The sequence below is a fragment of the Nostoc sp. genome, assembly GCF_036918245.1.
GTDB lineage: Bacteria > Cyanobacteriota > Cyanobacteriia > Cyanobacteriales > Nostocaceae > Nostoc.
Window position 1 is genome coordinate 1 of record NZ_JBALEF010000046.1, and the last position, 57,671, is coordinate 57,671.

Here is a 57,671-nt window from a genome sequence, read left to right on the forward strand (position 1 = left end):
TGATTGACTTTTTTGCACAAGCACTGCTGGCTAATTCTAATAATTATCTGTCTCGGCCATCACTGCTTCCTAAATATTAGACCTGAATCCTTACGTTTTTTTTGCAACTGTAACGTTATGTTGCTAGTGGGGCGGCTGTCCTCTTTTTCCATGAGGTTGTACTGGTTTACCGCCACTTTAGATGACCATTGACTATTGACTAATAGCTAAACAATCAGTTTCTGCCCACCAGGCGTAAATAGGCGTGTCGCGGTCTGGTAAAATGCCCAAAATATTAGGTTGCAACACATTAATGCTAACGCCATTTGTTAATTCCACAACATAATTAACATGTGTGCCCAAATACATAACGTTGACAAGTCGTCCTTCAAAGCAGTTAGCTGGCAAATTAGGTGGATAAAGCGAAAGCTGTATTTTTTCTGGACGCACACTCACTACTACAGCTTGTGATAATTCAGTTGGTGTATCTTCAGCGCGGCTAATAACAATTGATAGTCCCATTTTTGTTGAAATTTTAATATTAGAGGAGTCTACCGCGACGATTTCACCACTGAATAAATTAGTATCACCAATAAAATCAGCAACAAAGGATGTACAGGGACGTTCGTAAATTTGGCTGGGAGTGCCAACTTGTTCAATTTTGCCTTGATTCATTACGGCAATGCGATCGCTCAAAGACAATGCTTCTTCTTGGTCGTGTGTCACCATCACAAAGGTTAACCCCAAGTCTTTGTGTAAATTTGATAACTCAACCTGCATTTCTTTACGTAGTTTTAAATCTAACGCCCCTAAAGGTTCATCTAGTAGGACGACGGTGGGATGGTTGACTAAAGCCCTTGCTAAAGCTACTCGCTGCTGTTGACCACCAGAAAGTTGATTGGGAAAGCGCGATCGCAAACTTTCCATTTTCACGAGTTTTAAAGCTTCTTGGACTCTAGCTTCAATTTTCGATTTGGGTATTTTTTTTAACCGCAGTCCAAAGGCGATGTTATTCCAGACATTCAGGTGGTTAAATAGAGCGTAACTTTGAAATACAGTATTGACGGGTCGGCGGTAAGGGGGCACATTAGTCATGGACTGACCCTGAATAAACACCTTACCAGCGTCAGCAATTTCAAACCCAGCAATTAAGCGCAGTGTTGTTGTTTTACCACAACCGGAGGGGCCTAAAATACTAAAAAATTCTCCTTGTCTGACATCCAAATCAATGCCATTTACTGCTGGTTCTTGGTTAAAAAACTTGAAGACGTTACGCAGTTCAACATCAAGTGGCTGAAAACTTGTTATCCCCCTCTGATTTTGCATGACAATTTGAGCCATAATCCTCAGTAGAATGCCGTGATTTTACGTTATTTTGTCAATTGCTCTAGTCTTTTGGGCAGACTATATTTGACACTTTGGTTTATTGTATCCGCCAAAAACAATTGTTCAAGAATATACTCGCTCGATTCTTTCATACTCAATACTGATCAGGAGGTTAAAGTAAATTTATATACCAATTTTAGTAATTAGATATTCTTTGATTGATTTAACATGCATTAAAATTGCATATTACCAATTGCTAAAAGGCTGGCCGGAATTGCGTTTAGTCATTTTGAATTTTAAATTTTGAATTAATACTTATGTCTTTATTACCATCACTTGGCAGTAAAAAAGATACACGTACAGTTGGACGTGGTTTCCAATCAATATTTTTAATCGTATTTACCCTATTAATGACCACTGGGATTGAGGCTCGTTTGGCTTACTTGCAAATAGTTGAAGGGCCAAAACTCCGGGAACGAGCCGAAGCAAACCGAATTCGGATGATTCCCAAACAACCAGAACGGGGTAATATTTTTGACCGGAATGGCAAACTTTTAGCCAGTACTCGCTATCCTAGCTCTGTATACTTGTGGCCGATGGCACATACTAAGCCTTCCTGGTCTGTAGTCGGGCCGCGTCTAGCGCAAATTCTCAACATTCCCCAAGATGAGATGGAAAAGAAATTAGAACAAGCAGGTGCTAATTCTTCTTCACTCATCCGGGTTGCTCGCGATTTAAATGAAGCAGAAATCACGGCATTAAAGGAGTATAAAAATGAACTCCCAGAAGTGGAAATTAATACAGACTCTGTACGTTATTATCCCCACGGCAAGGAACTTGCACACGTATTAGGTTATACAAGGGAGTTGACCGCCGACCAGTTAAAGGGCAAGAAGGAGTTAGGCTACCGACTGGGAGATGTAATCGGTCAGATGGGTGTGGAAAAGGCTTATGAGAAAGCTCTACGGGGCGAATGGGGCGGTCAGCAAGTAGAAGTGGATGGTGCGGGTAGACCAATCCGGGTTATAGGGGAGAAACAGGCAAAAGCTGGTAATGATTTGCACCTAACCATAGATTTGGATGTGCAAAAGGCAGCCGAAAAAGCTTTGGGAAATCATCGAGGCGCGATCGCAGCACTCGATCCAAATAATGGTGCTGTTTTAGCGTTGGTATCTTACCCCACCTTTGACCCAAATATCTTTTCCAAACAAAAACTCTCCCAGAAAGATTGGGAAAGCGTGCAAGGTAAAGATCATCCCTTGGTTAATCGTGCCCTGAGTGCTTTTCCACCCGCCAGTACTTTCAAAATTGTCACTACAACAGCTGGACTGGAATCAGGTGAATTTTCTCCTGACTCAATACTACAAACCTTTGGTTCTCTTACCGTGGGTGGGGTGACATTTGGTGAGTGGAACCACGCTGGATTTGGGCCATTAGGATTTCCCAGAGCGATCGCTATGAGTAGTGATACTTTCTTCTATCAAGTTGGCAGAAAAGTTGGCGGCCCAACTTTAATCAAATGGAGTCGCAAATACGGGTTTGGTCAAAGAACTGGTATTGAATTTCGTGATGAAGAATCAGTAGGCTTGGTTCCAGATGAAACATGGAAGCAGAAAGCTTGGAAGATACCTTGGACTGTAGGCGACACCATTAATATGTCAATTGGTCAAGGCGCTTTGCAAGTGACACCTCTGCAATCGGCGATTATGTTTTCTGTCCCTGCTAATGGTGGGTATCGAGTTCAGCCACATTTGCTTAAAGATAACGAAGAAGCAAAAAGTTGGCGAGAATCCTTAAATATGAAGCCGACAACTATCAAAGTTCTCCGCGACGGACTGCGGAAGGTGGTGAGTGAAGGCACTGGTAAGCGCTTGGACGTGCCGACAATTGCCCCAGCGTCCGGCAAGAGTGGCACAGCTGAAGCTGGTGTTGGTCGCCCAAATCATACATGGTTTGGTGCTTATGCGCCCAGTAATAAGCCAGAAATTGTAGTTGTGGCCTTTGGGGAAAATACTGGCGAACATGGCGGTACTATTTGCGGGCCGATGGTTTTACAAGTACTAGAAGCTTATTTTCAGCACAAATATCCAGGTAAGTATCAAAAACCTCAGCCTGACCCATCTGATGCTAAAACTCAAAGTTCAGGACATGGCACTGCAGATTAGTACCGCAGGGCGGAAGTCAAAAGTCACGCATTCAAAAGTCAAACAGATATACAGTGTAAAAGTTTCTAGTTTATCCCATTAATTTTGATAGATGAATCAGTTTTAAATTTCTCTTCTTTACCAAGCCCCGTTGGGGCGGGTGTGGGGGTGTAGGGGTTGCATGGTGGTAGGGGGGGAAGAACTAGCCCCAACCACCCGCATGAGTGCTTTAGCCCTGCCCCTTGGGGCAACCGTGTTGTCCGGGGTTTCAATCCAAAGGACTTCACCTTACACCCTTAAACCCTTAAACCCTTACACCCCTAATGAACTCTTATACTTTGCGCTCTTCTCTGACGAGACGCTACGCGAATGCGTCCTTTGCGGTTCGTTCTTTTAATTCTCAGAAGGCATTAGGCATTGGGTATTGGGCATTGGGCAGAGACTTAGTACAGCATTTCATTAATTCATAGCGAATTAAAGAAAGGCAATATCCTACAATGCCAATGCGTCGGCTTGCATTGTTAATGCGGCGGCTTGCCTTGTTAATGTGTCGGCTTACATTGTTAATGCAGCGGCTTGCATTGTTAATACGTCGGCTTGCCTTGTTAATGCAGCGGCTTGCATTAAAAACGCTACGCTTTTACGCAAAACTGTACTTAGTGCAACTTCCCCTCTGCTCCTCTGCTCCCTCATCTCCACATCGCTAAACAAAAATCAGGTCAATTATGATTGACGACTATATTCGAGCTGTAATGACTCAAAATCAGATTCCGGGGCTTTCTGTTGCACTAGTACAGGAAGGTGAACCTGTTTTAGTTAAGGGCTATGGACTGGCAAATGTTGAACACTCTGTTCCAGCCACTGAACACACAGTTTATGAGATTGCGTCTATCGGTAAAACTTTCACTGCTACAGCCATAATGATACTCGTGGAACAAGGGATAATTTCGCTAGAAGATGCGATCGCAGACTATCTCGATCATCTACCCATAACATGGCAAAATTTTACAATCGGGCATATTTTGTCTCATCAGTCTGGAATTCCCAGCTATACCGATGCCTCAAACTACTGGGAAATTACCTATCTTAATTTATCGAAATCTGAAATTTTGGCTCTAGTTACTCACCTACCCCTCAAGTTCCAACCGGGTGAGTTTAGCGCCTATGACAACACAGGCTACTATCTATTGGGTTTGATCCTAGAAAAGGTAACTGGACAATCTTATGGAGATTTGTTGCAAGAGCGCATTTTTGCTCCTTTGAGAATGAATGCAACTGTGATGAATAATCCCAGTGACATAGTGCCACACCGATCTGCTGGCTATCGGTTGACAAACAGCAAACTCGTTAACAAACCTTACTACAGTCCTTCTGTTACCTATTCTGCTGGAGGTCAACTTTCCAGTGTGGAAGATATGGTGAAATGGGAACAGGCGCTTTGTGGTGCAACTCTGTTAAAACAATCAACCCTTGATTTGATCTGGACTCCTCATTTTCCAAATCAGGGCGATGATTGGGAAAAGTTAAGGTATGTTGCAGGATTAGGTTGGTAGGTATTGAATTATGACGATCGCCGAGTAGTTGGTCATAATGGTTCGATACTAGGATTCGCAAGTAACATTACCCGCTTTATTGATGACAAAATTACCGTGATTTTACTTTGCAATCTAGATAAAATTTCCCGACCAGATGCGATCGCTAAGAAAATTGCTGAATACTATTGTCCAGTTCTTACAGAACTAGTTCTTCAGCCTCCATTAGCAAAAAGAGAGTAAAACTAATTACTCCTGACCGAATTATTTTGACTGCTGTCTCCTATGGCGATATCTTAGCGGGTTTCAAGTTTCTGGCTTTGTAGAACATTTCTAAACTATTGCGATCGCCTACAAAACGCCAGTGCCAAGGCTCATAACTCACACCTTGAACATTATCTTTGGGAAAAGACATTTCAAAGCTGAAACGCGCTGCATTTGCTTGCAGCCACCGATAAGCCTTGGTATTGTCAAAGTTAGTTTGAAGATTAGTTGCTGGTACTGCTCCGTCTCCAACATCCACAGCATAACCTGTGTGATGTTCGCTATGACCAGGAGGAGCGCTGAGGGCAGCTCGTTCTGCTGGCGTTTGATTTCGCTGGGCGCCGACAGCAAAAAACAACTCTTCCTGGTCTTTGAATGAGCGAAAGCCAGAAATTGGTACTAAAATTACACCTGCACTCCGGGCTGCTGCTACCATCTCCTCAAACTTTTGGGCAGCAGCTTTTCGCATTCTAATGCCCCTATTTGCGGAGATGGTTACTAGTTCTGATTCAGGGGCTTCTGGATATGGAAAATGCCCTAACACAGTATCGCTGGAATTATTAGATGCTGTCGGATTTGGAGTTGTAGGAGTAGAAGTAGCTGGTAAAAGTTGAGAATCAGCGGTTTTTTTGGGTGCAGTAACGAAAAACAAAAAACCGCTAATTAAAGCCAGCAGAACAAATCCCATTACTCCCCCAATCAGCACAATTCGGGGTTGCAACCAAATTTTAGGTGCTGCAACAGGGGTATCGCGTACAGCCACTGGAATATCATCACCAAGATCATTCGATGAGTTTTGCGGTTTTCCAGAAAACCCTGCCTTATTCAAGGGTAAACTCCTGTTTTTGTGGAATAGCCATAACAGATTTTGCACTGGACAAAAGTATACGTAACAGGTAGCATTTTACATCTGTGGTTCTTAGGCGCAATCTTGACAAACCTTTTAGAACTATACGTCAAGCTGGGAGGATTAGTCCTGGTAGGTTTTATTTTGGGACGCAAACTACCTGTTACAGTTCCTACACGTTTAGGACTGTTTCTTTTTTGGGTGGGAGTACCCATAAGCATAGTATCTTTTTTGCGTCAATCTAGTTTATCAGGGCAAATTTGGATTGCACCTGCGATCGCTTACCTCGCCATTTTTCTAGGAGCATTTTTAGCTTACTTAGGGATTAAAGCACAAGCCTATTTTAGAAATACCGTCCCCCAATCACCAACTCAGGCTAGCTTGATATTAGCAGCAATGTTGGGTAATACAGGTTATCTTGGCTTTCCGATTACCTTAGCAATGGTAGGCAAGGAATACTTTGCTTGGGCGTTATTTTACGATTTGCTAGGTTCATTCCCAGGAGCTTATGGCTTGGGTGTGTTACTAGCAGCGCGTTTTGGCGGTGGTATCCATAATCATTGGCAAATTGCTAGGTCTATCTTAATTAATCCTGCCCTGTGGGGTTTCGGATTTGGCTTGCTGTTTCGGCAGGTGACAATTCCCACAGTCGTGGAATTTTGCCTGGAGAAATTTGCTTGGAGTAGTGTAACTTTATCCCTGGTATTAATTGGAATGCGACTGGCGCTGCTCAAATCTTGGGGTAGCCTACCACAAGCAGGGATGAGCTTGGGAATCAAAATGCTGCTAGTTCCCTTGATATTGGGCAGCATCTTACCACTGTTTGGATTAACTGGGCCCATAGCAAAGATAATCGTGCTCCAAATGGCTATGCCTCCAGCTTTCGCCACACTGGTAATTGCTGAGACATTCAATCTTGATCGCGATCTGGCAGTTACTGCCTTAGCTACTGGGGCTATAGTATTGTTGGTTACTCTCCCAGTTTGGCTGTGGCTGTTTTAGAACAATGCCATCATTGGTAGAATGCTTAATGCGCCTAAGTTTAGTTCTTTTGGAGCCTCGGCTAATCTAATTAGTTTGCTTAACAAGAGGCTAGCAATAAGTAATGGTATACACCAGCCATTGCTCATATAGATTAAAGCAACCCCTGTTAACATCAAGACTCCTTTGCTTGCGATCGCTGGGATTTTATTGTAAATGGTTATATAAATATTCATAATATTGTTGAATATTAAATAGCCAATTAAGGACAAACTAAAACTAATTCCAATTATCCCAATATTTTCAATATCATTGAATTGGATTTGGCTATTGAAATTACTAATATTACTAGCTAGGGGGCTTTTGCTACCTTGAATAGTAAAAAATATTGTTAGTCCTAATACGCCGCTTACGCCATCAGCAAAGCTTTTTCTGCTAACAATAGTATGAGGCTTATCATATTTTTCTTCAATAGATTTACACACAACAGATGTGGGTAAACCCCATAATATAGATGATAAACATCCAGCAAATAATCCCCCAGCTATTTCTACTCCATCATGAAATGAACTAATTTTGGGATTCTTGATAGTACTAGTTTTTTCTGTAAATGTTTTTAACAAGTTACTACTAAACATACAGCTAGTTAACACAAACATTGGTTGGTCTATTGGTAAATTGATAGTTAATATTGCTAGTAAGCCTGAGCACAATAGACTAAGTATTCCTAATTTTTGGTTTTTACACTTGAACATTATTAGTAAAGTCCATACAATTAGTACCATGAATAAGGAAAAACTTTTTCCCACTCCATCTAATTTTAATAGACTTCCTTGTAAGAATATTAACAAGCCAATACTAACGAAGCTACCAAAGAACTTACCACTCATTTCTCCAACTAGTGAGGTTAATATTAAACTTGGGTCAGTTTTACACAACTTGTTTTCATCTTCTTCGATTATTGAATTAAGCATATTTAAATGCCGCATTATAGATGCAGTGGAATCTATACCCAAGATTAAACCTACTGCAAAGTAGGAGTCTTCAATTGTAGTGGCAAAAATAAAAGCAAAACCAATATTAAATCCAGGTACTAAACTAAGTATTATACCTGAGAAAGCGCCAAGTAGAATTCCAGTAAAGAGCATAAGAGGGTTACAGGGTACGGGGAACAGGGGACAGAATTAATACAATAAATTAGAATGGAATGGGGATAGTATTAAAGAATAGAGTATAGTTTTCACACTTTCTCTACGGGAAGTGTTCTTAAACTGTCCCCTGTTCCCTAGTTAGTAATCTACACTGCTTACTACTTTTGTAGAGGCATAGTAAGTAAGACTTCCTGGTTGGTTTAATCTGATTTGACTTAATTTCTCTTTATCAATTTTTAGTTTGAGTCTCCCCTCATTAGTATTAACTGTAATTACGGCATATTTATCACTGCCATATAATTCAGGTTTACTACTAAAAGTAAGTTCTAATTTAATAGTTTCTTCTGTATTACCCAATGTATCAACTACTGTTGGGTCTATTTCTGCTTGATTTATTAAGTTATACATGCCGTCTCCGACAACTTTAACTTTGACTTTAATTCTATTTCCGACTTTTAAATTGACAGAATTACTTGATGCTGCTAATAATAAGCCATTACAACCAGCAGTGCCTTCTGTTAACTGAATGCTAAGTTTCCCTGCTTCTTTGGATATATCGGTAATCAATCCTTGCATATATCCAGTATCACCAACTTTTGCATTACAGATAGTCATCCCTTCTGTAGTTTTTTTAGGTAAAGTTGTGCCAATGCCTAAAATTCCTAAAGATATTATTAGCAGTCCTATAGCTAAAGTTAGTTCACCTTTATCATTGTTGCTATTCAATTTATATCTCCTAATAACAAAAAAAAGGTCTACATTCTAGTAAACCTTTTCTATTTAATTAGAATGTAGCAACTAATTCTTTTTTTGCATTCAGTAACTTTACTACAGTGTGATTAAGTAATGTAATGCTTCTAAACTAGTTATCTAATAACTAGTTTAGAAGCATTACGCACCCTGTACTGGATGTTGCCCATAATATGGTAAAGCCTCTGACCAATTAGGAAATTTGCCCTCTTGCCAATCGAGATTAGCTAATTCCAAAATACTTGTCACCGTTGCTGCTAATCCAGATTGGGCTTGAATCAACTGATAATCAGTGTTCCAATTTGCTAAAGTTTCCTGCCATACTTCTGGTGTCAACACTCTATCTGACAAATACACTTTTAGTTTAGAATTATCTGGCTCAAACTGATAAATAGCAGCGAAAATTTGACCTCGTTGTGCTGGCATTTCCACAGCAATAGTTTTTGGATTTTGACTTTTGCCTGCTTCTGACCAAGCTACCGCAGCCAAAGTTGAAATTGCAAATACAGGAATATCTAACTGTTGCCCTAAAGTACGAGCAGTCACTACACCAATCCGAGTTCCCGTAAAGCCCCCAGGTCCTTTTGCAACTGCGATAAAGGACAAATCTGCCCAAGTTTGCGGTTTGATAAATTCAATTAAATATGGATGTAGTAAGCTAGATAAATCACGCCCTAAGTTCCAAATTTGAGAGCGAGTTTCGCCCGCAAAATTACTAATTGCTAGTCCTAATTCGGGAGTGGTGGTGTGTAGTACTAAGGCGTATTTATTTATTGCAAAGTCTTCTAGTTTCGTTGTCAAAGTTACTTAAAATATCTATTTTTATAGAGTTAATATGATTTATTCAAGCATATAACATAACGGTTATTAATTGAATAAACTACTGAGTAACAATCAGTCAAATGCTGTTCACTCTCTAATAGCGATCGCGGCTAGGATGGGAGATTTGGATTACCGCCTTGCTGTCTCAATAGATAGTCCAAAACTCGGTCAATTCGCTCCAAGGCAGCACCCGTGGTAAGTTGAAACTCCTGAAACTGAGATTTTTGTTCCTCAAAGTTTCGGTCAAGCTTTAGCATGAGTGCTTCTAATCGCTCAGTTCGTGCCTTTGTTTCCTCTATCTCACTGCCTGCCTTTGTAAATAGGCGTTGCGTGTGAGTGATAAAACTATCAACCTTATCAGAAAGTTGGTCAACCTTTCCCCCTACCCGGTCAATACGTACCTCTAGTTGATCGAGGTGAGATTGAGTACGGTCTTGTTTTATAGTCAACTCATCAAGGTGAGATTGAGTACGGTCTTGTTTTATGGTCAACTCATCAAGATGAGATTGAGTACGGTCTTGTTTTATGGTTAACTCATGAAGATGAGATTGGGTACGGTCTTGTTTTATGGTCAACTCATCAAGCCGCCTGTTTGCTGATTCTGCGTAGCTAGCAGTAGACACTAGCAATCGCTTAACAGTTTCGAGTTCATCTTCTACATGGTCTAGTCGCTGTGCGTTGGTCATGCTGTTTTCTCTTGGCTGGCTTTTTTATCTTCTGCGATCGCTTTGCTGACATCTCTTTTCTGTATCATGAATTCGCGATCTGTTGATGGACAAAATCTCATTACAGCAGAAATCATGTATTTGAAGCACATCTGTAGTAAGGGTACAGCAATGCTGTGCCCCTACCGCGTGGTCTATTTACCTGAAAATAGCTGTAAGATACACCAATCATTTTCTATCAAGTCGGCACTAATTCACCAGGACGCAATTTCGACCACTTACCTGTTTCCCGCTTAAAGCTCAGACAACCAACAACATCCCATTCCATTTCAATTACATCATCTTGAGTCCGAATGTTGACATTGATAGAAGGTTCATTTGGATCAAAATCTGGTGTTTCAGTCAAGTGAGGCTGTTGGTGCTGCCCTTCTACGGCATGATAGGTAACACAGCTGTCTACATAGTGGCAATTCACGCAAATACACATAATAGAACCAACTCCAGGGGCCTTTATTGTTAATCTAACTTAAGCCCAACTGTTATTCATGAGTTGCTGGGTTGATTTTTATTACAATGCGTGAATCAATTCCTTCTACCCTAGCTCCCGAAAATTGGCCTTTTAGTTTGGAATTCCTGCCACAACCCGCTTACATGGTAGGTGGCGCTGTCCGAGATGCGATCCTTGGCAGAACTCGCGAATATCTGGATCTAGATTTTGTTATACCATTTAAGGCGGTAAAGGTAGCGAGAGCGATCGCTCATCATTACAAAGCTGGTTTTGTGTTACTCGATGCAAAACGACAAATTGCTCGTGTGGTTTTTCCCCACGCCACAGCTGACTTTGCCCAACAGGAAGGAGATAGTTTAGAAGTTGATTTGCACAGACGGGACTTTACGGTAAATGCGATCGCTTATAATCCCCATACACAAGAAATTATCGATCCTCTACAAGGTTATTTAGACTTACAACAGGGTATTTTGCGAATGGTATCACCCGCGAACTTAGAAGATGACCCTTTGCGGTTAATCCGAGGTTATCGCCAAGCCGCCCAACTAGGTTTTACTATTGAGCCAGCTACCCAAGCCGCAATTCGTTCTTTGGCATCACATATCAGCAAAGTTGCAGCCGAACGAGTTCGGGTAGAAATTGGCTATCTACTGGCAAATTCCCAGGGTACTCCTTGGATTACAACGGTTTGGGAAGATGGTTTACTTGCCCCTTTCTTCAAAAATGCCACCCGTGAAAGCTTGCTCAAACTAGCAGCAGTTGACACAGCAGCTGCCTTACTCACAGAAAAGTGGCAACAACTAGGGGCACAACTGCAAGAATATGTCCGCGATAGTATTAAAACTACTTGGCTAGGTATTGCCAAACTTGCTTGTCTTGTCAACCCGAATCCAGAATTAGCAGAAATAGAGCTACAGGAACTAACTTATAGTCGTGCAGAAATCCGAGGTGTAACTACTGCTCTGAAACTGTTACCGCAATTTCAAGTAGTTGATATGTCCTTGCGGGAACAATACTTTTTGTTTCATGAGGCAGATATTGTGTTCCCGGCTACGGCAGTGCTAGCTGTAGCAATTAATAATTTGGTAGAGGCAATATCTGGTGACAAGCCACTACACACAGCAGTGGAAACTAAAGCAATGAGCTACCAAGTCTTAGCACCTTTGATCAACCGCTACCTCAACCCTGATGATGCGATCGCTCATCCCACTCCACTAGTAAGCGGGAAGGAGTTGATCGTAGCGTTAGATATTCCAGCTTCGCCAATCATCGGTCAACTGCTAACTGAAATTGGCGTAGCACAAGCAGAGGGGAAACTTTCAACACCAACAGAGGCGATCGCTTATGCACGTCAGTTACTTGATGGTTAAATATACTTAATTAATTTATGGTAATGTCACAAAGGCGATGCCTACGCAATTTTGGCACTCCTGGCTAATGGTAAATCTGTAACTTCAAGTACTTTAAGTATCCCCTACTTATCATAAAATACCGATCTTTATAGTCAATCCTGGCAATTACATACATCACTTATGCTACTATTTGCTTGATCTTATGACTGCTTTGCTATGTTATTTCCTAAAATTTAGCGCCGATGGATAACCGAATGAAGTATACACTAACCTATTCATTTTTATGCCTTAGTTGGTCGTCTGAAGATACTCTCGTAGGTTTAATTAAACATTTACTAGAAACAAAGACTTTCAGGTTTTCCTGATGGTTGGAATTTTTATGCCTAGCTTTTCTTGGACAGGACTAACTGCTTATGAATAGACAGCCTTTAATTTTGGTTGTAGAACAGAGTTTACATGATTTAGAGCTACTTAATTCTCATCTAGAAATATTAAATTTTTCATGTATTTGTACCAAACAAGGGGTGAGGGCTGTGATGTTGGCACAAACTCATCAACCAGATTTAATCCTGCTAGATATGAAGCTATCTAATTTGAGTGCGAACCAAGTCATTGACGATCTCAAACATGACTCAAAAACTGCTACCATTCCAATCATTGCAGTCACACCTTTAACAACGGTACAAGATGATCGCTCCACGATGCTCACCGTATTTGATGATTGCATTACTAAACCCTATGATTTTAATCAATTAGAAGTGGTAATCAGTCGCCACATCAGTCAGCTAAATTCCTAACATTTATCTTGGGAATAGATTCGGGATTACGAAATTCAGGTAATTCCTTGAGAATTACAACAATCCCAGTACGACCTGTTATTAAATTTGTGTTTGTCATCAGGTAGAGGACAGGTTGACCAATAATTTCCTCAATCAAATTTTTTAAATCTGGTTTAATTATTTTGTCTAAATATAATCGTACTTGTTCACCTAAAGTATCATAACCTCCTTTCAGTAAAGTTTGTTCAGCTTGGGTAACAGAGTTTTCTATAGAAATTACGATTTCAGTATCAAAAAAATGACAAATGATTTGGCTAGGAGATTTCCCTAGTCTATCATTATATAAATTTATGATTCGCTGTGAGATTTCTGTTTCTAATTGTCCGATAGTCGGTTGTAGCATTAGTACCTACTATGTAAATTTATCGTTATAAGCGGGGAATTGAAGTATCCAACATTATAGTAGATGATTATGGAATAACTGAGAAAATTAATGACTATTTTATATGAAGTTAGTGTATCAATGTGATGTATTTAGTATGCATTTATTTAAGAATACTTCCAAATTTGATGAAGTAAAATTTATTAACTAATGATTTGTGCAGTATTAGGTTAATAACTGGATTTGATGAGTAATCAGCTTATTTTGTGCTACATATATAAGCTTAGGCGTAGCCCGCCGTGCCTGTATCTCACAACCCAGGACTTAATCCATGTTCATTCAAATGGTCATCAATGACAGAAGCATACAGTGCCACATCAGAATGTAATGTACATTACAAGACTCTTTATAGTTTCTGGTGCAGCGAGTAAGCAGATAAATTTAGGTTCTAATAAAGAGTATGTTAGCCACTAAGACAATTTGTGAAAAACCAATACAACATATTCGGCATTAATTCTTAGAAGCCCATATCTTCCACTCTGGTGACACATTCTTTACGGGCAAAGCAACTGTGATTCTGCAATGTCAAAGCGCTTAGTAATTCCTGGGAAATACCAAACTGGCTCAACTGCGGCTTTGTTGATAACCAAATTACCGCCTGGTTTCATAATCTTGCCATCTACCTGCAAACAACCTTTGTCTAGTGCATCTTGCAGTTCTAGCATATTGATGTCGCCAAAGGGATCTGTTAGCTACTCTAATCAGTTTTTATTTTTATGATTATAAATATCTAGTGTGGTATTAGTCGTATTGTTGAACATAATAAATCACACAAAAATTTCATAATTAGCGATTAATCACGGCTAATTTAAAGATAACTTTAAAAATGATTTAATCGATATCTTTTGTGAGAAAGTTAATACAAAGGTATATTCACTGATCTCAAATTCATGGATTCTTTATTTATCAATTCCTTACTTGAAGAGTTGAAAAACCCGGATGCCACAGTGCGCGACAAGGCAACCAGAAAAATCTGGCGGATCTGGTTTCAGCAAAAGGGAATCTATGGGCTGGAAATAATTGACCGCAGTCAAAAGTTACTGGATGCAGGTGAAATTGCTGAAGCTGAAACAGCGCTGACAGCATTAATTAAAGACCAGCCAGATTTTGCCGAAGCTTGGAATCGTCGAGCTTTCCTCTATTACAGTATTGGCGATTATCAAAAATCTCTGGCAGATTGTCAGATGGTTGTACAGATAAATCCAATACATTTTGGGGCGCTTCATGGTATGGGCTTATGTTATGCAGCAATAGGAGAGTATGGTCAAGCTATCCGAGCTTTTCAACGTGCTTTAGAAATTCAGCCCTATTCGCTAGTGAATCAAAAGTTGATTCTAGAATGTACATTTAGATTCAGCTACAACGGCAGATAGGAGAGAGCATCATACTGTTTTATGAATCCGTTATCATCCTCATCAACAACAATTCATCGCCTTAGTCGCCATAGTTTTATTCAATACGCTTCTATCTGAATTAATAGCAGCGTCATTGCTGCTTGTACTAACAGCAACCAACCGTCAACTAGTAATTCTCGGTTGAATAAAGCTAACTTTAGTACAAACTAGATAGCACAAGCGGAACACCGTGGATTTTACTAAGCGATGTCTACGATGGTCACTGTGCCATTCGCGCAGCGTCTCGTAGAGAAGTGCGGGCTGCGCCTACGCCACTGGTATTTACAAAGACTATAGTTTAGATATAACTATTAAAATGAGTGGTCTCTAGGTTCTCAGTGGTACTCAATTGTTGATGGGGGTACGGTAGATTTCTTTATGATTTATGGCATAGATGCTGTGAATGTCATAGCCACAGTTACAGCAATTTTCAAGAAAGACCCCTAGTGTTTTATTGCACATCCCAACTCAGCAATTAAAATTCTTGCCGATCTTAAAGGCAAACCAATTTATGTCTCTGCTTCTGCTAAGATTATCTATTGACCTGACATTTACCCAAAAGATTTGCCTGCACTACCTCCTGCCATTTTTTAGTTCTATCGAACTCACGTTCTGTTAAGCTAAAGGTTTTTCTAACTATATATAAATTAAAGTCACTATATGACACTTTAGTTGGTCCTCTAAAATAGCCAAATAATTAAATTGTGCCAATTATTAGCAAGTTATTTTGCTGATAATCGGCACAATTAGGATCTGAATATTTTGTAACTTTAAGCAAGGAAACCCGCAAAAAACTCCAGGGTTTCTTTCAGTGCTTTGATGAAAATATCAATTTCTTCGCGGGTGTTGTAGAAAGATAGACTTGCTCGTGCGGTTGCAGCAAGACCTAAGTAGCGGTGTAATGGTTGAGTACAGTGGTGTCCAGAACGGATAGCAACACCTTCTTGATCTAATAATGTAGATAAGTCGTTGGCGTGCACTTCCCCGGCTGTAAATGACGCAAGAGCGGCTCTACCTTCCCCTTTAGCATTTGGTTTGGGGCCGTAAATCCGTATTTGGGGAATTTGCTCTAATTGCTGGAACAAATAAGCTGTTAATTCTGCTTCGTAGGCGTGGATTTTATCCATGCCAATACTGCTAAGATAATCGATCGCAGCACCAAGTGCGATCGCTTCTCCAATTGCAGGTGTACCAGCTTCAAATTTATGCGGTAATTCTGCATAGGTGGAATGGTCTAAGTATACCTCTGCAATCATCTCACCACCACCAAAGAATGGTGGCATTGATTCTAACAATTCCAACTTGCCATACAGAAATCCTATCCCAGTTGGCGCACACATTTTATGACCGGAAGCTACTAACCAGTCACAATCTATTTTCTGTACATCAATGGGGTAGTGGGGAACACTTTGGCAAGCATCAACTAAAAATTTAGCACCGTATTGGTGAGCGATCGTACCAATTTCTTCCACTGGGTTAATGCAACCCAAAGTATTAGAAATATGCACCACCGACACCAACTTTGTTTTGTCGGAAATCAGCTTTTTAAACTGTGACAAATCAAAAGTTTCTTCTGGTGTCAGTTCCACGAACTTCAGTACTGCACCCGTTTTTTGTGCTACCAATTGCCAAGGCACAATATTACTGTGGTGTTCCATCACCGACAGAATAATTTCATCCCCAGGCTGCAAATTATTCATTCCCCAGCTATAGGCTACTAGGTTAATCGCTTCGCTTGCGTTTCGGGTGTAGACGATTTCCTGACGGGATGCAGCATTAATGAATTTGGCAACTTTATCTCGCGCACCTTCATAAGCATCAGTAGCTTTAGCGCTCAGGGAATGGGCACCTCGATGCACGTTAGCATTATAGTGTTCGTAATAATCCCGTAGGGTATTTAACACCAACAAAGGCTTTTGTGATGTCGCAGCATTATCGAGATAAACCAGGGGTTTCCCGTTGATTTCCTGATGCAATATCGGGAAGTCAGCGCGAACTTTATCAGCAAGGGTTTTGGTAGAGGTGAAAGTCATTGGTAGATTAGTTATTACTCATTAGTCAGGGACTTGAGATTATTGACTGTGTTTAAAAGGATTTCTCGCAGAGAAGGAACTGGTATTTTGTTGATGACTTCAGCCCCAAAGGCGTTAATTAACAACTTCCGAGCATCGTTTTCATCAATTCCCCGACTTTGCAGATAAAATATTTCATCATCTTCCAATTGGCTAACGGTAGCACCGTGGGCGCACTTTACATTATCCGCCGTAATTTCCAATTGGGGTTTGGTATCAACTCTGGCTTTAGATGATAGCAGTAAATTGCGATTCAACTGGGCTGCATTTGTCAACTGCGCTGGTTTGGGTACAAAAACTTTACCATTGAACACCGCATGAGCGCGATCGCCTACAATACATTTATGCAATTGGTCACTTGTACCGTGAGGATAATTGAGTGCGATCGCACTGTGAGTATCAGACAACTGCTTACCAGAAATTATCGTCAACCCATTGAGAGTAGTTTGTGTCTGCTCACCAGTTTGCAAAATTTCTAAATTGTGCCGTGACAACTTTGCACCTAAAGTTATGGCATGACAAGTATATCGGCTATCACGAGCTTGTGCGATCGCAGTTTTACCAATATGAAAAGCCTCTGCACCTTCTCGCTCAACCCTAGTGTGACTCACTTGGGCATTGTCACCAACCCAAATTTCCGTAACCGAATTGGTGAAATATACTCTCTCTTTCTCTGCACCTTGGTGGTTCGTATACTCTTCAACCAACGTCACCTGCGAACCACTTTCCGCCACCACCAAACAACGTGGCTGCGAAATCGTCGCCGTCTCACCCACAACCGAAATAAATACCAGATGAATTGGCGTTTCAACTACCACATTCTTCTTCACCCACACCACAGCTGCATCAGTTATCCCAGCCGTGTTGAGAGCGGTAAAAACTTCCTGCGCTCCCTCAGCTTGAGCTAAATACTGCTGTACAGCTTGCTGCTCAACCGCAGGGAAGCTAGCCAAATTACTCACCACAATTCCAGATGGTAAATCTGTAACTGCGGATAACTCCGGCGCATAAACGCCATTAACAAATACCAAACGACTATTAGCCGCTTCTGGCAAAATATCAAATTCTAAAGACGCATAATTTACCGTCTCTAGATTAAATTGCAGCTTTCGCAGAGACGACAAATCAGTAAATCGCCATTCTTCCTCACGGGTAGTTGGGATAATCGAGTGACGTACCCAATTAGCAGCACTTTGGCGTAATTCCTGCAACCAACCTTCTGTTTTAGTTGCAGTTACTTGATTTAACAACCCAGTCAGATAATCATCTCTATCTAACATTGATGTCAAACTGACTGTATTTGAATTCGGAACTGGACTAGGAGATACTTGAATACTCATTACACACCCACCTCAGCTGCAAATTCTTCTAGCACCCAGTCATAACCGCGAGACTCTAATTCCAGCGCCAGTTCTTTACCACCACTCGTAATAATCCGCCCCTGTGCCATCACATGCACAAAATCAGGCACAATATAATCGAGTAACCGTTGGTAGTGGGTAATCAAAATTGTAGAATTTTCTGGATTTGCCAGTTGATTTACCCCATTGGCCACAATTCTGAGCGCGTCAATATCCAAACCCGAATCAGTTTCATCCAAAATTCCCAACTTTGGTTCTAGTAGGGCCATTTGCAGAATTTCATTCCGCTTCTTCTCACCACCAGAAAACCCTTCATTCAAACTGCGACTGAGGAAACTGGGATTCATCTTCACCACATCCAACTTTTCCTCAATCAAATCGTCAAAATCAAAAGCGTCTATTTCCTCTAAACCTTGCGCCTTACGCCGGGAATTGTACGCCACCCGCAAGAAATCTAAATTGCTCACACCCGGAATTTCTAACGGATACTGAAACGCCAAAAATACACCACTTCTGGCGCGTTCTTCCGGTTCCAACTCCAACAGATTTTGTCCTTGAAAAATCACCTCCCCGCCAGTCACCTCATACGCCGGATGCCCAGCCAACACCTTAGAAAAGGTACTCTTACCAGAACCATTCGGCCCCATAATTGCATGAATTTCACCCGATCGCACCTCAAGATTCACACCTTTAAGAATCGGTGTTCCATCAACATTAGCCGTCAGATTCCTTACTGACAGCACAATTTCACTATTTTCAATAATCATGTTCTCTCTCTTCTTTTTTGGTTCGTAGTAGCCACTTTAGCGCTTTCCTCTAGCGCTAAAGTGCTGACTACAAGCGTTAATTTTTTCGGTTTCTAGCGATTTGACAGGAATAAAGTGATGACTACAAACGCTATCCAACACTCCCTTCCAACTTCAAACTCAACAACTTATCAGCTTCCACAGCAAACTCCATCGGTAGCTGATTGAAAACATCCTTACAGAAGCCACTAATCATCATCGAAATGGCATCTTCTGAAGAAATACCCCGTTGAGCAAAGTAGAATAACTGATCTTCCCCAATCTTGGAAGTAGAAGCTTCATGCTCTACCTTTGCACCGTTATTTTGCACTTGGATATAAGGGAAAGTATTCGCATGGGCATTATCCCCAATCAGCATTGAGTCGCACTGAGAATAATTTCTCGCCCCTTTTGCCGTCGGGTTGACTTTCACCAAACCCCGATAACTATTACTGGATTTACCTGCGGAGATTCCTTTAGAAATAATTGTGCTGCGGGTGTTCTTACCAACGTGAATCATCTTACTGCCCGTATCGGCTTGCTGCTGATGATTTGTTAGCGCCACCGAGTAAAACTCACCCACAGAGTTATCACCCACCAACACACAGCTAGGATATTTCCAAGTAATTGCCGAACCTGTTTCTACTTGAGTCCAGGAAATCTTGGAATTTACGCCCTGACACAAACCGCGCTTGGTGACAAAGTTGTAAATACCGCCTTTACCATTAGCATCTCCAGCGTACCAGTTTTGGACGGTGGAGTATTTAATTTCGGCGTTGTCGAGGGCGACGAGTTCCACAACAGCAGCGTGCAACTGATTGCTGTCATACATCGGTGCGGTGCAACCTTCGAGGTAAGAAACATAACTACCTTCTTCGGCGACAATCAAAGTCCGCTCAAATTGTCCCGTATCACCAGAGTTGATGCGGAAGTAGGTAGACAGTTCCATTGGGCATTTAACGCCTTTAGGAATGTAGACAAAGGAACCATCGCTAAATACGGCGGCGTTCAAAGCGGCAAAGTAGTTATCAGCGATGGGAACGACGCTACCCAGGTATTTTTTGATTAGTTCTGGGTGTTCCTGCAACGCTTCCGAAAACGAACAGAAAATAACGCCGTCTTCCGCTAGCTTTTCTTTAAATGTAGTGGCGACAGAAACGCTATCGAAAATTGCATCGACAGCGACATTTGCCAGTCGCTTCTGTTCAGATAGGGAAATGCCTAACTTCTCGAAGGTTTCTAAAAGGGTTGGATCAACTTCATCCAAGCTGTTTAGTTTTTCTTTCTTGCGTTTTGGCGCTGAGTAATAAATGATATCCTGATAATTGATTGGCGGATACTTGACATTAGGCCAAGTTGGTTCCGTCATTTTTTGCCACTGGCGATAAGCTCTGAGGCGAAAGTCCAGCATGAACTGTGGCTCGTTCTTCTTAGAGGATATCAAGCGGATAACGTCCTCGTCTAGTCCACGCTCAATTGTGTCGGCCTCAATATCGGTGATAAAGCCGTACTTGTAGGGTTGGTTGACTAAGGTTTTGACAGTGGCACTCATCAGTAATAATCTCTCGTGTTCGGAACTTGAATCTCTATAAGGATGGGAGTCGGACTTTTCTTTAGCCGATTCCCATCTCACGTTACGGAATGGTTACACGGCTGTTAGAATAGTGGTGGAGACTAAAACAACTTCATTGTTGTTTAACCTATCTTCATTTTACGCTAGATTAACAACAACAATGTTGTCAAAGTCAAATTTTCAAAGAAATTTTTGGGGCGTTCGCTGAACGTCTCGCACCAGAAGATGGCGACTACCCACCAGTCCTCAACCAAGCAAGATATCCTAGAATATCTGCACAAACATGAAAAAGCAACGGCTTTGGAGCTAGCTGAACTTTTAGACGTTACCCCGCAAGCGATTCGTCGCCATCTCAAAGATTTGGAGACGGAGGAGCTAGTTTTGTATTCGACATCAGTGCAGGCGGCGGGGATGGGGCGTCCGCAGCACCTTTATAAACTGAGTCGTCAAGGACGCGATCGCTTGCATCGAACAATGAGCGATCGTTTTGGTGATGGCCACGGAAATTTTGCGGTTTCGCTGCTAGACACCTTAGCCGAAACGATGGGACACGACCAATTTAAATCGATTTTAGAGAAACAGTGGCAGCGCAAAGCCCTAGAATATCGCGATCGCGTGGGTAGCGGTTCACTGCGAGAACGTGTAGCCAACTTAGTAGAGTTGAGAAAAGCGGAAGGCTTCATGGCTGAGTATCACCCTGTTGATGTCAATGACTGCTTTGAGAGCGATCGCTTTATCTTAATGGAGCATAACTGCGCCATTTCTAACGTTGCCGAGTCTTTCCCCAGCATTTGTGGTCACGAATTAGAAATGTTTGCTGCCGTCTTACCTGATTGTACCGTAGAACGCACCCACTGGATTATTGATGGCGAACACCGTTGTGGCTATTTAGTACAAATTCGCCAGTAAAATTATTATAGATAAACTCGGTTTACATCTAGCCGTGGTAATGGATAATAGCTGAATAGCAACTACCTATTATCAATAATCAACTAAGTTTGAGATAGCATTTATGGATGTACCACCACAGCAACCATCAGCACAATTTTTAACTCTAGAAGAGTCAGCAAAAGTAGATGCTGCCTTGTTGTCTTCCCCAGAAAAGTTTTTAACAAGATTGACAATTTCATCACTGAAGCTTTTGAAGCATATTGCTCAAGAGTACGGTGTTGATATTGAAGATTTGACAGCACAGCAAGTAATTGCCTGGTTTGAAAAAGATGGCAAAATTCGACGTGAGCAGGGCATTGAAGGTTCATATCTGAAATGGTGATTTGCAGTAGTAAAATTTTAGTTGCATTTACTTAGAAAAAATAACCATAAAAATATCGCGCTTTTAAAAAATAGAAATGTTTCTTAGAAGCGCGATATTCACAGATAAGCAATTTTGCCTAAAGTCTAATATTGGAGCAAGAACCTTTTAAGTACTTCGCAACAGAAAGCATAGTATTAATTGCCAGTTAATGACCCTGATGCACTCGAACAAACATTTTGGCAACAGCAAAATTAATTGGATGCTACAAACGCCAACCTTAAATAAGAAATTAAAAGCACCTTTTTCAAGGTGCTTTTATTTAAAAATAAATAATATTTGATTTTTCAAATAATTATTTAAGCATTGTAAGTGTTTGTCCGAGGACTACGAGCGCCAGTTACGGCTCCAATCATTGAGGCTATTAAACCCAACAAAGAACCAAACACAAACCACCACAATCCCGAACGTATATTAGCTGCCGTTTCACGAGCTTGTTGGGCACTTATGTTTGCTTGTGGTACATTAACACCACCTTGCTGTTGTACCTGGTTTATGACTTCCCCTGCGTTAGAAGCAGCAACACCAAAAGCACCAGATACTCCGCTTGCTAAAAGCCATGAGCTAACTGCCAAAGTCGTTGCCCAAAGAATTGCGCCGTTAAGAAGAGCTGTATTGCGGTTCATCGGGCCACAAGCACGCGCTGTAACCCAACCACCAGTAAATAGGGAAATTAGTAAAGCGATAGTTGACCAAAGCCCCGCATTACCGGCAGCGTTAGGGGCAATTGTTCTAGGTGCACCTGAACCCGCAACTGTGCCTGCCGCAACCGCAGCAATGATAGAACTCAAAATTAATTGTGTAGCCAAAGAAACCAACAAACCAGCAATAATTGGCCCCCAGCGAACACGATCATGATATTCAGCTACTCTACCTGCTACCCCAGTATCAGTAGATATAACGTCATTGCCTGTCCGATTTACGTATGACATCGCTTATGTTCTCCAGTGCTGTTTCAGCAAAGTTCCTGCTCGGGTATATTCATCTTTATGCTTCAAATTAAATAACTAAATGTTCTGTTTTAGTCTCTATCAATAGAAAGATTTAATAGGTCTATCTTTAGCCAGAAAAAATAAACTTTGTTTAACAATTTTTAATATAATTTAGTGTTTATTTATGTATTTTTTCTAAAATTCCCATTTAAAAACTCTTAACTTAAAATATAACTATTAACTAGCTATCAGAAACCAGCTTTAACGATGTATGCCATTAGACTTAATCTAACTAAAGCTTTGTAATGAATGTCAAAAGTAAAAATCATCAAAAACTAACGCATCCTCACAGCAGTGCCTGTGGCAGTAATCAGCAAAAGAACTCCTGACTGGTCAAGATTTATTGTGCCAGTATCAATTTCAATCCCGATTACAGCGTTTGCTCCTAAACGTTGTGCGCGTTGTTCTAATTCTTCTAATGCCTTGCGTTGACCCTGCTCAAATAGACGCTCATAGCTACCAGTGCGTCCACCAATAATATCTCGAATCCCAGCCAAAAAATCTCGCAAAAAATTGCTGCCGTAGACTACTTCTGCTGTCACAATGCCTAAATATGACTCAATCACGGCTCCTTGAATTACATCAGTGGTAGTTATAATCATAAATTAACCTCCTATATGGGATATATCTTGATATTTATTATTAAAGTATTTTGATAAATATTTTAACAATTGTAACTATTATTACAGAATACAGGTTTGATAAACATCCTCTCACACAATTTTAGATTGCGCTTTGGATTTAGTGTTGTCCTAAACAGATTAATGGAAGATTTTACAGTTTAGATTTATCTTACCTTTGAATGACCATAAAAGGATGTAAATGCCTGGATGATAACTTCTCAAAGGGTAGTATCAAGGATTAAAAATGTCAAAAAAATTGGATACAGAGTCAGCAAATTATGAAATAAAAATAGGAATAAATGTCAAAGCCTATAAGCTTGCTGCATCAGAATCTAGGATTAAGTCAAATGCCTGTTTAGGTTTTCTGGATAATACGTATAAGTACTGATTAAAAAATGTGTTGTTTTGCTATAGTACTGGTTTATATGTAGGGTACTTTCACCTGCTCCTCGATCGCTTACACTTCATCCTTCAGTAAAAACTCTGTTATGTACTGCTAAATGTAAAGGAAAGGAGAATGAACTATTAACATCTTAATCAATACGAAGAAATACAGTTTTCAAAAGTCCATATTTTTGTTTTAATGTACAAGAAAAAAGTCCTCTAAAATTTCAGGAAATTTACTGTGTACAAGCCAACATCATTCGTGTTTAGTGTGGTGTTACTAGGATGTTTTACTTTGACCATACCTTCAGTAGCTCAGGCTCAGGTATTAGTGGCCCAGGCCAAAAACCCAGAGTTAAAGCAATTACTGGAGGAAGGACGGAGGTTAGTGAATGCCGGGGATTATGGTGGTGCGATCGCTGTTTATCAGCAAGCAGCTAGTATAGATCCCAAGAATGCTAAAATTCATTCAGGTATTGGGTATTTATACGCTCAACAGGGAAATTACCAGGCAGCATTAACAGCTTATCGTCGGGCGATCGCTATCAACCCTAACAATAGTGATTTTTACTATGCTGTGGGTTACATCAAAGCCAATTTGGGCGACACACGTGGGGCAAAGGAAGGTTATCGTCGTGCCATACAGCTGAACCGTAACAACGTCAACGCCTATTTAGGATTGGCTGTGACGCAATCGCGTATGGGAGACTATAATGCTGCTACCTGGGCATACCAACAAGCAATCGACTTGGATAAAAATAATGCCCAGACTTATGAATTGATGGGTTCGATGTATAAACAGCGACGACAAGCCAAACAAGCAAACAGCTTGCTTCAGAAAGCCCGTGACTTGTACAAGCGGCGCAATGACTCAAATGGCGTAGAAAGGGTAGAAGCCATGCTGCGGCAGTTAGGAGGATGAGGTTAATCTAACTGGCGTCCCGTTAATTCCACAAAAATATCTTCCAGATTAGAGGGACGCACCATCATTCCGGTTTTATCGGGCTGTTCATTCAAGTAAATATTTGCTGCTTCCAAGGATGGAAAAAACAGATATTCCCAGTTACGAGCGCCATCACTTCCCATATTAGACACACCTAATTGTTTCATTACCAAACCTTCACCGTGAGCAGAACGCAGCTGTTGTAAAGTTCCCAAAGAAATCAGCTTACCGTTATCCATAATACCGATGCGTCCTGGCTTGGCAGAGCCAAAGGCATTGCACAAAAATTCGACCTCATCCATATAATGGGTCGTAAGTAGCATCGTCATCCCTTGTTTATTCAAATCCCGAATAATTTCCCAAAGGCGTCGCCTGGTTTGGGGGTCTAGTCCTACCGTTGGTTCATCCAGAAACAAAATTTGCGGTTGATGCAATAAAGCTCTGGCAATTTGCAACCGTCGTTTCATACCCCCAGACAGGGTTTTTACCAAATCACCCCGTCTTTCTGCTAGCTCAACATATTCTAGCCATTGATTTATCAATTTTTGTCGCTGCGGGTTACTAATGTGATGTAGTCTCCCGTGCAGTTCCATATTTTCCCAGACGGTTAAATCGTTATCCACACTGACTTGTTGCAAGACTACGCCAATACTCTGTTTTGCCAATATTGGCTGACTCATCACATTATATCCACCTACTTCTATGCGTCCTTGGGAGGGTTTGGTGAGTGTAGTCAGCATCCGAATTGTGGTTGATTTACCCGCACCGTTCGGGCCAAGTAGAGCAAATATCTCTCCCGCTTCAATTTGGAATGACAGGTCATTGACTACAGGTACATTGTTGTAAAACTTGTAGACATTTTCTATAAAGACAGCAGCAGTCACGTCGCTTCGCTCCGAATTAAAAATTAAAAATTAACAAGCTCATAAATAAATTTAGTTGCTCTGTATCCTTTTATGTTTCGGTCATGGATAAATTTGCTCTTAATAAATACTACCATTCTGATTACATCAAACTAAATATATTTTATTAACCCTTAGATAACTCAATCTTTACTTGTTGATATAACAACGTGTGGTAAACACTTATCCTGTAAGACTTTATTTAGTTTAAGGTTGCTATTATTTAGTATGGCATCTCATCACCCATTGAAGCTAAATCGGCGTCAGTTTTTGCTACGTTCAGCTATCACAGCCGGTGGAATTATTTCCACAAATCTTGTAGCTAAATCACCAGCTTTTGGCAAAGCACCTGCAATCATCACCTCTGATAAAATGCGTCCTAGCATACCTTATGGAGTAGCTAGCGGCGATATATCTAACGATAGCATTGTCATCTGGAGTCGGAGCGATCGCCCCACCAAAATGATCGTAGAATATTCTACCAGCGAATCTTTTCGCAATGTGCAGCGCGTTGTGGGGCCTAATGCTTTAAAAAATAGCGACTTTACAGCACGACTTTATCTGAAGAATCTACCACCAGACCAAAAATTATTTTATCGGGTAATTTTCCAAGATTTAGATTATCAAGGCACTTACAGCGCTCCTGTCAAAGGTACTTTCCGAACTCCCCCCAAATCTGGACGAGATGTATTCTTTGTTTGGGGTGGCGACACCGCCGGTCAGGGATGGGGGATTAATCCCGATTTTGGTGGGATGAAAATTTATGAAACTATGCGCCAACTTCATCCCGACTTTTTCATCCATTCTGGCGATAATATTTATGCTGATGGCCCGATTCAATCAGAAGTGACTTTAGATGACGGCACAATTTGGAAAAACATCACTACACCAGAAAAATCCAAAGTAGCAGAGACTCTCACAGAATTTCGTGGCAACTATATTTACAATTTGCTGGATAAAAATATCAAGCGTTTCAATGCTGAAATTCCCATATTGGCACAGTGGGACGACCACGAAACCAGAAACAATTGGTATCCTGGGCAAATTATCCTCAACGATGATCGTTATACAATTAAGGATGTTAACTTGCTAGCCGAAAGAGCAAGACAAGCATTTTTAGAATATCTGCCTATTGGATATGAAAGCAATAATCCACATAAAGCGAAAATTTATCGCTCTTTCAACTATGGCCCATTATTAGACATTTTCATGCTGGATGAGCGTACCTATCGAGGGCCAAATAGTCCCAATAATCAGCCGATACCAAGTAAAGAAACAGATTTTTTAAGCAGAAAACAAGTGCAATGGTTGAAAAGGCAATTGCTGTCATCAAAAGCAACATGGAAAGTAATTGCTAGTGATATGCCTTTGGGGCTGATAGTTCGAGACGGTAGCACGGACTTTGAAGCTTGGGCTAATGGAGATGGTCGAGCTTTAGGAAGAGAGTTAGAACTTGCTGATTTACTACGATTTATCAAAAACAAGAATATCCAGAATGTTGTTTGGTTAACTGCTGATGTACATTATGCAGCAGCCCACTATTACGACCCCGCCAAAGCACAGTTTACCGACTTTAAGCCTTTTTGGGAGTTCGTCGCCGGGCCTCTTAACTCTGGTACATTTGGGCCTAACCAATTGGAAAATACTTTTGGCCCACAATTAGTATTTCAAAGCCTTCCTCCAGGTACAAAAGCAAATCGACCACCAAGTGAAGGTTTGCAATTCTTTGGAGGAGTTAAAATTGATGGAAATACAAAAGTGATGACGGTAACACTGCGTAACTTGGCTGGGAAAATTCTTTACAGTGTAGATTTACCGCCAGAAAAATAAATCGCCAAAATCACAGTGAGATGTAGCCAGTTAGATAGAGTAATTACGCAATTTTTTACTTTGTCTGCTGGCTTTGCTGTTTTTGGTGAGATGTTGAAGAATAAAAATCTTGTGCGATGCCTGCGGCGGGCTTTGCTTACGCCACTGTTAGGAGCTAAATTTAAGTAGGTAGAGTTTTGGAGCTGATCATGCTTAAGCAACTCATTCTTGAAAATTGGAAAAGTTTTCGTTATGCGGAGCTTCCACTTGACTCATTGACTATTTTGATTGGGACAAATGCGAGTGGCAAGTCTAATGTGGTTGAAGCTTTTGAATTTTTACAAAGAATAGTTAGAGGTGAAAATATTGAAGCAGCCTTAGCAGGAAATAAAACACTTTCATCTATTAGAGGTGGTGTAGAGTGGGCAGCACTGAAACCAGAAACTGAGTTCACGTTAAATTTTCTGGTTCAAGGTGATGATGAAAATACTGATTATCTGTATGCAATAAAAATCCAAACACAACCTGTAGTATTAGCTGTAAAAGAATTTATACAAATACTAGATGTGCGATCTGAAAAATCAAATATTTTAAGTGAGTTTTCAATTAGAGATAAAGATAGCTTTATTCCTAACCGAAGTGCATTAAATGTAGCAGAAGGAAATGGTATAGCAGCAGGAAAAGGTATAAAAAATATTATTCAAAAAAAATATCATTTAAAAAATCATGAAGCTGTTTCTGAAAAAATTAGACAAATTACTTATTTTGTTATTAAAGCATTAGAAAAACCTTTTGTCTTAAACCCTATACCTTCTGCAATGCGAGATTTTTCACGCTTATCTGACAATTTAGAAAGCGATGGTTCAAATATTGCTGGCGTACTAGCAGCATTAGATGGTGAACAAAAAGCCGAAGTAGAATCAACTCTATCAGCATACATCAAAGGTTTCCCAGAAGGCGATATTAAAAAAGTATTTGCAGAACCAGTTGGTAGACTTAAAACTGATGCAATGCTTTACTGTCAGGAAGAATGGAAACCTGGTCATGTTACAGAAATTGATGCTAGAACGATGTCAGATGGAACTTTACGCTTTATAGCAATTATCACAGCATTACTCACAAGACCAGAGGGTAGTCAAATAGTAATTGAAGAAATAGACAACGGACTTCATCCCTCGCGTGCAGAATTACTTGTAAGAATATTACGAGAAATTGGTCAGAAAAGAAAAATTGATATTTTAATAACTACTCATAATCCAGCTTTACTTGATGCTTTAGGGCCAGAGATAGTTCCTTTTGTGGTTGTCGCACACCGCGATTCTGAAACTGGAGAAAGCAAGCTTACACTTTTAGAAGATATTGACAATTTCTCTAAGTTATTTGCATCATATTCTTTGGGCGATATGACAACTAAGGGTGCAATTGAAAGAAGCCTTTCTCGTAATGAATAGTTACTAATATGAGAAAGGTGCTACTCATCGATACATCGCTTTTATGCGTTTGGTTAAAAGTTCCAGGTAGAGAAACTGCTGGTAATAATGAATGGGATTTTGAGCGTGTAAATCAAAAAATTCAGGTAGAAATCGCCAAATCAACAACGCTGGTACTACCTTTAGCTGCTGTTATAGAAACAGGTAATCACATTGCACAGGCTAAAACAGCAAATTCAGAAAGTAAACGTATAGCAGCTGAAAAATTTGCCGAAATTATGACTTATGCAGCTGATGAAACCACACCTTGGGCTAAGTTCCGTGAGCAAATTGTTCTTTGGGAGGAGGAAGAATTGAAAAACTTAGCCGCTAAATTCCCCAATCAAGCTGTAGAAAAGACTTCTATGGGTGATGCTAGTATTGTCATCTTGGGTTGGCACTATCACCAAAAGGGTTTCCATGTAGAATTTTTGACTGATGATGACAAGCTAAAATCTCAGGAACCACCTCCACCACAGCCACCTACACGTCGTAGTAGTCGAATAAAAGGGTAAAATATCCTTGAGCGATTACTGTTTACCAAAAATAGAGGTTTTTTAACTAATTTGTCATGAATTAAGTTGGACAGGAATTGTAATAATAAATTCAGTTCCTTCTTTTACAGTAGATATGCATTGCAGTTGACCACAATGTTTTTCTACAATAATTTGATAGCTAATGGATAGCCCCAATCCAGTACCTTTACCGACAGATTTAGTGGTGAAGAAGGGGTCAAATAATCGCTTTTGTATATCCTTGGGAATTCCAGTACCATTATCGACTAATCACTACTGACTCCCCTTGATGGGGAGTTATTTGATATCAGTTAGCTAGCTAAAATGAAATTGGTACATTTTTAAATGCGGCTGTATCTGGCACAAAAATGTCCAAATTATTGATACCATCGGGAACTCTTAGCCAGATATAAGCATCTGCGGAGGCTTGTGGACGTACTGGGAACAAAGAAACGCTTCCTGTTGAGCGATTAAGAGCAACTCCTTTGTAGGTTACGCTAGTGTCAGGATTGCGGGCTGTTGTACTAGCAACCGATATAATATCGCTACCAACAACTCCGTCTGTGGCAAGGCGACGAATACGCATTTGCAGATTTACCACATCACGGTTTCCAGTTTCTGGATCTTTAATGCGTTTTGCTGAAAGTAACTCAACTTCTGCCTTTTTGCCAAAAGCAGGCTGCACAAATTGACCAGGGCTAATTGCTGAAGTTGTAGCACTAGCTGGGGATGGAGAGACTGTTGCTTGTGGAGAAGTTGTAGCTGTAGAACTTGGCATTTGAGTGGGAATGGTGTTACTGGCTGTATTAGTAGTATTTAGTGTCTGCCGCAACGTGAAAACTTCATAAGCTACATAGCCGCTACATCCCAAAGCCAAAGTAGAGAGTAATACAGCTACACCAGATAAAAATGTACTCACACCATTGCCTCGATTTCGTGTTTCTGTAGTTGACTTAGGTTTCTATTTTGTAGTCCCATAAATTATGTTTGTGCGTAGGCGCAGCCCGTCGTAGACATCGCGTATATATGAAACATGTGAACATCTTCCCTATACTAATTAAGTAACTTTACTGAGCCAATTCTTCTCTCTCCGGAAAGAAATTGTTCGCAAGGTAAAAATATCTGTCTTTGGGATAAGGAAAATTGGTAAGACTTAAGATTTTAAATCAACCACTGGGTGTTTTGTTAATATTTTTGACTAGCCAGATAGGATTTAGTTCTAGAGTTGCGAAAGCACAAACCCCAGTTGCACCAAGAACTACCACAAAATCAATTTGCTCTAGCCAACTGGGAACAGCAATAGATGCTGTAATCAATCGTCCCTTATTTAGTCGGGGGCGCTGGGGAATTTTGATACAACCTCTGTCAACCGGACAAACTCTTTACAGTCGAGATGCTCAAAAATATTTTACTCCTGCGTCTAACCTCAAATTGCTGACAACAGCAGCTGCGTTGCAGGAATTGGGTGCTAATTTTCGGATTCGCACCTCTATTTATCAGAATGGTAATGGTGTTTTACGTGTTGTCGGTAGGGGAGATCCTAGCTTAAGTGATACTGAACTGCGAAAATTGGCACAGCAGTTAAAACAGAAAGGTATTACCCAAATTCAGCAGTTGATTGCTGATGATAGTTATATTCAAGGTAATATTGTTAATCCCACCTGGCAATGGGAAGATGTGCAGTCAAGTGATGGCGTACCAGTCAGCAGCTTTATTTTGAATCAAAATATTTTTAGCTTCAAACTTGTACCACAAGCTGTAGGTAAATCTTTGCAAATGGTATGGATTGATCCTGGCGAAGCGAAACAGTGGCGGATAATTAATCAGTCAGTAACCGTTCCCCAAAATCAACCAAGCTATGTCAATGTTACCCGCGAATTGTCAGGAACAGTATTACAAATTCAAGGACAACTGACAACGAATTCTGAACCATCTTTAATAGATTTGCCTGTAGTCGATCCTAATTATTACTTCTTACGACGCTTCCGTACTGCCTTAGCAACAGAAAAAATTACTGTGGGACAAACATTAGTAGTAAATGGTGGTGTGAATCAAGGGGAAATAGCATTTGTAGAATCACCACCTTTAGCTGAATTATTAGCAGAAACTCTTCAAAATAGTAATAATCTTTATGCTGAAGCATTGCTGAGAGCATTAGCTGTGAAAAAAATCAGACTCAAAAATCAGACTAGTGCTGATGCCGGTTTAGAAGTTGTCAAAGCAAGTTTAACTAAATTGGGTGTCGATCCAGCAAATTATATTTTAGTGGATGGTTCAGGTTTATCACGTCGTAACTTAGTGACACCAGAAGCTTTTGTACAAACTCTGCGGGGAATGGCAAAAACCCCAACAGCATATATATATCGCGCATCTTTACCCGTGGCTAGTAAAAGTGGAACTCTGAAGGGTCGCTTTCAAGATACACCTGCTGAGGGTATTGTGCAAGCAAAAACAGGTACGTTAACGGGTGTAGTTTCTCTATCTGGATATATGAATGCGCCGAAGTATGAGCCGCTGGTTTTTAGTATTATCGTCAATCAGTCGGATCAGTCTGCAACAGTTATACGGCAAGCAATTGATGAAGTTGTTGTGTTGTTAACACAGTTGCAGCATTGTTAATATTATACTTTTCACTCCTAACTTGTTTCATGCCAGCCAAAATCTTACCACCGCCCCTAAAACCTGGAGACTTACTACGAGTAATTGCTCCTAGTGGTGCTTTGCGAGAATTTGAGGAATTTAAACAGAGTCTAGAAATTTGGCGATCGCGTGGTTATCAATTACAAGTCAGTCCCCAGATAGATGACAAATGGGGTTATTTAGCCGGAACAGACGAAAATCGCCGTCAACAGCTAGCAGCAGCATGGCAAGATCCTGATTGTCGTGGTATTCTCTGTGCCAGAGGTGGTTTTGGCAGCACCCGCATTTTAGAAAATTGGAATTGGCCAAACTCAGGGCTTCCCAAGTGGCTCATAGGCTTTTCTGATATTACAGCTTTATTATGGAGCCTCTATACAGCAGGAATTTCCGGCGTTCACGGCCCTGTAATGACAACTTTGGTAGATGAGCCAGATTGGTCAATTAAGCGATTATTCGATTGGATAGAAGATAGTTCTTTCACGCCTCTCAAAGGTTGCGGTTGGGGTGGTGGTGTGGTTAATGGTACTTTGTTACCAGGGAATCTCACGGTAGCTACTCACCTTTTGGGTACACCAATCCTGCCACATCTAGATGGTGTAATTCTGGCGTTGGAAGATGTTACCGAAGCACCTTATCGGATTGACAGGATGCTGACACAGTGGCGTTTGAGTGGTGCTTTGTCTCAAGTCTGCGGTATTGCGTTGGGCGGTTTTACTCGCTGTGAAGCGCCACCAACTATATCTAGTTTTAGTGTAGAAGAAGTATTGCGCGATCGCTTGGGTGATTTGGGTATTCCCATTGTTTCCGATTTGCCTTTTGGGCATGATAATCCCAATGCAGCCTTACCAGTGGGTGTAGAGGTAACTTTAGATGGAGATGCGGGAATATTAGCGATGCCTACGGCGGCAAGCTACGCGCCATAGTTGAGCGCAGATATTGATTAGTACTATATCAGTTTTTCAGGATTTTTTGAAACCATTGTTCTACGCGATCGCCCATAGCTTCTAAAGAGTATAAAGTTTCTGCTTGCTGACGACAAGCTTGGCGGTCAATTTCATCCAAATGCTTAATAGCTTCTACTAAACCTTGGACACTATCAGGTTCCACCAAAAAACCAGTTTTGCCTTCTTGGACAATTTCTGTTAAACCACCCCGACGGTAAGCAATTAAAGGCACTCCACAAGCAAGCGCTTCTATTGCTACATTTCCAAATGCTTCTATCCAACGAGGAGTTACTAAAAGTGCTTGACATTTACCTAGCTCCTTTTGTAGCTCAACCGTTGGTAAAAATCCGACATATTCTATAGGAGCATTAGGGTATTCTCGACAAATCTTCTCCCAGTAAGATACATCCTGTTTTAAACCGAATATTTTCAGTGGAATTCCGATTATTTCTGCTGCTGCTACTGCATCTTCTAGTCCTTTTTCAGGAGCTATCCTACCTACCCACGCCAAGCTCTGAGTTGGTTCGGGACAAAATTGATAAATAGATAAATCTAAACCATTTAGCAGACAAATACACCGTTCTGTAAATGTAAAAGTTGCTGCCTGTGTTTGACTGTGAACACCAATAGTACCCGGAAAATTGATTGCTACTTGTTCAATAATCTGATCCATAACATCTGTTAAAGAACCCATACTGATAAAATGGGCGATGGGAGTGTTAAAAAAGGGTGTTAAATACAATGGCAGCCAATCATAAGCAAAATTCACAATCAAATCATAATCTGCTTGCACTTGACGAGCATAATCCCACATATTCGCTAAAACAGAATTTTTATACAGAACAATCGGATCGCTACGACTCTGATTTTGCGCTGGTATCTGTATTAGTTCTCCAGGAATTTCTCTAATAGGTAATGAATTGCTAATAGACCCTTGTGGTGCAACAATTTTTAATTTATGTCCTCGCCGTAGCATCTCTGTAGCAATATTAAATAGCGTTAACTCTACTCCACCTCCCAATCCTGAACCTAGCGCACCCATTGGAGTAGACATCAATAATAATTTATGGTACATTTTTATCGTTAATATATTTTTATAAACATCATTTTTTCACCTAAACAACGTACTTATTAGGTTTTGGTATGGCTTCACCCAAAAGACATGAAGTCGAATTTAACTCTGCTTCTTATAGCAGCGAGTTGTAATCAAGTAAGGATGAAAAACCTCTAAGAAGTAACTCTGAAGTGTATGGAAAAATGTTTCTACTACTTTAGGATCATCTAAATGAAAAGGGTATTCTTGATTAACACCTTTAAAGAAATACCAATTCACTATCATCTTACCATCAGAGTTCAAAGCTTGATAAAATTGTAATAACTGCTGGCTAGGATCTAACAAATGTTCTAAAACATCAAAGCATAAAATCGTATCAAATTTATCTTTTGCAGGCATTTCAAGAGCAAAAACTATTTTTTTGTCCAGTCCCATTTTTTCAGTTCGATACTGAACAAAATCACGATTGATCGGATTAATATCATAATAGATTACTTGCTCAACTTGTGGGCAAAGAGCAGCGCCAAGGGCATGAGTTCCTATTCCACCACCAAAATCTAACACTCGACCTTGGGCAAAATCTGCAATCAACCGCAACATATCTCCAATATACTCATGACTTGACAGATGCCAAGCTCCCAATTCAAATAAGTAAAGTTCTCCTACTTTCTCACGATAGAAAGCACTTGCTTCTTGCCAATTAAAATCTTTGTGTCCTAAGTTTTTTATTTCTTCTTGTGCTGCTGCTAACTTTGTCTCTACGGTTTCTATATCTAAATGTAAAAAATCTTGTAGATGATGCTTGAAGTGAAATGAATTTTCTAAAAAGCTACTTAAGAAAGAGGGCGTGGTAGAATTTACCATAAAAGTTATGTCACAAGGAAATTAACGTATTAGATTATACAATAAATATTTAGCAGTTTAACTTATTAGCACTCGTAAACATTGAGACAAAATGTAGTATATTGGAGCAATATTTTTTCTTGACAGCAGTCGGCCCAAGTCGGGAAACCCTTCCTGTGCGCCTGCCTCCACTACGTATCTCGAAAAAAATAAATTTAGGGGCGCGACTACCATATATATATGCTGAGTGCAATTAATTTTACTTTTTACTCAGCACTATTTTGGTGAAGTAATAGCTGCCCAACAAATCTAAAAATTGACATGAAAGTTACCCTTTTCCAATCCCTAATTCCGAATTTTTCCCGCCAGTTGACCAATTCTGTTTGGCGGCTTTCGCTGATAAAAATTATTCTAAGTATATTTTTGATATTTTTATCTGGTTGTCAGGGGACAGTTGAGAAGAATGACGGAGTAATTCATCTGAGTTTATGGCAATCAATCAATCCCCCTACTAATCGGAATGTATTTAACAAACTAGTAGATAAATTTAATCAGACTCATACTGATGTTCAGGTAGAATCTATCTTTATAGGTCAACCCCAATTGCCAAAAATATTAACAGCAGTTGTGGGCAATGCACCTCCAGATATTCTGTCATTCGACCCTCAATTGACAGGTCAGTTTATCGAACTAGGGGCAATTCAACCTTTAGAAAAATGGCTAGATAAATCGCCATTGAAGTCGGAAATTAACCCCAACCTATGGGAAGAATTAAAATTAGACGGTCATCTTTGGTCAATCCCACTCTACACGAGCAATTTAGGCATTTTTTACCGACCTAAACTTTTCCAAGCTGCGGGAATTACGCAAATTCCTAAGACTTGGGAAGAGTTAAGGGAAGTCGCCAAAAAATTAACTATAGACAGCAATGGTGATAATCGACCTGAACAGTACGGAATATTACTGCCTTTAGGAAAGGAAGAATGGACAGTCTTTAGTTGGTTCCCCTTTTTATTGAGTGCTGGCGGAGAAGTTGTTACTAATAACCGTCCGAATTTGACGAATGCAGGAGCGATCGCAGCCTTACAATTTTGGCAAGACCTATTAAAAGATGGTTCAGCAACACTTTCTTCCCCAGAGCGAGGTTATGAAGAAGACGCTTTTATTGCAGGTCGCGTTGCTATGCAGATTACAGGCCCTTGGACTTATATAATGAAGTCCAATGTTGACTTTGACGTATTTCCTATACCTAGAAATATGAAGCCTGCTACAGCCACAGCTACTGGAAATATGTATTTGATGAAGACTACACCAGCAAGAGAGCAAGCTGCACTCAAATTTTTAGAGTATGTTTTGAGTGAAGAATTCCAAAAAGAATGGAGTATCGGCACCGGTTTTTTACCAATTAACTTTAAAGCTACTCAAAGTGAAGCTTATCAGCAATTCATCAACCAAAAACCTTTGTTAAAAGTGTTTGTGGAACAAATTCCTTTGGCTGGCGCTCGACCGATTATTGCTGGATATAACCGTCTTTCTGATAGTCTTGGTCGAGCTATAGAAGCTACATTGCTAGGAGAGTCTGCGGAAAAAGCGCTGAAGATATCACAAGAGCGTTTAGAGCTAATTTGGGATGACAAATAAATGGGACTGGGTATTGGGTACTAGGGATTGGGGAACTGGTTGTATCCTCTGGGGTGCAGTGACTTAAGTAGATAATTAACTACTAGCATTGGTAAGAATTCCTACAAGCACTCGCACTAATTCTTCCAAACCTTCTGGAACGCGATAAAGTTTGATATCTTGCATGATTCGTTTATCTTGCCGATAAAATATTCCAAATCGCCAATCTTCTCCATTTGTTACAGCACCATATAAAGTTGGTGTTTGCGAATCTGTCCATTGGTCGAGTGCGATCAATTCAATTGCAAGTTGAGTAAACCCCCGGCTTAAATCGGATTGCTTGGCTTCAACGACTAACAGTGAATTGGAAGATGAAATATAGTAATAAAAACTTCCTTTTAGTTGTTCGCTAACATTAATCGGGTACTCAATATTCAGTTGAGTTTGCGTTTGGTCACAAATTTCCAACAAAATAGGAGCAATTAAAACTTCACGTTTTGCAGCTTCACTGATAGGATTTACGCGCATGATATTCCGCCGTAAGTAACGCTGTAAAAACTCTAAATAGTCAATTATACCTGCATATTGTGGTAGTTGTAGTGATGCCCGTTCGTAACTACATCCTAGTTCCGCCAAGATATCTGCTGGGGCATAAGGTAATTCAAAATACTTACTAAATGTATAACTTTGACCGAGTTGGAGAATGGGCGGGCGAGTCATAAATATTAAGGTTATGGAATATATCGATAAAAATTAGGAAGAAACTCCAGTTTTAGGATGTAAATTTCTTTTCAATGTACACAAACCAATTGCTGGTATGGCTCCCAAAATAACTGCTGTCAATCCTTGTCCACTCCAATATAGTATGGGAGTACGGTAAGTTTCTGGAATCAAATTTTGCATAATAAAAAGTAACCAAACCAAAATAGTGATCCAGAAGAAAGAAATTGAGGGTAAAAAATTCCACCACCAAATGTCTGCTGTATATCGCCTCAATACTAGCCATTGGCAAATCCCTAGCCAAATTCCAGAGATTATATATGCGATCGCAGACAAAAATCCAAAAATCAAAGTATCTTCAGAAGATGATGAGGCAATGGTTGAAATGTAGTTAATCCAGGCTGTAGAAACGCCGTTGGCAATCAGCCAACCCACACTAGTAGCAAATAGCCACTGCCAACCTGGTAAATATCGGTAAATAACAAGTGCTTGGTCAGCAGCAAAAATCACGGCAAATACAACATTACTGAGACTTCTGACCAAAATGCTCCATGTTTGTGGTTGGATAGCAACGCTAGGTGAGAGACTTTGGAGAATAATTTTCTCTAAGGCAATACTGGCAACGCCACCTACAACCCATCCAATGAGGGTCATTAAGGTAAACTGAATAAAGAACCTCTGTCGCTGCGATCGCGGAATCAAAAACTTTCCTGGATTAGGCTCATTATTACCAGATGCAACACGATCGGGACTGTTAGAGTCAGTTTGCATAAAAAGTTAGGGGAGTGAGGGAATAGGGAGATCGGGGAGGTAGGGTGAGCAGGGGGAGAATAACTAATTCCCAATGCCGAATTCTCAATTAAATATTGATTCTTGTTTTACCCTATTTCTCAATCACCAGTCCCTATTTTCCATTCCCCACTCGCCACTAGTCACTTCTCTAAGGCGAGAATATTATGTCAATAATATAAGTTTATTCTCAATAGAGTCGGAAATAATCTTATTAACCTATCCATTTAGGGGTAACTTGTCATAGACATCGTTTTGAATCTTGGAAACTAAACCAAACGAGAAATGGTGATTTTTTTGTTGGTTCTTAACCTTGGTTGCGATCGAGAGTAATTTAGATGCGTTTGTTCTGCCCACTACAATTGCACAAGAACCTTCACTTAATCTTTAAAAATATTTTAGTATATACACTGTATCTTTTGCGAGTTATAAAAATCAAAATAGTATCACAAGGCATCAAGATAAACTTATATCTTTGAGCTTGTCTTATCCAACAACATTCATATCTAAAGACCTAATAATCTTTGTGATTTTCTTCTAATTTGTTGGAGTAATGAAACCAGCCTTTCATAGCTAGGTTTCAAGAAAATTTCAGTCTTAATTCTCTTTGTGTTCTTCAAGGTTTATTATTAGAATGCTGCAAAAAATCTCTTTGGCTTTACTCGGAACAACTGCTGTAGTCATGAGTGCGAATCCAGCTAGTGCCGTAACTCTGCAAGTCAACAGTGGCCCGTTTTCTAGCTACGCTGATGCCAAAACTGTCACCTTTGACGATGGCACAGCAAATGATCCTAATGGATTTGTTACTTATTCTAATATTACTTCTAACATTGTTCAAGGTAGTGTATCTGGTCAATACGCCTCACCTTATGGAGATAATACCAAATTTCTAACAATTTCTCCTTCAGGTAGTAATGTTGCAGGCGACAGTGGTTTTGTCAATATTAAATTCAAAGAAGCTGTTAATTACTTCGGTTTTTATGCAGGTTCATTGGATGATTACAACTTTGTTGACATTTACAAAGGTGATCAGAAGTTAAAGACTTTCAGTGGTGCAGATGTGCCAAATGCTATAGCTAATGGTAGTTGGACTAGCTCTCAAGCTAATATGTTTGTCAATCTAGTAGCTGATACAGGAGAAACATTTGACCGAGTTGTGATGCGCTCAAATGGTGTTGCTTTTGAAACAGATAACCACGCCTATAGACTAGCCGAGAGTGTTCCCGAACCTAATGCGATGTTAGGTGTGTTAGCAATAGGTGCTTGTGGTATGACTTCACTCTTCAAACGCTCACAACATAAAGCGACAGTGAAAGGATAAATCGATCGCGATACTGATTGAAAATCCTTAAGGATGTGTCTCTACGTCAAGCGTAGAGACACATTTGTTATTTGTCATGCAGTTTTCCTCATGCGTTCCCTTGATGCATGAGCCAGAGGTACATTTCTACGTAGGAATCAAAGCGATGATTTCATGGGATAAGCCAAAAAAACAATAACTTGTAGCGCTTGCTGGCATTAATACTGTAGTCAAGCCAACCGAGCGCTCATATCCAAAATATTTAAAATATTATAAAATATTACTATTGTGCCCTGTACTCACCTTTTCTTAAAAACCTGCTGGAAAAGCGTAATCCCAGAATGATAAGCTAAACAGTGGCATAAATAGGATGAAGTAATAAATGGGTGTTTCTTTAACAACTCCTCATCTCTTACGGGCTGCTCGTGGTGAAGTAGTAGATCGTCCCCCTGTATGGATGATGCGACAAGCGGGACGATATATGAAAGCATATCGAGACTTAAGAGATAAGTATCCTTCATTTCGCGATCGCTCCGAAATTCCAGAAGTAGCAATTGAAGTTTCCTTGCAACCCTGGAAAGCCTTCCAACCAGACGGAGTAATTTTATTTTCTGATATTGTCACCCCATTACCTGGTTTGGGCATTGACATGGATATTGCCGAAGGTAAAGGGCCAATCATTCATTCGCCCCTCCGCACTCAAGAACAAATTGAGCGTCTGCATCCTTTAGAACCAGAAGCAGCTCTACCATTTATCAAAACAATTTTGCAAGCGCTGCGTTCGGAAGTAGGGGATAAATCAACCGTGTTGGGCTTTGTGGGTGCGCCGTGGACGTTAGCAGCTTATGCAGTTGAGGGAAAAGGTTCTAAAACCTACTCCATCATCAAAAACATGGCATTCTCAGATCCGACGATATTGCATCAACTGTTAGCTAAATTAGCAGATGCGATCGCCATCTATGCCCGCTACCAAATTGACTCTGGTGCTCAAGTTGTGCAAATGTTCGATTCTTGGGCGGGTCAATTGAGTCCTCAAGATTATGATACTTTTGCTCTCCCCTATCAGCAGAGAGTTTTCCAACAAGTCAAGCAAACCCATCCTGATACACCTTTGATTCTGCTAGTTAGCGGTAGTGCAGGTGTGTTGGAAAGAATGGGACAATCTGGCGCTGATATTGTCAGTGTAGACTGGGCAGTAGATATGGCAGACGCACGAGCCAGATTGGGTAAGCAAGTGAAAGTTCAAGGAAATCTTGACCCAGGCGTACTATTCGGCTCTAAACAGTTTATCCGCGATCGTATTCTCGATACCGTTCGCAAAGCTGGTAATTGGGGTCATATTCTCAATCTCGGTCACGGTGTCTTACCAGAAACTCCCGAAGAAAATGTCGCTTTCTTCTTTGAAACAGCAAAAGAATTGAATCTTGCAGGAGTTAAGAGTTAGGAGTTATGAGTTATGAGTTATGAGTTATGAGTTATCAGTTAGGAGTTATCAGTTGCGAAGTGCAAAGTTATTTTTAACTCCTCACTTCTCACTCCTAACTTTATTTTTAACTCCTGATTCGGAACTTTTAACTTGATTCTTAACTCTTTAGTTTTAACTCCTAAATTTTGAAAAATTCTCTATGAGCCAGAAACGTATTTTAGTGACTGGTGCAAGTGGTTGTGTAGGTCATTATTTAACAGAAGCCTTAATTAAAGAAACAGATCACGAACTGTATCTACTAGTTAGGAACCCAAGCAAATTGCAAGTTGATACCAAGGCACGTTCAGGCATCAACGTTTTACAAGGTGATATGCAAAATATTCGCCAGTTTGCCGATTTGCTATCCACAATTGATATGGCGGTACTCACAGCCACAGCTTGGGGTGGTGATGAGACATTTGATATTAATGTCGTCAAGACTATAGAGTTGCTCGAACTGCTAGATCCAGAACGTTGCCAACAGGTGATTTATTTTTCTACAGCTAGCGTTTTGGATCGCTACAATCAACCATTAAAAGAAGCCGGGGAAATTGGGACAGATTACATCCGTTCTAAATATGAGTGCTTAGAGAAAAAAGAAAAATTAGCGATCGCACCCAAAATTACCACAGTATTTCCCACTTTAGTATTGGGCGGTGATGCCAAAAAACCCTATTCTCACCTCACATCTGGCATTCCAGAAGTTACGAAATATATTAATTTGATTCGCTTTTTGGAAGCAGATGGCAGTTTTCACTTTATCCACGGACGAGATATTGCCACTGTCGTGCGATATTTGATCGATCATCCTGCGAAAAATGATCAACCACGTCGGCTTGTTTTAGGTCAAGCACCATTAACTGCTAATCAAGCAGTGAAACAAGTTTGTGCTTATCTGGGCAAAAAGATTTACTTTCACATTCCCATATCTATAGCATTGGCTAATTTGATTATTCTTCTGTTCCGCATTCGGATGGCCGCTTGGGATCGATTTTGTATGAACTATCGGCATTTTACCTATGAAAAATTCATCAATCCCGATAGTTTCGGCTTGCCAAATTATTGTGCAACCATGAGTGATGTTTTGAAAATTAGCGGTGTTGAAAAGGCTAAAGATTGATTATAATCTGTGGCTTTTGACAACGTTTGTAAAATATTAGCAGAAAATTATCCTAATCTCGTAGAGAGCCTCTGGGGTTTTCTCCATTAGCGACTAGCGTCATTGAGTATGGGTGAAGAATGGAAAATTACCTCTTTCCTCTCTGCTCCCCAGTCCCTTGATTTGAGTTAAAAATATCAATGGTAAAATAAAACAACTTTAATAAAAAGTCAATAACTCTTTATTTTCGTTAGAGTGGGATAACAATCAAAGTGTGAGGATTGATACTACATGCGAATCTTGTTAGTGTATCCAATATTTCCCAAAACCTTTTGGTCTTATGAAAAAATCTTGGAGTTAGTCGATCGCAAGGTTTTATTACCACCTCTGGGTTTAGTAACAGTAGCCGCAATTTTGCCCCAAGAATGGGAATTCAAACTGGTTGATCGTAACATCCGCCCCGCAACAGAAGCAGAATGGGCATGGGCAGATGTAGTAATTCTCTCGGCGATGATTGTCCAGAAACAAGATTTACTTGAGCAAATCCAGGAAGCAAAAAAACGTGGCAAACTAGTCGCAGTTGGCGGCCCATACCCCACCTCTGTACCTCACGAAGTGGAAAATGTTGGTGCAGATTTTCTAATTCTGGATGAAGGGGAAATCACGCTGCCCATGTTTATTGAGGCAATTAAACGGGGTGAAACTTCTGGGACTTTCCGCGCCACAGAAAAACCTGATGTCACAAGTACACCAATACCCCGCTTTGATTTATTAGAATTGAACGCTTATGACATGATGTCGGTGCAGTTTTCGCGTGGGTGTCCCTTCCAGTGCGAATTTTGCGACATTATTGTTCTCTACGGGCGTAAACCGCGCACCAAAGCCCCAGCCCAATTGTTAGCAGAGTTAGATTGTCTCTATGAATTGGGTTGGCGGCGGGGTGTGTTCATGGTTGATGACAACTTTATTGGCAACAAGCGAAATGTGAAATTGTTGCTGAAAGAGTTAAAAGTCTGGATGGCAGAACACAAGTATCCCTTCCGATTTGACACTGAAGCTTCAATTGACTTAGCACAAGACTCAGAAATGTTGGAGTTGATGGTTGAGTCTGGTTTCTCGGCGGTGTTTTTGGGAATCGAAACGCCGGATGAGGATAGTTTGCAAATGACTAAGAAGTTTCAAAATACTCGCAGTTCCCTAACTGAGGCAGTGGAAACCATTATCAAAGCGGGATTGCGCCCAATGGCTGGGTTTATTATTGGGTTTGATGGCGAAAAAGCAGGCGCAGGCGATCGCATTGTCCGCTTTGCTGAACAAGCAGCAATTCCCTCAACTACCTTTGCCATGTTACAAGCGTTACCTAATACTGCGCTTTGGCATCGCCTGAAAAAGGAAGGACGATTACGGGAAAATCAAGATGGCAACATCAACCAAACAACATTGATGAACTTCCTCCCCACCCGTCCCCTGGAAGAACTCGCCAGAGAATATATTGAAGCATTCTGTACTTTATACGACCCAGTACAGTACTTAGATCGCACCTATCGCTGTTTCTTGATGATGGGTTTGCCGAGTTGGAAAGCCCCAGCAAAAATGCCAGAGTGGGTAGTTGTAAAAGCGTTGCTGATTGTAATTTGGCGACAAGGAATCAAACGGGAAACCCGCTGGAAATTCTGGCATCATTTGTTCAGCATTCTCAAGCGTAACCCTGGAGTGATTGAACATTACATTTCTGCTTGCGCCCACAACGAGCATTTTCTGGAGTATCGCCAAATCGTGCGCGATCAAATTGAAAGTCAGCTAGCTGAGTATTTAGCACAAGGTGCAGAAAAGCCTTATGTGTTAGTTAAGGAAAAAGCAGAGGAAAAAGCTGAAGCAGTAGTAAGTTAAGAACTTCCAAATCAAACAATATCCCATTGCAGAAGGACTTCAAGGTGGTAGTCGTAATCGGTGGTGGACTTGTGGGTATGAGCGCTGCGTACCAACTAACGCGTTATGGCGTGCCAGTAGTCCTGGTTGATCAGGCTGATGAAGGCAAAGCTACGACGGCGGGTGCAGGAATTTTATCGCCGGGCAATCGGTTCCCGTCTAGCGATCCGATTCTGCCGCTTTTAAAGGAAGCCCACGCTTATTACCCCAAGTTGATTGCAAGTCTGGCTGAGGACGGTGAATACCATACTGGGTATGAGAAGGTGGGGGCACTTCATGTTGCTACTACCGACGAAGAGGCGTCCCAAATGTCGAAGTTACTGGAACAAATCCAGGAACGCTGGACAGCTGGATTTAATCACATCGGAGATGCCAAAATAGTCGATTCCGACACTGCTAGATCCTTCTTTCCAGCCCTCAGCCCAGTTAAGGCTGCGATTCATATTCCTGAAGCTGCTCGTGTTGACGGTCAACTACTCTGTAGCGCACTGGAACGGGCAATTGGTCGGCGCGGTGGATCTCTAGTTCATGGTCGCGCTGAGTTGGTGGTTGATAAAGGAAAAGTGACATCTGTCATGGTGGAAGGCCAGACTATAGCTGCCGAAGCAGTAATTGTTGCTGCTGGCGCTTGGTCAGCCATGCTAGCCAAGCAACTCGGTATAACGATGCCAGTGTATCCACAGCGTGGCCAAATCGCCCATTTAGTTGTTCCCAACACTGAGACTGGAGGATGGTCTATTGTTATGGGATTTACACACTACATCCTGACTTTTCCGAGCGATCGCATAGTGGTGGGCGCAACACGCGATAATGTCGGCTATGACTATCGTGTGACTATAGGCGGGATGCGGGAGATTATCAACGAAGGGCTGCGAATGGCGATCGGACTAGAGTCTGCCACTGTACAGGATGTGCGTATCGGTTTTCGTCCGCAGAGCCAGGATACTGAACCTTTTATTGGGCAAGTACCTGGCTTTGAGAATGTATATTTTGCCACTGGGCATGGTGGGTATGGGCTGCAAGTAGGACCCTACTCTGGTGCGATCGCTGCCGATTTGGTGCTTAACAGACCAGTCTCGATCGACTTGAGTCCTTTCGCAGTCGATCGCTTTAGCCATACCTACTGACCTCAGTTTAGCTGAACCTGTATTGATAATATTTTAGGTTTCTTCTTTCTTTTTAATTCCAGTTATTTCGTTAACTAAATCTGAGACTCTATTAATTAATGAGGTGTCAATATCAATTTGATAATTTCCCTGTTTTAAAACCTCTATTACAACTTGACTGAAATCTGCGTTACCTTTTCTCGCACCCAAACCATTAATTGCACATTCAATTTGCCTCACGCCACAAATTACAGCACTTTCGAGGTTTGTGAGGTACATTAAGTAATAGTGTATCAAGAACTATAATGAAACCGTACTCAATCGATTTGCGTTCAAAAATAGTAAATGCGTATGAAAGAGGTGATACTTCGGTCAGAAAAGTAGCCGTTCAATTTGGTGTAGCGAAAAGTTATGTACAAAAGTTCCTCCAGCTAAAAAGAACCCAACGTCATCTAGAACCTAAAAAGCAAGGTGGGACAATGAAGGGTAAATTGGATGAGTACGATAGCGAATTAGCTGAAATGGTTAAAAGCCATCGAGACGCAACTTTATTAGAATACTGCGAGTATTTTGGAGAAAAATATAACGTTTGGGTATGTGCAAGTGTAATGTGCTGTGCATTGCCAAAACAAAAACTAACACGAAAAAAAAGACCGTTAGGAGTAGTCAAGCGAAAACAGAAAGAGTCCAAAGGTTGAGAATAGAGTATTGGGAGAAAGTCAAACAAGTAGACCCAGAAAACCTTGTTTTTATTGATGAAATGGGTGTTTGACTTGGTTTGACCCGAACTCATGCCCGAAGCGATCGCGGCAGTAGAGTATATGATTTTCAACCATATTATCGAGGTGCAAAAGTCAGTGTAATTGGGGGAATCAGCTTAAAGAAAGTTTTAGCTGTCATGACTTTAAACGGCTCAATGGATGGGAATGCATATAAAATCTTTATCGAACATTTTTTACTGCCACAATTATGGACTGGAGCAGTAGTTGTAATGGATAATCTTCCTGCACATCAAGTCGTAGAAATTAAACCCTTAATTGAATCTGTTGGTGCAAGTGTTCTGTACCTGTCTCCCTATTCCCCTGAATTTAACCCCATCGAACATTGGTGGTCACAGTTAAAAGCATTTCTGAAACAATTTTCTCCAAAAAATGCATCTGGAGTCGATGTTTTAATAAAAATAGCGATGGAATTAATTAATCCTGAACACCTCAAAAATTGGTTTACAAATTGCTCCTACTGTACCTCATAAACTCCGAATTCGCTGTATAACAATGAGTTAATTATCTACCGCCATACCCAAATCATCATGACAGTGTACTGAAACGACAACTCGATCAATATTTAGTAGTCGATTAAAAATCATTTGTAGAAGTTGCGAAAACTCTTCTGACGATGCCAAACCTAAGCTATCAGGAATACTAACAGTCGTAGCACCACTCTTGATTGCAGTTTCAATAGATTTACACAAAAAATCTGGCTCACTTCTAGGAGCATCAAAAGCACTCCATTCTACATCATCACAGTAATTGCGTGCGAGAGAAACACTCTCTTTGATTGTTGCTAATACTTCTTCTTTGCTTAATTTAGATTGATTTTTAAGATTTACCGGAGTATAAGTGTGAATTCTACCTCTGATTGCTGGTTTAATTGCTTCAGCAACAGTGATTATTTCATTTGAATTTAGAACTAGCTAGCCCACATATAATAGAATTTTTAATTATTTTAGAAATGTTAAAGACTTCATCAAAATCTTTTTGATAAATTCCTGGATAACCAACTTCAATAATATCTACTCCCATTTCTTCAAGTAACTGGGAGATGGTGATTTTTTGTTGCAAATTCATTTTTACACCAGGCGTCACTTCTCCATCACCTCACTCACTGAGTGGTATCGACCACTATTAACCTTATCCTTAACCAACTGCTCCAGTTCTGGGGTCAAAGATACATTCACAATTATTACCTCATTCCATTTACTCTATATCCTAACCGAAAGGAGTTGGAGCAAAGTTAATTCGCCGCTGTTTGGGCTTCTTGATAAATTATTTCTTGAAACTGGATCATATCTTTTTGTGGATCGGCGTGACTAACTTTCACGACTATCTGTTCGCCCAAGTTCACAGAACGTTTGAAAACCATTGGCAACTGCAAGCCCAAATCTTCTAACAAAATTAGGGCTAAGTTGCTGTCTTCTCGCAGCCACATCAACACTGTCACATCCCAAGTTTCCTCTGGATGACGGCGTAAATACTCTAGTGCATAATATCTATTAGTTTGTCGTTCCACCATCGTCACCTCTTGGGTGATGCTGCTCACAGTCATCATCACTTCTTTAAGTTGATCTGCAGAAAATGGTAGAACTTCACCCCGTAAATGGGCTTTCAGTTGGAAGTGGGTGAGTAAGTCACTGTAGCGGCGGATGGGAGAGGTTGCTTGGGTGTAAGTATCCAAGCCCAAACCAGCATGACGCAAAGGCGTAATGCTCATTTCACTCTTGGGCATACAGCGACGCATGGCGCAAGCGCGAACGAATCCAGCTGGAAGTAGCAGCAATTCCTCATCTGGAGGTAATTCTGGTTGCGGTTGACCGCGAAAGGGCAAAGGTATGTTATGAGTTTTACCATAACGAGCCGCAACTTCACCGGCAAGAATCATCATTTCTGCTACCAGTTGCCGTGATGGGGAATCGTCTAAAATGTCAATGTTAATCTCGTCACCTTTGACTTTGATCGTCGCTTCGGGCATGGTGATGCTAATTGCCCCTTGGGCGTAACGCCAAGCTTTACGCCGCTGTGCCCAAGTTGCGATCGCAGCAATTTCCGGTTCTGCTTGTACCCGTAATTGCAGCATTTCATCTACATCTTCGTAGGTGAGGCGATAAGTCGGCTTAATCAAGCTGGTGTGAATGCTGTAATCTTCTACTACCCCAGTTGTACCTAAAACAATCCCGAAACTGAGGGCGCAACAAACCTTTCCCTGGATCAGACTCATTGGCCCAGTTGCCAACACTTCTGGAAACATGGGAATCATTCCCGTAGGTAAATAGACAGTACTACCGCGCTTTCTGGCTTCCAAATCTAATTCATCTTCCGGTACTAACCATCTAGTGGGATCGGCGATATGCGCCCACAGGCGTTCCCGTCCATCGGGCAGTACTTCACAACTTAGACCATCGTCGATCTCTGTGGTAGTTTCATCATCAATGGTGTAAACCTTCAGGTGAGTCAGATCAAGGCGGTTTGTATCTGAGTCAATCGGCGGGAAATCCAAACGCTGTTGCGCCACTTCTAATACCTTATGAGGAAATTGAATCGGAATTGAAGAACGACGCAGGAACAAGTTTTCATAAGGACTCCAGCAACCCAAATCTACCAATAGTTGAAAGGCTCCTTGGGGTGTTGTGGGCCGTCCCAGCATGGTCATAGTTTCTAATACTGGAGCGCTGGGCGGATAAGCACGAGCCAAGGAGTCATAATTAACCCCCGTCCGCACGGTGTCAGCTATTAGCGCTGCATATTTTTCTAGTCCTTCTAAGCGCTGGCGATCGTGGCGCCCCCACTCTACTGCTTCACCTTTGAGTGCTTGCTCTACACGAGTTAAAAATTCCTGCTGTCCTTTAGCTTTTAGTGCCTCTACTTCCAGTTGGTGTTTGCGTTCTGCCACTTGAGCAGCAGTTCTCGGCTCGTAAGCGTCTCCTTTTTGCTTGAAATAAAGTTTGTCGTCTGATAACAAGCAGTAGGCGGCGTAACAAGGAGGCGCGGCTGATTCTGAAAATAGCAAATTTGCCATTTGGTCAGGGGTGACTGTTTCCCCATCCTCAACCAGTAGTTCCCAAGCCACTTCTAAGCTAGATGGATCTAAATAAGGCTTGATCTGCTCCAGAAAATTGGCAATCTCTGAGGGCTTGTACGTCTGCCCGGTAACTGTATAGGTTATTTGTCTAGGCGCGAGGCTGTGGGATTGGCCACGTTCGTCTACCACAAACCAGCGGGTTTTTCCGTCTGGACGTTCTACGATGCCCAGACGGCGATCGCCTTGAACCCTAAATTCAACTAGCGTCCCCTTCTCCACAACTCTCGCACTCTAATTTGGTAAACAGTTTAAATAGTTTTAAGTTAGGAGTTAGGAGTTTTAATTCTTAACTCCTGTACAGACGCGATTAATCGCGTCTCTCCTCTTTTTAGCCTTCCGCATTGATAAATGGCAACAAAGCTACAATCCGCGAACGTTTAATTGCTAATGTCAACTCTCGCTGTTGCTGAGACGTAAGCCCGGTAATCCGACGTGGCAGTATCTTTCCTCGCTCGGTGACAAATTTACGCAATAAATCAACATCTTTATAATCGATTGGTTCTCCCGGCTTGATCGGAGAAAGGCGACGACGGAAATAACTCATCTTTTTTACTTAATTTCCTTGTGAACGGTATGTTTGTTGCAGTGGGTGCAGAACTTTTTCAGTTCTAGCCTGTTGGTGGTGTTGCGGCGATTCTTAGTACTGGTATAGCGTGAAACACCAGCAGAACGCTTATCTGAATTTGTCCGGCACTCAGTACACTCTAGTGTGATAATAATGCGGGCACCTTTACTCTTAGCCATAATCTTACAAACAGTGAAGCCTGAAGAGAATTAACACAAATGACTATCTTCTCACATTACGCCGCATATTTTCAACTAATCTTTTAATTTTTATATCGAGCGAGTAGCCACGACGCGACGAAACAATGAAAGTTCCACAATAGCGATCGTGTAAAGCCTGCCGCATCTGGGTATCAGAGAAGGCAGTCCCGCAATCAATTGCTAGGGGAATTACTAGCAGTATAGCAGTGGGATTGGCTCTAATATTGCTCAGGGCAATTGACAATAATAAAGCACCCAAGCCGATAATCGCTTCTCGCTTCACTAGTGAGAGCAAATCTGGAATTCTGCCCACTACTTCTCCATTTTCGACTGACAACACCTTTAAATCGAACGCCCAACGCCCTAAACTTTGCCCTTGATTGTTGTATACCACTAGCACCCGCAAAACCAGCCAAAGTATTACAAAAACTAAGATTTCAACAAATTGAATCCCGATATCGCTGCCTCCCAGTAGGGAACTGATTAACCAGACACCAAGGAAATCAAGTCCCAATGCCATACCTCGTCGCCCAATCTCAGCCTTGGGATAGTGTTTTTGGGGAACTCGTTCGATTGTCATACAAAACAAGTATTTTTATTTAGGGGTTGGGAAATAGCGATCGCTCCTGTTTTTAATATTAAGATGATGACTCGGCTAGTTGCTGCGCTATAAAGGAACAAAAACCAGTCAACAAAAATTTGTGCAACTAACAACTGCATAACTCAAAAATCGGATTAAGCTCCTATGGCAGTTTTGATACCCTGCTGATACTTAGTAAGCATCTCACAGAGTAACCGTTACAGATCATGAATGCAACATACAGTAGGTTAGTACATCTGTATTGTATTGTTGTAGAAACTTAATTTTAATTAATTTCGGGGTTGCATTGATGACACATCTATTTACTAGAACAGCTATTAGTATGGTGACGACTACTGCTTTAGCGTTAGCGATCGCCATAACCACTAACGACCTAGCTCATGCTGCTGAGTTCAACTTTAACTGGAAAGGAGACACAGGTTATTCAGCTAAAGGTTCATTTAACTACGATACATCAACTGCTCCCAGCGTCATTTCTGAAGCAGGTATGGGAGCTACAAAAAACTTGCAATCTCTCTCAATTTCCTTCTTTGATCCCTTGAGTAATCTCATTAATAGTTTCACTCCCGTACTTAGTGGTATATCTAACTACAGCTATTTGAGATTCAACTTTGATAGCACTAAAGAGCAAATCTTTGGCCCATTTGATGTTGGCAAGGATGATGAGTTTCCTGGCGACACATGGCTTAATAATAATCTCGCACTCATAGATGAAGATTCGAGTGATGAAGTTGTAACTAAAGAATTTGGTTTTTACAAAAGAGATACAGCAGGGAAAAAGCAAATACTGGATTTAAGCAACAATTCAGTTCAGGTATCCAAAATCCCTGAAGGAAGCATAATTATCGGTTTGCTAGCAGTGTGTAGCTTGGGATTTACCGCTCATAGAAATCTAGATAAAGCTACCCAAGAATAAAAGAAAAGTCGGAGGCGATCGTTATGTTATCAGTCAGCGATGCACAAGCAATTATTTTAAATTTGGTGCAGCCGTTGGATCGTCAACGGCATACAGAAGTTGTAGATTTATTGACAGCAGATAGTCGCATTTTGGCAACACCTGTCACCAGTCCGCTAGATTTTCCCCATTGGGATAATTCGGCAATGGATGGCTACGCAGTTCGCTACGAAGATGTACAGCACTCTAGCACCGAACAACCAGCTATTTTAGAAATTGTTGAAGAGATTCCGGCTGGGTATCAGCCCAAGTCTACGATTCAACCAGGGCAAGCCGCACGAATTTTTACAGGTGCGGTGATCCCAGCAGGTGCGGATACTGTAGTTATGCAAGAGAAGACACGCCGCGAGGAAAACCGCGTATTTATCCTGGATGCACCAAAACCGCAAGAATTTGTCAGACATCAAGCATCTTTTTATCAAGCTGGAACACAACTACTACCAGCAGGAATTAAATTAAATGCCTCAGAAATTGCCGTATTGGCAGCAGCACAGTGTCCGCAATTAAGTGTTTATCGCCGTCCGCGTGTGGCAATTTTTTCCACTGGTGATGAGTTGGTGACAATTGATCAACCGCTGCAACCAGGGCAAATTGTAGATTCTAATCAGTATGCGCTGGCAGCTTTGGTGAGACAAATTGGCGCAGAACCGTTAATTTTAGGCATTGTGAAAGATGATCCAGTTGCTCTGGAGAAAGTTATTAACCACGCCATTGCGATCGCTGATATAGTTCTCTCTTCTGGTGGTGTCTCTGTGGGAGATTATGACTATGTTGACAAAATTCTAGAGTCACTACAAGCAAAAATCCAGATTCGGGCTGTACAGATGAGTCCAGGAAAACCCATCACCGTCGCCACTTTCCCCAGTACAGATGCGATTAATCGCGTCTCCCCACTCTATTTTGGTTTACCAGGAAACCCTGCTGCTGTGTTGGTGACATTTTGGCGGTTTGTGCTACCAGCAATCAAGAAACTTTCGGGAATTACTGAAGGTTGGGAACCAGTATTTTTGAAAGTGCGATCGCATGATGAATTGCGATCGGATGGCAAACGTGAAACTTACCTTTGGGGTAAATTGCATTTAATTGATGGAGTTTATGAATTTCATAAAGCTGGTGGTAGTCACAGTTCCGGCAATTTAATTAATTTAGCTCAAACCAATGCCTTAGCTGTTCTCCCAGTGGGTAAAACATTAATTTCTCCACAAGAAGAGGTACAAGTTTTGCAGCTTAGTAATAGGTAATGTGGACAAGGGAACAAGGGGAGAATAATCCAATCCCCAATCCCCAATCCCCAATCCCCAATCTTAAAATATCTGCTCAAAAGCCTCAATCAAGTTGTTAACTTCCTCAAGGGTGTTGTAATGCACCATACTTACCCGGACTATTCCACCTTGGGACGCTAACCCCAAGTATTCAATGAGCCGTTTAGCATAAAAGTCCCCATAGCGAATCGCAATATAATATTGGTCAACTTTTACCGGAATGGTTGAGCTATTTATGCCATCGACGATAAAAGATATAGTTGGTACACGGGTTTGGCGGTCAGCCTTTGATTGACCAATCACTCGCACATTAGGCTTACTGTTGAGGTAATTTAGGAGGCGATCGCTAATCTTTTCTTCATGTATGCTAATTAAATCAAATGCTTGCACCATTTGATTTCTCAAATCAGGTGCAGTTTCATTTCCGTAGTGCAGTTGTGCTAATTCACTTAAATAATCACATACACCTAACATTCCATAACTTAATTCAAAATTGACATTCCCTAATTGAAATTTATAAGGTATGTCTGTCTGTTCAATAAAATAATGATTAAGACCAGGCAATCTTAATAAATGTTCTTCTTTACCATAAAGTAAGGCATGATGCGGCCCATAGACTTTATAACAACTCAAAGTATAGAAATCAACATCCAAATCTTGGACATCAACTAATCTATGGGGTGCATAAGCTACACCATCTACACAAATCATTGCATTGCGATCGTGTACAAATGCAGCAATTTCTTTGATCGGGTTGATGGTTCCCAGAACATTAGAAGCATGAGTCAAGGCTACCAGTTTTGTGCGCTGACTCATCAATGGTTCTAAGTCTGCTAAATGAAGTTCCAAAGTATCTGGGCGAACTTGCCACACTTTAACCTTCATTCCTTGTTTTTCAAGAGCGACCCAAGCACCAATATTAGCCTCATGGTCACAATTAGTAACAATAACCTCATCACCAGGTGTGAAGGTTTGACCCAGACACATTGAGAGAACTTTCAACATCATTGTAGTAGATGGACCCATAACCACTTCTTTAGAAGAATTGGCATTAATGAAAGTAGCCATTCCCCTAGTTGCTAGAGCCAATCGTTCTCCAGCAAGTTGAGAAATCGCATAAGAAGCTCCTAACTGGACATCAGAACTTAGGAGAAATTCACTAATTCTATCTACTACTTTTTTCAAGGTTTGTGACCCACCAGCATTATCAAAAAAAGTCCATTCAGCAGCTAGACCAGGAAAATATTGACGAACTTTATCAAGATTCAGGAGCATAGTATAAGTTTTATAGAGAATGTTCTTTACCCTAGCCTACCTTCTGACAAGTCGCCCAGAGAACATCTAGATTCTCTTTTGATGTTTACAGCTTGTTGTGCCAGCCTTCTTGCTCTAGACATCTGCTGAAAAAGAATGTAGAAAGATGTAGCAGTGCTATGTCTCTACAAGGGTTCTAGATAATGCATATTATTTAATTTCTGGAGATGTCTTCTACAAGAACCTATCTAAAGAGGGTATACTTAAACTCACAAAGAGTATTTTACTATTTGTAACTATACAAGTTACACCCCTCCGCAACCCTCACCCTACTTGCTTTCATAGCGGGAAGGCTAAGAGCGAACAAGTCAGTCGGGTTGACCAACGTAGTGGCAATCCTTATAAAGGGGAAAGTGGTCGGGTATTTCTGTATCTCATGTTGGCGTAGCCTCTGTCTCCGACACGCTGTTCGCGTTCGTAGAGAAGTTGAAATCTCCTGTATTTAACTTCCAGCAACTATTAATGTCTTGATTCTTCACAATTATCGCCAATTTTATTTGATAAGTTTAAGGGAGAGTCAAAGCAACTATTGTTTTGAGTCTTAATTCCTTGATTGAAAATAAAGGAACGACTTATGAACACTACGGTTAAATATGACATCAAGGTTATCAAGGAAGAAGCACTTCAACTTGTTAAAAAGAGACTTGTTAACCGTCAGCAGCCAATTTATACCCTCTGTAAATATATTCCTCATCGTGACTGGGTTAATTTTGAACTTGAGTTAGAAAAAAACGAATTTCTACTCAGAGATAGAATTATCGATTTACTGAATCACGAATCTTGGGAAGATGATTGAGGCTGCATAAAGCTAAACCACTATTAGCTGCATCCCAATAAAATCAAAATTACAAATTCATTTTTCAACATTAAAAACTCTCGAATTAATTGGGGGGTATAAGCAAGAGATTCTGAAAGTAAGCAATAAATCTTGATGGATGGCTGAAGTGCTTGAAAAGATAAGAGAACCATCGCTAGCGTCGCAATAATTCTCTGTTAAGCAAGTTGGCACAATAAAAACAAGCTGTGTATGCCTGACGAAACAGGCTTGCTGGCTAATGAACAGGAGAAGACTGAGCTTTTGGGATTGTATTATGTTAATCTCCCAACTAAATCTGAAGATATTAATCATCAAGGTATGCTCCAGATATATCAGATCATCACTGAACTACCTAAACCGACTCTGATACATTGTGATAATTCAATTCGTTCAGCTGCAATAGTATTTTTGCATATCGCTCTTAAACAGGGTATAGGCTTTGAAAAAGCACTACAAAAAATTATTAGTTTAGGCTTGATATCAGACTAGTATTTGAGTTTTTAAATTACTCGTAGAGATGGTAAAATTAGAAAATATACGGATTTTTTCAGAAATAAGATTGTATTTTTGTCTCATGATAAACTAATAATTTGAGATTATAAAGTGTCCATCTTCCCCCAGTCTCTCATCCTATACATTTGAAGTTCTCACAGTCTTTCATCCCAGAGCTAGACGCGAAGATTTTTATAGTAATTTATGATCATTTGGGGAATATACCTCAGCAACCCGAAAACTGGAAAGAAAAATGAGGTTATTACCTAGCTAAATTTCTGGAATTCGTCATCATGTATGAACTAGTTCAAGCTCTCTCCAACGGTGATGAAAAAACTGCTCTACATCAGTTGATTTATGCGTTGAGTAGTTCAGGTAAGCATTACTTCCTAAGAAATGAGATTTTGCAAGCTTTTGCAGACTACTGTCATCAATCCCAAAAGCCAGCCTATTTTTACTACTCTTCTTCTGTTGGCAAATTAATACAATACACCCATGAAATAATTCTCGAAGAGGAAAGTACGTGGTTTGTGATTCGACCGAGGATTGCGAATCAAGAAGTTTGGCAACTGACAGCCGATTTTAGCGGGTTCGAGCAGATGACGCCTCAAGCGCTGTTAGATGTGAGAGATCGTCTAGTCAACCGCTACCAACCCCATATCCTCGAAATCGACCTCCACCCCTTCTATGAGAGTTCTCCAAGAATCGACGACGCGAGAAATATTGGTCAAGGTTTAGCCTTTCTCAACCGTTACCTATGCAATCAATTGTTGACTGACCCTCAATATTGGGTAGAAATGTTATTTCAAGCATTACATAGGCTGCAATACGATGGTATTGGCCTATTGTTGAGCGATCGCATTTCCTCCGGTATTCAGTTAGCCAAACAAATTAAGCTAGCACTCAAATTCCTGAGTGAGCGATCGCCTGATGAACCTTATGAAAAATTTAGCTTTGACCTCCAACAACTCGGCTTTGAGCCGGGTTGGGGTAACACTGCGGCGCGAGTCTCTGAAACTTTACAACTCCTCGACCGACTCATTTACTCCCCAGAACCTGGCATCTTAGAAACATTTGTAGCCCGCGTCCCCGCCGTCTTTCGCGTCGTCCTCATCTCCATCCACGGCTGGGTGGGACAGGAGGATGTTTTGGGAAGAGATGAAACACTCGGTCAAGTTATCTACGTCCTCGAACAAGCTCGCAGCTTAGAAAACGAACTGCGGGAACAAATCAAACTCGCTGGACTCGACCAGCTAGGCATTAAGCCCCATATAATTATTCTCACTCGACTAATTCCTAACTGTGAAGGGACGTTTTGTAACCTTCGCTTAGAAAAAGTTCAAGATACTGAGAATGCTTGGATATTGCGCGTTCCTTTTGGTGAATTCAATCCAGAAATCACCAATAATTGGATTTCTAAATTTGAAATTTGGCCTTATTTAGAACAATTTGCGCTTGATGCAGAAAGAGAATTACTAGTTCAATTCCAAGGTAAACCTAGTCTGCTTGTTGGTAATTACAGTGACGGTAACTTAGTAGCCTTTCTCCTATCTCGCCGAATGAAAGTTACCCAGTGCAACATTGCCCATTCTTTGGAAAAACCTAAACATCTATTTAGCAATTTATATTGGCAAGATTTAGAAGACCAATATCACTTTTCAGCACAATTCACTGCCGATTTGATTAGCATGAATGCAGCCGACTTCATCATTACATCGTCCTATCAAGAAATTGTCGGCACGCCCGACACCATAGGTCAATACGAGTCGTACAAGTGGTTTACAATGCCGCAGTTGTATCATGTGGTTGATGGCATTGATTTGTTTAGTCCTAAATTCAACTTGGTGCCGCCGGGAGTAAATGAAAATATTTTCTTTCCCTATAGCCACAAAGAAGACCGAGATATTAACCTTGGCAGCAAAATTCACGACCTACTCTTTATCCGCGAAGATCCCCAAATATTAGGTCACTTAGAGAACCTTAATAAGCGACCAATCTTTGCTGCTGCTTCTGTTACTTCAATCAAAAATCTCACTGGGTTAGCTGAATGTTTTGGTCAAAGTCAGCCGTTGCAAGAGCATTGTAACCTGATCCTCTTAAGTGGGAAACTGCATCCACATGAAGCTACAAACCCAGAAGAAGCAGAAGAAATCCAAAAACTTCACGACATCATTGATCAATATCATCTCTATGGTAATATTCGCTGGATAGGGATGCGTATCCCGACTTGCGACCTCGGCGAAGCTTACCGGGTAGTTGCAGACTCTCAGGGAATTTATGTCCATTTTGCCCTCTTTGAATCCTTCGGGCGGAGCATTTTGGAAGCGATGATTTCCGGCTTGCCAACTTTTGCTACTCAATTTGGCGGTTCTTTAGAAATTATCGAGAACAAAGAAAACCAATTTAATGTTAATCCTACAGACTT

56 protein-coding genes and 2 pseudogenes (1 of these 58 running past the window's edge) are annotated in these 57,671 nt (G+C 40.9%); 28 read left to right on the plus strand and 30 right to left on the minus strand.

The features are described from left to right. Positions 1-192: 192 nt before the first annotated feature. Complete coding sequence (locus V7L12_RS12400; RefSeq protein ID WP_335084534.1) at positions 193-1,320, minus strand: ABC transporter ATP-binding protein; 1,128 nt, start codon at positions 1,318-1,320, stop codon at positions 193-195. 302 nt (positions 1,321-1,622) lie between these two features. Between V7L12_RS12400 and mrdA the strand changes: the two genes are divergently transcribed. The 3 genes from mrdA to V7L12_RS12415 all read left to right on the plus strand — a co-directional run bounded on the left by mrdA (position 1,623) and on the right by V7L12_RS12415 (position 5,224). After that, the gene (mrdA, locus tag V7L12_RS12405) at positions 1,623-3,470 is read left to right on the plus strand and encodes a penicillin-binding protein 2 (protein ID WP_335084535.1); all 1,848 of its coding nucleotides are present in this window, start codon (positions 1,623-1,625) and stop codon (positions 3,468-3,470) included. A 704-nt stretch (positions 3,471-4,174) separates the two neighbouring features. Further along, positions 4,175-5,002 (plus strand): serine hydrolase domain-containing protein, encoded by an 828-nt coding sequence (locus V7L12_RS12410; RefSeq protein ID WP_335084536.1) that lies wholly within the window; start codon positions 4,175-4,177, stop codon positions 5,000-5,002. 3 nt (positions 5,003-5,005) lie between these two features. Then, the gene (locus tag V7L12_RS12415) at positions 5,006-5,224 is read left to right on the plus strand and encodes a hypothetical protein (RefSeq protein WP_335084537.1); all 219 of its coding nucleotides are present in this window, start codon (positions 5,006-5,008) and stop codon (positions 5,222-5,224) included. A gap of 40 nt (positions 5,225-5,264) precedes the next feature. Here V7L12_RS12415 and V7L12_RS12420 read toward each other — a convergent pair whose 3' ends face one another. Further along, on the minus strand, positions 5,265-6,074 hold the full coding sequence (locus V7L12_RS12420; protein WP_335084538.1) for a M15 family metallopeptidase: 810 nt from the start codon (positions 6,072-6,074) through the stop codon (positions 5,265-5,267). Between the two features lie 102 nt (positions 6,075-6,176). On the opposite strand from V7L12_RS12420, the gene V7L12_RS12425 reads away from it, so the two are divergent. Further along, positions 6,177-7,094, plus strand: coding sequence for an AEC family transporter (locus tag V7L12_RS12425; RefSeq protein WP_335084539.1), 918 nt, complete (start codon positions 6,177-6,179; stop codon positions 7,092-7,094). Here V7L12_RS12425 and V7L12_RS12430 read toward each other — a convergent pair. From V7L12_RS12430 to V7L12_RS12450, 5 genes are all read right to left on the minus strand, one after another. Beyond that, a complete protein-coding gene (locus V7L12_RS12430) occupies positions 7,091-8,221 on the minus strand; it encodes a hypothetical protein (protein ID WP_335084540.1) in 1,131 nt (376 codons plus the stop codon). The genes V7L12_RS12425 and V7L12_RS12430 overlap by 4 nt on opposite strands. 141 nt (positions 8,222-8,362) lie before the next feature. Next, on the minus strand, positions 8,363-8,950 hold the full coding sequence (locus V7L12_RS12435; protein WP_335084541.1) for a hypothetical protein: 588 nt from the start codon (positions 8,948-8,950) through the stop codon (positions 8,363-8,365). A gap of 165 nt (positions 8,951-9,115) precedes the next feature. After that, the gene (gene tsaB / locus V7L12_RS12440; RefSeq protein WP_335084542.1) at positions 9,116-9,775 is read right to left on the minus strand and encodes a tRNA (adenosine(37)-N6)-threonylcarbamoyltransferase complex dimerization subunit type 1 TsaB; all 660 of its coding nucleotides are present in this window, start codon (positions 9,773-9,775) and stop codon (positions 9,116-9,118) included. A 131-nt stretch (positions 9,776-9,906) separates the two neighbouring features. Continuing rightward, the gene (locus tag V7L12_RS12445) at positions 9,907-10,482 is read right to left on the minus strand and encodes a 6-aminohexanoate hydrolase (RefSeq protein ID WP_335084543.1); all 576 of its coding nucleotides are present in this window, start codon (positions 10,480-10,482) and stop codon (positions 9,907-9,909) included. Between the two features lie 217 nt (positions 10,483-10,699). Then, positions 10,700-10,948 (minus strand): Ycf34 family protein, encoded by a 249-nt coding sequence (locus tag V7L12_RS12450; RefSeq protein WP_069074638.1) that lies wholly within the window; start codon positions 10,946-10,948, stop codon positions 10,700-10,702. A gap of 86 nt (positions 10,949-11,034) precedes the next feature. On the opposite strand from V7L12_RS12450, the gene V7L12_RS12455 reads away from it, so the two are divergent. Both V7L12_RS12455 and V7L12_RS12460 read left to right on the plus strand, forming a co-directional pair. Then, positions 11,035-12,339 (plus strand): CCA tRNA nucleotidyltransferase, encoded by a 1,305-nt coding sequence (locus tag V7L12_RS12455; protein ID WP_335084544.1) that lies wholly within the window; start codon positions 11,035-11,037, stop codon positions 12,337-12,339. Positions 12,340-12,734: 395 nt separating this feature from the next. Next, complete coding sequence (locus tag V7L12_RS12460) at positions 12,735-13,118, plus strand: response regulator (protein ID WP_335084545.1); 384 nt, start codon at positions 12,735-12,737, stop codon at positions 13,116-13,118. Here V7L12_RS12460 and V7L12_RS12465 read toward each other — a convergent pair. Together V7L12_RS12465 and V7L12_RS12470 are read right to left on the minus strand one after the other, a co-directional pair. Further along, positions 13,099-13,503, minus strand: coding sequence for a DUF2294 domain-containing protein (locus V7L12_RS12465; protein ID WP_335084546.1), 405 nt, complete (start codon positions 13,501-13,503; stop codon positions 13,099-13,101). The two genes, V7L12_RS12460 and V7L12_RS12465, sit on opposite strands and share 20 nt — an antisense overlap. Before the next feature lie 545 nt (positions 13,504-14,048). Then, positions 14,049-14,213 (minus strand): annotated as a pseudogene (locus V7L12_RS12470) (GTP cyclohydrolase II); the annotation flags it as partial. A 219-nt stretch (positions 14,214-14,432) separates the two neighbouring features. Between V7L12_RS12470 and V7L12_RS12475 the strand changes: the two are divergent. Beyond that, complete coding sequence (locus V7L12_RS12475; protein WP_335084547.1) at positions 14,433-14,915, plus strand: tetratricopeptide repeat protein; 483 nt, start codon at positions 14,433-14,435, stop codon at positions 14,913-14,915. A gap of 791 nt (positions 14,916-15,706) precedes the next feature. Here V7L12_RS12475 and V7L12_RS12480 read toward each other — a convergent pair. The 4 genes from V7L12_RS12480 to sufB form a co-directional block, all read right to left on the minus strand. Continuing rightward, positions 15,707-16,969 carry a cysteine desulfurase gene (locus V7L12_RS12480; RefSeq protein ID WP_335084548.1) on the minus strand — a complete coding sequence of 421 codons (1,263 nt, stop codon included), beginning with the start codon at positions 16,967-16,969 and terminating at the stop codon, positions 15,707-15,709. Between the two features lie 14 nt (positions 16,970-16,983). Beyond that, on the minus strand, positions 16,984-18,348 hold the full coding sequence (gene sufD, locus V7L12_RS12485; protein ID WP_335084549.1) for a Fe-S cluster assembly protein SufD: 1,365 nt from the start codon (positions 18,346-18,348) through the stop codon (positions 16,984-16,986). Continuing rightward, positions 18,348-19,136 carry a Fe-S cluster assembly ATPase SufC gene (gene sufC, locus V7L12_RS12490; protein ID WP_335084550.1) on the minus strand — a complete coding sequence of 263 codons (789 nt, stop codon included), beginning with the start codon at positions 19,134-19,136 and terminating at the stop codon, positions 18,348-18,350. The genes sufD and sufC overlap by 1 nt, the downstream gene beginning before the upstream one ends. A 130-nt stretch (positions 19,137-19,266) precedes the next feature. After that, positions 19,267-20,706, minus strand: a complete 1,440-nt coding sequence (gene sufB, locus V7L12_RS12495) for a Fe-S cluster assembly protein SufB (protein WP_335084551.1) — start codon at positions 20,704-20,706, stop codon at positions 19,267-19,269. A 246-nt stretch (positions 20,707-20,952) separates the two neighbouring features. On the opposite strand from sufB, the gene sufR reads away from it, so the two are divergent. Then, entirely contained in the window at positions 20,953-21,636 is a 684-nt protein-coding gene (sufR, locus tag V7L12_RS12500) for an iron-sulfur cluster biosynthesis transcriptional regulator SufR (RefSeq protein WP_335084552.1), read from the plus strand. Between the two features lie 103 nt (positions 21,637-21,739). Next, a complete protein-coding gene (locus tag V7L12_RS12505; RefSeq protein ID WP_292867787.1) occupies positions 21,740-22,000 on the plus strand; it encodes a hypothetical protein in 261 nt (86 codons plus the stop codon). Positions 22,001-22,338: 338 nt separating this feature from the next. On the opposite strand, the gene V7L12_RS12510 is transcribed toward V7L12_RS12505, so the two are convergent. Then, positions 22,339-22,971, minus strand: a complete 633-nt coding sequence (locus V7L12_RS12510) for a hypothetical protein (protein WP_292867784.1) — start codon at positions 22,969-22,971, stop codon at positions 22,339-22,341. A 335-nt stretch (positions 22,972-23,306) separates the two neighbouring features. Continuing rightward, the gene (locus V7L12_RS12515) at positions 23,307-23,633 is read right to left on the minus strand and encodes a YbjQ family protein (RefSeq protein ID WP_100900674.1); all 327 of its coding nucleotides are present in this window, start codon (positions 23,631-23,633) and stop codon (positions 23,307-23,309) included. A 646-nt stretch (positions 23,634-24,279) separates the two neighbouring features. Between V7L12_RS12515 and V7L12_RS12520 the strand changes: the two genes are divergently transcribed. Further along, entirely contained in the window at positions 24,280-24,960 is a 681-nt protein-coding gene (locus V7L12_RS12520) for a tetratricopeptide repeat protein (protein ID WP_335084553.1), read from the plus strand. A 2-nt stretch (positions 24,961-24,962) separates the two neighbouring features. Here V7L12_RS12520 and V7L12_RS12525 read toward each other — a convergent pair whose 3' ends face one another. Next, complete coding sequence (locus V7L12_RS12525; protein WP_335084554.1) at positions 24,963-25,865, minus strand: ABC transporter ATP-binding protein; 903 nt, start codon at positions 25,863-25,865, stop codon at positions 24,963-24,965. A gap of 246 nt (positions 25,866-26,111) precedes the next feature. Here V7L12_RS12525 and V7L12_RS12530 point away from each other — a divergent pair, with 246 nt between their 5' ends. The 3 genes from V7L12_RS12530 (at position 26,112) to V7L12_RS12540 (ending at position 29,676) form a co-directional block, all read left to right on the plus strand. Next, positions 26,112-27,713 (plus strand): alkaline phosphatase D family protein, encoded by a 1,602-nt coding sequence (locus V7L12_RS12530; RefSeq protein WP_335084555.1) that lies wholly within the window; start codon positions 26,112-26,114, stop codon positions 27,711-27,713. 188 nt (positions 27,714-27,901) lie between these two features. Then, complete coding sequence (locus V7L12_RS12535; protein WP_335084556.1) at positions 27,902-29,143, plus strand: AAA family ATPase; 1,242 nt, start codon at positions 27,902-27,904, stop codon at positions 29,141-29,143. A gap of 8 nt (positions 29,144-29,151) precedes the next feature. Then, positions 29,152-29,676 (plus strand): hypothetical protein, encoded by a 525-nt coding sequence (locus tag V7L12_RS12540; RefSeq protein WP_335084557.1) that lies wholly within the window; start codon positions 29,152-29,154, stop codon positions 29,674-29,676. 54 nt (positions 29,677-29,730) lie between these two features. Here the strand turns inward: V7L12_RS12540 and V7L12_RS12545 are convergent. Both V7L12_RS12545 and V7L12_RS12550 read right to left on the minus strand, forming a co-directional pair. Further along, positions 29,731-29,946 (minus strand): annotated as a pseudogene (locus tag V7L12_RS12545) (sensor histidine kinase); the annotation flags it as partial. Positions 29,947-29,995: 49 nt separating this feature from the next. Beyond that, complete coding sequence (locus tag V7L12_RS12550) at positions 29,996-30,595, minus strand: hypothetical protein (protein ID WP_335084558.1); 600 nt, start codon at positions 30,593-30,595, stop codon at positions 29,996-29,998. Positions 30,596-30,819: 224 nt separating this feature from the next. Here V7L12_RS12550 and dacB point away from each other — a divergent pair, with 224 nt between their 5' ends. Both dacB and V7L12_RS12560 read left to right on the plus strand, forming a co-directional pair. Beyond that, entirely contained in the window at positions 30,820-32,295 is a 1,476-nt protein-coding gene (gene dacB, locus V7L12_RS12555; RefSeq protein WP_335084559.1) for a D-alanyl-D-alanine carboxypeptidase/D-alanyl-D-alanine endopeptidase, read from the plus strand. A gap of 29 nt (positions 32,296-32,324) precedes the next feature. After that, on the plus strand, positions 32,325-33,239 hold the full coding sequence (locus V7L12_RS12560) for a S66 peptidase family protein (protein WP_335084560.1): 915 nt from the start codon (positions 32,325-32,327) through the stop codon (positions 33,237-33,239). Between the two features lie 28 nt (positions 33,240-33,267). Here the strand turns inward: V7L12_RS12560 and V7L12_RS12565 are convergent, their stop codons facing one another. After that, positions 33,268-34,335 (minus strand): glycosyltransferase family 4 protein, encoded by a 1,068-nt coding sequence (locus V7L12_RS12565; RefSeq protein ID WP_335084561.1) that lies wholly within the window; start codon positions 34,333-34,335, stop codon positions 33,268-33,270. A gap of 99 nt (positions 34,336-34,434) precedes the next feature. Then, entirely contained in the window at positions 34,435-35,178 is a 744-nt protein-coding gene (locus V7L12_RS12570; protein ID WP_335084562.1) for a class I SAM-dependent methyltransferase, read from the minus strand. A gap of 300 nt (positions 35,179-35,478) precedes the next feature. Between V7L12_RS12570 and V7L12_RS12575 the strand changes: the two genes are divergently transcribed. Next, positions 35,479-36,798 (plus strand): ABC transporter substrate-binding protein, encoded by a 1,320-nt coding sequence (locus V7L12_RS12575; RefSeq protein ID WP_335084563.1) that lies wholly within the window; start codon positions 35,479-35,481, stop codon positions 36,796-36,798. Between the two features lie 75 nt (positions 36,799-36,873). On the opposite strand, the gene V7L12_RS12580 is transcribed toward V7L12_RS12575, so the two are convergent. Both V7L12_RS12580 and V7L12_RS12585 read right to left on the minus strand, forming a co-directional pair. Next, positions 36,874-37,497, minus strand: a complete 624-nt coding sequence (locus V7L12_RS12580; protein ID WP_335084564.1) for a hypothetical protein — start codon at positions 37,495-37,497, stop codon at positions 36,874-36,876. A gap of 33 nt (positions 37,498-37,530) precedes the next feature. Continuing rightward, a complete protein-coding gene (locus tag V7L12_RS12585) occupies positions 37,531-38,268 on the minus strand; it encodes a hypothetical protein (protein ID WP_335084565.1) in 738 nt (245 codons plus the stop codon). 652 nt (positions 38,269-38,920) lie between these two features. On the opposite strand from V7L12_RS12585, the gene V7L12_RS12590 reads away from it, so the two are divergent. From V7L12_RS12590 to V7L12_RS12610, 5 genes are all read left to right on the plus strand, one after another. Further along, the gene (locus V7L12_RS12590) at positions 38,921-39,607 is read left to right on the plus strand and encodes an Npun_F0296 family exosortase-dependent surface protein (protein ID WP_335084566.1); all 687 of its coding nucleotides are present in this window, start codon (positions 38,921-38,923) and stop codon (positions 39,605-39,607) included. A 361-nt stretch (positions 39,608-39,968) separates the two neighbouring features. Continuing rightward, entirely contained in the window at positions 39,969-41,030 is a 1,062-nt protein-coding gene (gene hemE, locus V7L12_RS12595) for a uroporphyrinogen decarboxylase (RefSeq protein ID WP_335084567.1), read from the plus strand. A 181-nt stretch (positions 41,031-41,211) separates the two neighbouring features. After that, positions 41,212-42,171 carry an NAD-dependent epimerase/dehydratase family protein gene (locus V7L12_RS12600; protein ID WP_335084568.1) on the plus strand — a complete coding sequence of 320 codons (960 nt, stop codon included), beginning with the start codon at positions 41,212-41,214 and terminating at the stop codon, positions 42,169-42,171. A gap of 270 nt (positions 42,172-42,441) precedes the next feature. Next, positions 42,442-44,040, plus strand: a complete 1,599-nt coding sequence (locus tag V7L12_RS12605; protein WP_335084569.1) for a B12-binding domain-containing radical SAM protein — start codon at positions 42,442-42,444, stop codon at positions 44,038-44,040. A gap of 44 nt (positions 44,041-44,084) precedes the next feature. Then, entirely contained in the window at positions 44,085-45,206 is a 1,122-nt protein-coding gene (locus V7L12_RS12610) for an NAD(P)/FAD-dependent oxidoreductase (protein WP_335084570.1), read from the plus strand. 33 nt (positions 45,207-45,239) lie between these two features. Here V7L12_RS12610 and V7L12_RS12615 read toward each other — a convergent pair whose 3' ends face one another. Next, on the minus strand, positions 45,240-45,464 hold the full coding sequence (locus tag V7L12_RS12615) for a hypothetical protein (RefSeq protein ID WP_335084571.1): 225 nt from the start codon (positions 45,462-45,464) through the stop codon (positions 45,240-45,242). Between the two features lie 26 nt (positions 45,465-45,490). Here V7L12_RS12615 and V7L12_RS12620 point away from each other — a divergent pair, with 26 nt between their 5' ends. Together V7L12_RS12620 and V7L12_RS12625 are read left to right on the plus strand one after the other, a co-directional pair. Further along, complete coding sequence (locus tag V7L12_RS12620) at positions 45,491-45,883, plus strand: IS630 transposase-related protein (protein ID WP_335084572.1); 393 nt, start codon at positions 45,491-45,493, stop codon at positions 45,881-45,883. A gap of 80 nt (positions 45,884-45,963) precedes the next feature. After that, positions 45,964-46,437, plus strand: coding sequence for a transposase (locus V7L12_RS12625; protein ID WP_335084573.1), 474 nt, complete (start codon positions 45,964-45,966; stop codon positions 46,435-46,437). Positions 46,438-46,464: 27 nt separating this feature from the next. Here the strand turns inward: V7L12_RS12625 and V7L12_RS12630 are convergent, their stop codons facing one another. The 6 genes from V7L12_RS12630 to V7L12_RS12655 form a co-directional block, all read right to left on the minus strand. Next, the gene (locus V7L12_RS12630; RefSeq protein ID WP_335084582.1) at positions 46,465-46,857 is read right to left on the minus strand and encodes a hypothetical protein; all 393 of its coding nucleotides are present in this window, start codon (positions 46,855-46,857) and stop codon (positions 46,465-46,467) included. 1 nt (position 46,858) lies between these two features. Then, positions 46,859-47,050 carry a hypothetical protein gene (locus V7L12_RS12635; protein ID WP_335084574.1) on the minus strand — a complete coding sequence of 64 codons (192 nt, stop codon included), beginning with the start codon at positions 47,048-47,050 and terminating at the stop codon, positions 46,859-46,861. A gap of 148 nt (positions 47,051-47,198) precedes the next feature. Next, a complete protein-coding gene (locus V7L12_RS12640) occupies positions 47,199-49,259 on the minus strand; it encodes a ribonuclease catalytic domain-containing protein (RefSeq protein ID WP_335084575.1) in 2,061 nt (686 codons plus the stop codon). A 109-nt stretch (positions 49,260-49,368) separates the two neighbouring features. After that, complete coding sequence (gene rpsR / locus V7L12_RS12645; RefSeq protein WP_012411240.1) at positions 49,369-49,584, minus strand: 30S ribosomal protein S18; 216 nt, start codon at positions 49,582-49,584, stop codon at positions 49,369-49,371. Positions 49,585-49,589: 5 nt separating this feature from the next. Next, the gene (rpmG, locus tag V7L12_RS12650) at positions 49,590-49,784 is read right to left on the minus strand and encodes a 50S ribosomal protein L33 (RefSeq protein ID WP_012411241.1); all 195 of its coding nucleotides are present in this window, start codon (positions 49,782-49,784) and stop codon (positions 49,590-49,592) included. Positions 49,785-49,827: 43 nt separating this feature from the next. Then, positions 49,828-50,385, minus strand: a complete 558-nt coding sequence (locus V7L12_RS12655; protein WP_335084576.1) for an RDD family protein — start codon at positions 50,383-50,385, stop codon at positions 49,828-49,830. A gap of 310 nt (positions 50,386-50,695) precedes the next feature. On the opposite strand from V7L12_RS12655, the gene V7L12_RS12660 reads away from it, so the two are divergent. Both V7L12_RS12660 and V7L12_RS12665 read left to right on the plus strand, forming a co-directional pair. Then, positions 50,696-51,322 (plus strand): hypothetical protein, encoded by a 627-nt coding sequence (locus tag V7L12_RS12660; RefSeq protein ID WP_335084577.1) that lies wholly within the window; start codon positions 50,696-50,698, stop codon positions 51,320-51,322. 23 nt (positions 51,323-51,345) lie between these two features. After that, positions 51,346-52,602: a molybdopterin molybdotransferase MoeA gene (locus V7L12_RS12665; protein ID WP_335084578.1), complete on the plus strand. Its 1,257-nt coding sequence runs from the start codon at positions 51,346-51,348 to the stop codon at positions 52,600-52,602. Between the two features lie 63 nt (positions 52,603-52,665). Here V7L12_RS12665 and V7L12_RS12670 read toward each other — a convergent pair whose 3' ends face one another. Further along, complete coding sequence (locus V7L12_RS12670; RefSeq protein ID WP_335084579.1) at positions 52,666-53,898, minus strand: cysteine desulfurase-like protein; 1,233 nt, start codon at positions 53,896-53,898, stop codon at positions 52,666-52,668. Positions 53,899-54,511: 613 nt separating this feature from the next. On the opposite strand from V7L12_RS12670, the gene V7L12_RS12675 reads away from it, so the two are divergent. The 3 genes from V7L12_RS12675 to V7L12_RS12685 all read left to right on the plus strand — a co-directional run. Beyond that, entirely contained in the window at positions 54,512-54,733 is a 222-nt protein-coding gene (locus V7L12_RS12675) for a DUF4327 family protein (RefSeq protein ID WP_334824945.1), read from the plus strand. Positions 54,734-54,964: 231 nt separating this feature from the next. After that, positions 54,965-55,243, plus strand: coding sequence for a hypothetical protein (locus tag V7L12_RS12680; protein WP_335084580.1), 279 nt, complete (start codon positions 54,965-54,967; stop codon positions 55,241-55,243). Positions 55,244-55,539: 296 nt separating this feature from the next. Next, positions 55,540-57,671, plus strand: partial view of a sucrose synthase gene (locus tag V7L12_RS12685; protein WP_335084581.1) — the 5' portion only. Its footprint extends 280 nt past the window's final position; the window shows 2,132 of its 2,412 coding nt (coding positions 1-2,132); it begins with the start codon at positions 55,540-55,542; its stop codon lies off the right edge, out of view.

Coding starts and splice junctions, on each gene's coding strand:
- V7L12_RS12590 (WP_335084566.1), top strand. CDS start 38,921: ATGCTGCAAAAAATCTCTTTGGCTTTACTCGGAACAACTGCTGTAGTC.
- V7L12_RS12660 (WP_335084577.1), top strand. CDS start 50,696: ATGACACATCTATTTACTAGAACAGCTATTAGTATGGTGACGACTACT.
- V7L12_RS12475 (WP_335084547.1), top strand. CDS start 14,433: ATGGATTCTTTATTTATCAATTCCTTACTTGAAGAGTTGAAAAACCCG.
- V7L12_RS12560 (WP_335084560.1), top strand. CDS start 32,325: ATGCCAGCCAAAATCTTACCACCGCCCCTAAAACCTGGAGACTTACTA.
- V7L12_RS12430 (WP_335084540.1), bottom strand. CDS start 8,221: ATGCTCTTTACTGGAATTCTACTTGGCGCTTTCTCAGGTATAATACTT.
- V7L12_RS12510 (WP_292867784.1), bottom strand. CDS start 22,971: ATGTCATACGTAAATCGGACAGGCAATGACGTTATATCTACTGATACT.
- sufD (WP_335084549.1), bottom strand. CDS start 18,348: ATGAGTATTCAAGTATCTCCTAGTCCAGTTCCGAATTCAAATACAGTC.
- V7L12_RS12665 (WP_335084578.1), top strand. CDS start 51,346: ATGTTATCAGTCAGCGATGCACAAGCAATTATTTTAAATTTGGTGCAG.
- V7L12_RS12585 (WP_335084565.1), bottom strand. CDS start 38,268: ATGCAAACTGACTCTAACAGTCCCGATCGTGTTGCATCTGGTAATAAT.
- V7L12_RS12540 (WP_335084557.1), top strand. CDS start 29,152: ATGAGAAAGGTGCTACTCATCGATACATCGCTTTTATGCGTTTGGTTA.
- V7L12_RS12655 (WP_335084576.1), bottom strand. CDS start 50,385: ATGACAATCGAACGAGTTCCCCAAAAACACTATCCCAAGGCTGAGATT.
- V7L12_RS12535 (WP_335084556.1), top strand. CDS start 27,902: ATGCTTAAGCAACTCATTCTTGAAAATTGGAAAAGTTTTCGTTATGCG.
- V7L12_RS12575 (WP_335084563.1), top strand. CDS start 35,479: ATGAAAGTTACCCTTTTCCAATCCCTAATTCCGAATTTTTCCCGCCAG.
- mrdA (WP_335084535.1), top strand. CDS start 1,623: ATGTCTTTATTACCATCACTTGGCAGTAAAAAAGATACACGTACAGTT.
- V7L12_RS12615 (WP_335084571.1), bottom strand. CDS start 45,464: ATGTACCTCACAAACCTCGAAAGTGCTGTAATTTGTGGCGTGAGGCAA.
- V7L12_RS12675 (WP_334824945.1), top strand. CDS start 54,512: ATGAACACTACGGTTAAATATGACATCAAGGTTATCAAGGAAGAAGCA.
- V7L12_RS12570 (WP_335084562.1), bottom strand. CDS start 35,178: ATGGTAAATTCTACCACGCCCTCTTTCTTAAGTAGCTTTTTAGAAAAT.
- hemE (WP_335084567.1), top strand. CDS start 39,969: ATGGGTGTTTCTTTAACAACTCCTCATCTCTTACGGGCTGCTCGTGGT.
- V7L12_RS12450 (WP_069074638.1), bottom strand. CDS start 10,948: ATGTGTATTTGCGTGAATTGCCACTATGTAGACAGCTGTGTTACCTAT.
- rpmG (WP_012411241.1), bottom strand. CDS start 49,784: ATGGCTAAGAGTAAAGGTGCCCGCATTATTATCACACTAGAGTGTACT.
- V7L12_RS12455 (WP_335084544.1), top strand. CDS start 11,035: ATGCGTGAATCAATTCCTTCTACCCTAGCTCCCGAAAATTGGCCTTTT.
- V7L12_RS12600 (WP_335084568.1), top strand. CDS start 41,212: ATGAGCCAGAAACGTATTTTAGTGACTGGTGCAAGTGGTTGTGTAGGT.
- rpsR (WP_012411240.1), bottom strand. CDS start 49,584: ATGAGTTATTTCCGTCGTCGCCTTTCTCCGATCAAGCCGGGAGAACCA.
- V7L12_RS12400 (WP_335084534.1), bottom strand. CDS start 1,320: ATGGCTCAAATTGTCATGCAAAATCAGAGGGGGATAACAAGTTTTCAG.
- V7L12_RS12530 (WP_335084555.1), top strand. CDS start 26,112: ATGGCATCTCATCACCCATTGAAGCTAAATCGGCGTCAGTTTTTGCTA.
- V7L12_RS12465 (WP_335084546.1), bottom strand. CDS start 13,503: ATGCTACAACCGACTATCGGACAATTAGAAACAGAAATCTCACAGCGA.
- V7L12_RS12480 (WP_335084548.1), bottom strand. CDS start 16,969: ATGACTTTCACCTCTACCAAAACCCTTGCTGATAAAGTTCGCGCTGAC.
- V7L12_RS12515 (WP_100900674.1), bottom strand. CDS start 23,633: ATGATTATAACTACCACTGATGTAATTCAAGGAGCCGTGATTGAGTCA.
- sufB (WP_335084551.1), bottom strand. CDS start 20,706: ATGAGTGCCACTGTCAAAACCTTAGTCAACCAACCCTACAAGTACGGC.
- V7L12_RS12565 (WP_335084561.1), bottom strand. CDS start 34,335: ATGTACCATAAATTATTATTGATGTCTACTCCAATGGGTGCGCTAGGT.
- sufR (WP_335084552.1), top strand. CDS start 20,953: ATGGCGACTACCCACCAGTCCTCAACCAAGCAAGATATCCTAGAATAT.
- V7L12_RS12670 (WP_335084579.1), bottom strand. CDS start 53,898: ATGCTCCTGAATCTTGATAAAGTTCGTCAATATTTTCCTGGTCTAGCT.
- V7L12_RS12445 (WP_335084543.1), bottom strand. CDS start 10,482: ATGACCAACGCACAGCGACTAGACCATGTAGAAGATGAACTCGAAACT.
- V7L12_RS12410 (WP_335084536.1), top strand. CDS start 4,175: ATGATTGACGACTATATTCGAGCTGTAATGACTCAAAATCAGATTCCG.
- V7L12_RS12620 (WP_335084572.1), top strand. CDS start 45,491: ATGAAACCGTACTCAATCGATTTGCGTTCAAAAATAGTAAATGCGTAT.
- V7L12_RS12460 (WP_335084545.1), top strand. CDS start 12,735: ATGAATAGACAGCCTTTAATTTTGGTTGTAGAACAGAGTTTACATGAT.
- V7L12_RS12605 (WP_335084569.1), top strand. CDS start 42,442: ATGCGAATCTTGTTAGTGTATCCAATATTTCCCAAAACCTTTTGGTCT.
- V7L12_RS12680 (WP_335084580.1), top strand. CDS start 54,965: ATGCCTGACGAAACAGGCTTGCTGGCTAATGAACAGGAGAAGACTGAG.
- V7L12_RS12580 (WP_335084564.1), bottom strand. CDS start 37,497: ATGACTCGCCCGCCCATTCTCCAACTCGGTCAAAGTTATACATTTAGT.
- sufC (WP_335084550.1), bottom strand. CDS start 19,136: ATGATTATTGAAAATAGTGAAATTGTGCTGTCAGTAAGGAATCTGACG.
- V7L12_RS12505 (WP_292867787.1), top strand. CDS start 21,740: ATGGATGTACCACCACAGCAACCATCAGCACAATTTTTAACTCTAGAA.